This window comes from Streptomyces sp. NPDC051907 (assembly GCF_040681075.1).
In the GTDB taxonomy this organism is placed as follows: domain Bacteria; phylum Actinomycetota; class Actinomycetes; order Streptomycetales; family Streptomycetaceae; genus Streptomyces.
In genome coordinates, this window is the sequence record NZ_JBFAYB010000008.1 from 1 (window position 1) to 57671 (window position 57671).

Consider the following 57671-nt stretch of genomic DNA (forward strand, 5'->3'; position numbering starts at 1 on the left):
CGGCCCACCCCGGCGTCCCCCGCCGCGGCAGACCGACCCCCACCCGCGCCGGGGGCGCTCTCCGGCCGTGATGCCGTGCTGACGACGACGGACGCAACGGCTTCCACGAGTATGCGAGCCAAGGGCCGCTGCGGCCCCGTCAGCTCTCTCCCGGGCTGGGGGCCTGGCACAGTGCCCAGATGATGAAACCGTTGACGGCGATCAGCACCATCGCCCAGAACGGCGCGTAGGGGAGCCACAGGAAGTTCGCGACCATCGCGACTCCGGCCAGGAACACGCCGACGACCCGTGCCCACGTGGCTCCCTGGAAGAGGGCGACGCCGGCAAGAGTGATCACGAGGCCCAGGATGAGATGGATCCAGCCCCATGCGGTCAGATCGAACTTGAAGACGTAGTTGCGGGTCGCGACGAACACATCGTCGTTGGCGATGGCGGCGATGCCCGCGAAGAGGGCCATGAGGCCGCCGAAGATCATGAGGATGGAGGCAAAGACCAGCCATCCGCTGCCGGTGCCGGCCTTCGCTGAACTCTGCGCCGCGGCGCCTGACCGGGCACCGCTCACATGACTGGTCATGAAACGCTCCTTGGTGTCGTGCGGCCCCACGAAACCGGGCGCTCTCGCGTTCGGCTGGTCGGGTTACTTCCAATTTCAACCCCCGGTGCCGACTTCGCATCTTGGAATGTATGCACACCCCTGTCCGGCGCCGCCTCGAATTTCTCGCAGCCTTGGGCTCCGGGGGGCTCAGGAGTGCGATCGCTGGGACCGGCCGCCGATGCCCTGGCGGTCGGCCGTCTGCGCCATGGCATGGCGGGCCGGGTCGGTGAACGCCCGCTCCACCGACTCGCGCAGCAGGTCCAACTCGGTGCGTACCGCCGGAAGATGCTCTGGCGGCAGAGTCTCGAGAAGGCTGTCGAGCAGGGCGCGCAGGCGCCGGCAGATCTGCAGGGACGACGCACCGTAGTCGCGGATCTCGGAGACGGCGAGCTGGAGGTAGTCCTCCCAGTCGCGTCCCTGCAGCACGAGCCGTGGCCGGCCGTGGTCGTCGGCCAGCACATAGCGGCCAGGGAGCTGCTTGCCGCCTACCACGGTGAGGAACGACTCGATGTGGTTGAGCACCTGAACGGCGGTCGTGGGGTCGTTGACCGCGGGGGAGAGGGCGCGGATGGCGATGTCGACGAGAATGCGCAGGGCGAAGGCGGGGTCCTGCTCGATGGTTCGTTCGGCGCCCAGGGCGATGAGACCGGCCACCTGCTGGGGATCGGGCGCGGAGGTGCCGCCGTGGACCTCGACCAGGACGGCGCCGGGCGGCACGAAGTCCCCGACCAGGTGGGGCACGACGAAGGTGCAGTCATGGCGGGCGGCGGCGGCGACCAGTCCAGCTGTGTGGAACGCCTGGATGGCGCCGCCGTGAGGCGAGCGGACCGGGGTCACCGGGTCGTGCGTCGGCACGGCTCCACCGTCCTGTGGCGCGGATGCGTGGACCTTCGCGGTCGCGCGGACGAAGACGTTCGCTCCCATGCGCCCGACGAGATCGGCGATGGCCACCGGTCGGAGGTTGTGCGTGAAACGATTGAGGTAGATCAGCAGGAGCAGAAGGCTGATGCTCACGGCCACGCCGGCGAAGGTGACCCCGAGGTCTGGCACCGAGTTCGACTCGATGCTTCTCAGCAGGGAGAAGGCGAACGCGAATGTGCCGGTGAAGGTGGCCAGTACGGATTTCTGCAGCCGGTCTCTGTACCACAGACGCATATACCTCGGGGAGAGCGTTCCGGTTGCCTGCTGAATGACGAGAACGCCGATCGTCACGACGAATCCCAGCAGCGCCACCATCGCCCCGACAATGGCGCTGAGAACACCGCTCGCCGTGGTCGCGGAGTACCGCCAGACACTGGGCGGCCAGTCCGCCCTGTCGGCGGCGATGGCGCATTCGGCAAGAGTGACGCCCAGCACGATTCCGAAAAGCGGCACAATCCACAGACTGGCTTTCACGTACTGCCGCAGTCGGAACACGGAGGACCAGGACATCGTCGTTCGCACGCCTCGCCCCTTCCCTGGCGGCATCCGGAGCTCCGGGGTGCGGCAGCACGCGCGGGTTCCGCTTGCCGGCTCGGGACCGTCTTCATTTCACGGTAAGGCCACCGTAAGGCCAGGCGCGGACGCGTGCAGCGGCAGGCGCAGCCCCTCTGCCGCCGCATCGCTCAGCAGGACCGACAGGAGCCGTCCACGTAAGCTGGTCGGGTGACGTCGGCTCCGCCGCCGCTTGCAGCGTGACGCGCTTCAGCTGTCCGCGCGAGACCTGCGAGGGCCCGCGAGGACCTGCGAGTCGTCCGAGTCGCGCAGTCCGCTGGATCGGCCCTGAGGCAAGGGGACGCTCGATGGACGCATACCCGCTGATCGAGAATCACGGCCTGATCGGCGATCTTCAGACGGCCGCCCTGATTTCGACCGACGGGACCGTCGACTGGTTCTGTTGTCCACGCTTCGACTCGCCCAGTGTCTTCGGCTCCCTGCTGGACAGGGAGAAGGGCGGGCACTTCAGTATCAGGCCGGCTCACAAGACGTACGCGACGAAACAGCTGTACTTTCCCGACACCGCCATTCTCGTGACGCGTTTCATGACCGAGTCCGGCACCGGCGAAGTAGTCGATTTCATGCCGGTGACCGGGACGGAGGCAACCGACCGCCACCGCCTGGTCCGCATGCTGCGCTGTGTACGCGGCAGCATGACGTTCGAGGGGGACATCGCCCCCCGGTTCGACTACGGCCGCAAGCCTCACGAGCTGCACATCACCGAGCACGGAGCGGTGTTCAGCTCGGAGGGACTGCAACTGGCCGTGCACGCCGTTCGTGAGCCGGAGGACGAGCGGTTGCTGAACCTGATGTCGGGGGACAAGGATCTGCATGTCTCCCTGACTCTGCAAGCCGGCCAGCAGCGCGGTGTGATCATGGAGTCGGCGCCCGACGGACCGCCTCATGAAATCCGCGTCGAGGAATACCAGCGGCTCTTCGAGGAGACGATCCACTTCTGGCGGTCATGGCTGGACCAGTCGCTCTACTCGGGGCGCTGGCGAGAGGCGGTGGAACGTTCGGCGGTGACGCTGAAGCTGATGACGTACGCCCCCAGCGGGGCCCTCGTCGCTGCTCCCACCGCCGGCCTGCCGGAGCAGCTCGGCGGCGAGCGCAACTGGGACTACCGGTTCACCTGGATCCGCGACGCCTCCTTCTCGGTGTACGCCCTGCTGGGGCTGGGCTTCAAGGAAGAGGCGACGGCGTTCATCGGCTGGCTGCGCGACCGGGTGAAGGAAGAGGCGGCCGGCGGCGACACCGACACGGGACCGCTGAACATCATGTACCGGGTCGACGGCTCCTCCGACCTGGCGGAGGAGACGCTGGAGCACTGGGAGGGGTACGAAGGGTCCGCCCCCGTGCGCATCGGCAACGGAGCCGCGAGCCAGCTGCAACTGGACATCTACGGCGAAGCGCTGGACAGCATCTACTTCGCGCACGAGCGCGGTATCCAGCTCGACACCCGGGGCTGGTCCTCACTGCACACGCTCCTGGACTGGCTCGTCGACCACTGGGACCAGCCCGGCGAGGGACTGTGGGAGACCCGCGGCGGCCGCAAGGACTTCACATACGGGCGGGTGATGTCCTGGGTCGCCTTCGACCGGGCCCTTCGGCTCTCGGCCGCGAGCGGCCGTCCCGCGGCCCGCGAGCGCTGGGCGGCAGAGCGCGACGGCATCTACGAACAGGTGCTGACCAAGGGATGGGATCCCGGGCGCGGGGCGTTCGTGCAGCACTACGGCAGCGACGTCCTGGACTCGGCGTTGCTGCGGATGCCGACGGTGGGTTTCATCACCCCGGACGACCCGATGTGGCAGTCCACCCTGGAGGCCATGGACCGTGAGCTGGTCAGCGACAGCCTCGTCTACCGCTACAATCCCGAGGCATCGCCCGACGGGCTGCGCGGCTCCGAAGGGACCTTCTCCCTGTGCACGTTCATGTACGTCGACGCCCTGGCACGGGCCGGGCGGACCAACCAGGCCAGGCTGGTGCTGGAGAAGATGCTCACCTACGCCAACCACCTGGGCCTGTACTCCGAGGAGATCGACCTGACGGGTCGACAGCTGGGGAACTTCCCCCAAGCCTTCACCCACCTGGCGTTGATCGACGCGGCGATCACTCTGAACGCACACCTCAACCGGTCGTGCGACGGCGGGACGTAGCCCGGAAGGCGCGCGTGCGAGGCTCACCGCGCGGAGACCGACCGGGGCTCACCGCGTGGAGCGGGCCGGGGCTCACCGCGTGGAGCGGGCCGGGCCGAGCAGTACGACGCTGTCGCCTTCCTGCGGAGTGACCGCCTGCTTCTCGGTCACCGGATCCAGCCTGTTGTCGGCCCGCACCACGAACAGGGTGTCGTGCTCAGGCGGCACGGGGGACGCGGCGGGCTGCACCAGGAACCGGGCGCCCTGCTCGTAGCGGTCGGCCAGGATGTGACGGACCAGGGAGCGGCCGAAGAGGATGTCCCCGCCGGTGTAGGGAGCGACCACACCGTGGCTCTCGTGCGGGGGCCCCACCCGGTATACGGGGCCCTCGACATTGTCCTGCATCACCACTGAGGCGAGCGCGTTGAAATCGTCGTCGTCGGTGGCCAGGAACACCGCGGTCACGCCCTCCAGCCGGGCCCCGGGGTTGGTCGCGGTGGCCAGCAGATCGCCGGTGGCCAGTTCGATTCCCTCGTCCTTGATCCGCTGCCGCTCCTCGTCGAGGCCGGCCCACATCAGCACGTCCAGCCCGGCAGACCGCAGGGCCCTGCCCAGGTCGACCACCCATGGCTCGCCGCCCACCAGGAGGATCCGTGTGCCTGCCGGTTTGACGATGCCCAACCGCCGGGCGACGGGCGTCGCGGTCAGGGCGTACAGCAGGACGGTGCCCACGATCACCAGAAAGGTCACCGGGAGGATCTTGGACGCTCCGTCCACCCCCTGGTCGACGAGACTGGACGCGAAGGTCGACGCCGTGGCGGCCGCGACGATGCCGCGGGGGTCCATCCAGCCGATGAAGGCCCTCTCCCCTCTGGACAGTCCCGTGCCCGTGGTGGAGGCGAAGGCCACCAGCGGACGCACCACCAGGACCAGGATCGCGATGAGGCCCAGTCCGGGAAGGAGCACGGGCGCCAGCGACGCCGGGGTCACGGTGGCGGAGATGGAGACGAACAGCAGACCGATGATCAGCTGGACCAGGGTCTCGAAGAAGGGGCGCCGGGCAGGCATGTCGAAGCCGCGGATGTTCGTCACGGCGAGTCCGGTGACGATGGCGGCGATGAGCCCGGTGTCGTCCCGGACGATGTCGCAGCCCGCGGAGACGGTGATCACCGTGGCCAGTTGCGCCAGTGTGCCGAGCGTCTCGCCGAGCCGCAGGGTGCGCAGTGTCAGCCACAGCAGTGCGGTTCCCACCGCCCCGCCGACCAGGCCCACGGCCATGCTGATGGCGAACTGGCCCAGCTGGTAGCCCCGTCCGATGTCGACCTGGTGCGTGGTGGCGATGGCGTGGAACACGAGCGCGCCGAGGATGCCGCCGATCGGGTCGGTCAGCGTCCCCTCCCAGATGAGGATGCGGCGCACCTTGTCGGTCGGCCGGACGAAGTCCAGCAGCGGTCCCACCACGGTGGGCCCGGAGACCACGAGGATCACGCCGAGCATCGAGGCCACCCTCAGGGGCATGTCGAACATGGCGGGCGCCACGCCGGCGGTGACGAAGAACGTGAGAAGGACGCCGAGCAGCAGCAGCCTCCCCACGATCCACCGGGTCTGGCCTTTGAGCTTGCGCAGGTTGAGGCCCAGACCGGCGTCGTAGAGGATGACCGCGACGGACAGCGACACGATGACGGAGAAGTTCTGCCCCATCAGCTGGTCCGGGTGGACGACGTCCGTCATCGCCCCCGCGGCGAACCCGGCGGGAAGGAGCAGGATGAGGGCGGGCACGCGGAGCTTGCTCGCCAGGATCTGCGACCCGGTCGCGAGGATCACGGTCAGCGCGATCCCGAGAAGGATCTCGTCGTCGGTCACATCGGCTCCCTTCGTCGTCGCCCGGCCGCTGGAGTCGGAGCGAGGCGGGGCAGCGGGGCCAGAGTCCTGGCGGTCCTGGCGCGGTCGCGGGGTTCAGCCGGGGTCAGGGGGGAGTCAGCCGCTCCCCGGGGCGGCGTCCCGATCCGCGCTGCTCCTTCGCAGATCGGTGTCGCTGAGCTCTTCCAGCTCGCCGTGGGTGTCCAGCCAGTACAGCAAGCCGACGGCCGGGAAGACGATCACAGCGGCCACGAGCGTCACGACCGCCAGCCAGGTCAACGTGGCGGACGAGCCCGCGGCTTCGGCCACGGTCAGCGAGGTGGGGATGAGGTACGGCCGCTGGGCCATGCCCCAGGCGACGACGGCCGAGGCGACGACGGCGACGGCTGTGACGCGGGCCCAGTCGCCGGGCGTCCGCAGAAGCAGCCAAGCGGTGGCGAGCGCGGCAGCCGCCGACAGGATGACGAAGGCCAGCCCCACGCCGTGGGTGAGCCCGTGCCACACATGGGGGGCGTCGCCGTGGGTGACGAAGAGCGTGACGACGCCCGCCACCGCGATCGCGGCCAGGCTGGCCAGCGCCCGCCACCGGAAGTAGGGCACCAGGTCGGGGGCGTCGAAGCGGCGTGCGTCCCCGGCGAGGAACACCGCTCCGAGGAAGGCCGTGGTCGCGATGGCGAGGATCCCGAACAGGATGGACGTGGGGTTGGACCAGGCGTCCGCCGACGCCTCCGTGCCCGGCGCCACCCGGCCCGAGGCGACCCCGCCGACGGCGGCCCCGAGGAAGAACGGCGTCACGAGCGAGGCCACGGCGAAGACGGCGCCGTAGAGGCGCCGGCCGACGAGCCGCTGGGCGGCCTTGCGGAAGGCGAAGCCGGCGCCGCGCAGGACCATGCCCACCGCGGCGAGCGCCAAGGGGAGCCACATCGCGGAGAACACGGTCTGGAAGAGCGTCGGGAAGCCGGTCCACATGATGACGAAGATGAAGATCAGCCAGACGTTGTTGACCTCCCAGACGGGGGCCATGGCGTGGTCGATGAGCCACCTGGGACGCCTGCCGCGTTCCGCTCCTCCGGCCGTCAGATCCCAGAAGCCGGCTCCGTAGTCGGTGCCGCCCGCGCAGGCGTACGCGGTCACGGCGAGCAGCAGCACTACGGCGATCAGATCGGCGATCACGGTCGGCCGTCCCCGGACGGGGCGGCTCCGCTGCCGCCGGCTGAGGCGCCGTCGCCTGCGGGCACGGGCGTCCGCGGCCCGTAGGGGCTGTCCGTCTCCGGCGCGTCGCCGCGGCGCCCGGCTGCCTCCTGTTCGTCGGCCAGTCGCCAGCGGGTGCGCATCTTGAGCAGGACGGCGAGGAGCGAGCCGAAGATGAACACGTACACCACGATCACGACGCCGAGCATGATCCACAGACTGCTGGAGCGGGTCGAGGTCACTGCTTCGGCGACTCTCATGTTCTGGTAGACGATCCAGGGCTGGCGTCCCACCTCGGTGGCGATCCAGCCGCATTCGACGGCCACCACGGAGGCGACGCCCGCGCAGGCCGCGCTGCGGTAGAACCACTTGGAGGCGGGCAGCCGACGGTGTCGCAGCCAGACCAGGCCGTACCAGAGCGCGAGCAGCACCAGTACGCTCCCGATCACGACCATCAGATCGAAGGCCCAGTGGGCGATGGTCGCCTGAGTGGCCGTCGGACGCTGGTCCGCCGGGACCGACGTCAGTCCCACCACCTTGGTGTTCGGGCTGAAGCCGGCCAGGATGGAGTCGAGCAGCGGGACCTTGATGCCGCCCGACACGGATCCGTCAGGGTGCAGGCGCCCGAACAGGTACTCGGGGACTCGGGTGTCGGTCTCCCACACGATTTCCAAGGCGGCGAACTTCACCGGCTGCTTGTGGAACACCGACCGGGCGATGGAGTCGCCCAGCACGAACTGCACCGGTGTGGCCACCGCCGCGATGGTGAAGGGAACGGCGAATCCGAGCCGGTGGTAGCGGTCACGGCGCCCGCGCAGCCAGCCCACGGCGTAGACGCCGGCCACCATGTAGCCCGCGGTCAGCAGCATGGCCACGACGAAGTGCCAGTACTGCGGCCCGAACATCGGGGTGAAGATCGCCTTCCAGACGTTCACGTCCACCGGGTTGCCCTCGGAGTCGAGGGAGAACCCCTGCGGGGTGTTCATCCAGGAGTTGGCGGCCAGGATGCCGAACGCGCCGAGCAGCGCGGCGGCCGGGAGGGGCAGGCCGAGCAGGAAGTGTGTGCGGGGCTTGAGCCGCCGCCATCCGTAGAGATAGATCGCGATGAGCACCGCTTCGAGGAAGAACGCCCATGCCTCGACGCCGAATCCGATCCCGAAGACGTCGCCCCATCTGCCCATGAGCCCGGGCCAGAGCAGGCCGAACTCGAAGGAGAGCACCGTGCCGGTGACCACGCCGACCGCGAACTGCACGGCCATGACCGCCGACCAGCGACGGGCCAGCAGAAGGGCGGTGGGGTCGTTGCGGCGCAGCCCGATGTAGTGCATCACCAGGGTGATGAGGGGGAGCGCCACGCCGAGGGGCACCAGGATGATGTGGGAGGCCAGGGTGAAGGCCATGAGCTCCCGGGCCGGCAGCAGCTGGGCGGGGGCGTCCGCCAGCAGATGGAGCGAGGTGTGCATAGCCGCCTTCGCTGTTCGGCGCGTACAGGAGAAGGTCAGCCGCCGGTGGCGAAGCCGGGGAAGAGGGTCATTCCGCCGTCGACGTAGAGAGTCGTCCCCACCACGTAGTCCATGAGGTCGGAGGAGAGCGCGACGACGGCGTGGGCGATGTCCTGGGGGTCTCCGATCCGGTTGTAGGGGATCAGCCGCATCAGGTCCTCGCGGGCCTCGGGAGTCTCCCAGGCGTCGCGGTTGATCGGCGTCTGGATGGCTCCGGGGGCGACGGCGTTGACCCGGATCTTGTGCGGCGCCAGCTCCTGGGCGAGCGTCGCCATCATCATCTGGATGCCGCCTTTGGACGAGGCGTAGTTGACGTGGCCCGCCCAGGGGATGAGCTGGTGCACCGAGCTCATGCAGATGATCTTCCCGGCGGAGCAGGACACCTCCGGGACGACCCCGCGGCGCTGGAACTCCTTGGTCGCCTCCCGGGCGCACAGGAACTGGCCGGTGAGATTGACGTCGAGCACTTTCTGCCACTGTCCGAGAGTCATCTCGGTGAAGCGGGCGTCACGCTGCAGGCCCGCGTTGGCGACCAGGATGTCGATCGTCCCGAACTCCTGGATCATCCGGTCCGTCATGGCCGTGACCTGGTCCTCCTGGGACACGTCCGCCTCGACGGCCATCGCCCGCACCCCGAACGAGGTGATCTCCTCCACCACTTTCTCGGCGGAGTCGCGGTCGGCCACATAGTTCACGACCACATCGGCGCCGGCCCGGCCCAGCCCGATGGCGGTGGCCTTGCCGATGCCCGAGTTGGCGCCGGTGACCAGTGCCTTCTGGCCCTTGAGCAGACGCTGCGGAATGACACCCTGCGGTGCGCCCACGGTGGAATTCATGATGCCCTGCCTCCTCGCTGCGCGGCTCCGGTCCGCCTGGCCGCAGCCGGCCTGGCACGAGCGTCACGCAATCACCGGCCGCGGGGCGGCAGCGAGTTCGGCGAGCCGCCGTTGGGCTGTTGGGCGGAGCATCTTCACCCGGCCGGACCAGTGGCGCAGGCCGTCAGCTCAGCCGGTCCACGAGGTGGTCGCCGACCCGCAGGGCGTTGGCGATGGCCGTCAAGGACGGGTTGACCGCGCCGATGCTCGGGAAGAAGCTCGTGTCGACGACGTAGAGGTTGTCGAGGTCATGGGCCTTGCAGTTGACGTCGAGGGCGGAGGCGGCCGGGTCGGCGCCGAAGCGCACGGTGCCCGCCTGATGGGCGGTGGCGCCGATCGGCATGCCCTTGTGGAGATAGATGCTGTGGGACAGCAGCCCGTGCTTCTCATGCATGCCCAGGCGTCCGAGCATCTTCTGGAGCTTGTGCCTCAGCCGCTTCAGACCCTCGACGTTGTTGTCCTCGTCGAGTGCGAGGTGGATGCGGGCGTCGCCGTCGAGAGTGACCCGGTTGCCGGGCAGCGGGAGGTCCTCGCCGCACAGCCAGAAGTCGACGGCGTGATGCGCGAGCACTTCGAAGGGCATGTCCGGGGCGACCGCCCCGGCCCACCGAGGGGCTTCGCCGTGGATCTGCTCGGCGTCCGACTTGCCCAGCATCTGGATGCCGCCCAGGGGGTAGTCCCAGTCGTCGGCGCCGAGGTACCAGTCGTGCAGGGCGAGGGTCTTCTGGAACTGCGTGTCGTTGGGCTCCCTCGACACGGCCATCAGGGCCAGATTGTTGTGCCGCATGTAGTAGCGGCCGACCACGTCGGAGCTGTTCGCCAGCCCGGCCGGATGGCGGTCGTTGGCCGAGGCCAGCAGCAGAGCGGCGGAGTTGACCGCACCGCAGGAGACGACCACGACGTCCGCCCCGAAGCGGACCTCCGAGCCGTCGGCGAGCCGGCCGACGACCGCGGTGACGCTGCGTCCCGTCGGGTCGGTCTCCAGCCGGACCACATGGGTGTTGGTCACCATCTCGACATTGGGGCGCCGCAGGGCCGGCTCCACACAGATCACCTCGGCGTCGGACTTGCCGCGCACCATGCACGGAAAGCCGTCCACCCGGTTGCACCGGATGCAGACGCTGGAGTGGGTGGCCCGTCCTTCGCCGTCCTGGCTGAGATCGACGCCGATCGGCAGATGGAACGGGTGCAGTCCGCCCTTCTCCAGATCGTCGCTGAGCTGCTGGATGCGTGGCTCGTGCTCCACCGGCGGATGGGCGTACTGCGCGCTCGCCGCGCCCTCCGTCGGATCCTCGCCATGCCGGCCGTGCACGAGGTAGAGGTGCTCCGCCTGCGTGTAGTACGGCTCCAGATCCTCGTACCGGATCGGCCAGGCGGGCGAGACGCCGCCGTGATGACGGAGTTCGCCGAAGTCCTCGGGCCGCAGCCGGAACAGCGCCGCGCCGTAGAACTTGGTGTTCCCGCCGACGTAGTAGTTGACCTCCGGCGGGAATTCGCTGCCGTGCCGGTCCAGCCAGAACTCCGGGGCGCGGTACTTGCCCTTGACGAAGACGGCGGTCGAGTCCCAGTTGTCCCGTTCGCGTGGCAGGTAGTCTCCGCGTTCGATGAGGAGCACTCGTTTGCCGGAGGGGGCCAGCCGGTGGGCGAGCGTGCCGCCGCCGGCGCCGGTGCCGATGATGATGACGTCGTAGTGGGGGGAGTCGCCCACAGCGACCACCGTCCTTGCGCTCGGGGCCCTGCCCTGGAGCCAGGACCTGTCACTCCGCGCTGCGGAGTCCCTGCGTGTCCACCCATTCGAACGTATCCGCCATCCCTGCGAACGGCGACCGGACGAGCAGCCGCGGCCGGCCCCACGGTCACAGCACGGCGATCGGGTTCACGGGGGAGCCCGTGGCGCCGGGCAGCCGCAGGGGCGCGATCACACTCAGAAACGCCCAGCGGCCGGTCTCCGCGCAGAGCGGGGCCAGCTCCTCGAACTGCAGGTAGTCCATCAGATGCACGCCCATGGCGTGCATGGCCAGCACATGCACGGGGAACGCGACGTCCGCCACCGCGCTGGGCGCCGTGTCGTTGTTGCCGTCGCCGCCCAGGACCGAGATCTGCCGCTCGGCCACGAACTCCAGGGCGGTCGGGTGGAGACCGGCCCGTGCCCGGGCGGCGTTCCACGCGCCGAGCTCTGCGCGGCGGCGGCGATGCCCCACCCGGACGTACAGCACGTCTCCTGGGCCGACCCGGACCCCTTGCGCGGCCTCGGCGGCCGTCAGGTCGTCCGCCGTCACATGGTCCCCGGGCTCCAGCCAGGGCCTGCCCCGCAGCCGAGGGATGTCCAGCAGTACGCCGCGACCGACGATGCCGTCCCGGACCAGGTCCACGGAGAGCGCACGGGCGCCGTCGGCCGTCACACTGCTCGCGGGCGCCCCGTTGTACAGCTCGCCGTCGTACAGCACATGGCACAGGGCGTCGAGGTGGCTGTCCGCGTCCCCGTGCACGTTCATGTCGATGTGGTCCAGCGCGAAGTGCAGCCCGTCGGCGGTCAGCTCCTGCGCGGAGGGGCCGGTCATCCGATGGCTCGCCGGCTGCGGGTTGTCCGGGCCGGGCCATGTCTCCACCGGCGCGGCCAGGGAGACCGTGCGCCCGGACCGGACCTCGGCGGCGGCCGCCACCACGCGCTCGGGCGTCAGGCAGCACAGCGCCCCGCGCCGGTCGTCGGGAGGGCGCCGGGTCCCCTCGCGCAGGCGGCGGTAGAGCGCCCGGAAGGCGTCCGAAGTCATGCGCTGGGCGGCCGGCGGCCGCGTGCCCGGGGTCATCAAGACGGCGCCTCCCTTCGATGAGCGGTGCGTGCCGCTCGGGTCGTCGGCGGACGGCTGCTCCGGGGCCGCGACGGCGGCCGGGACCTCAGCCGCCGGTGGCCCATGGCCTGAGTCCCCACCGGAACACACAGCTGCCGCCCGGCTCGAGGGCGGTGAGGTCCGTACCGCTGCGGAAGGCGTCCGCCGGACAGGACATGGCTTCCACCGCGACACCGCGCCGCCGCTCGGGCTGGGGCAGTGTGTCGCCGGTGAACACCTGGACGTAGCGGGCGCCTTCGCCGAGCCAGAGATCGATGCCGTGGCGGCCCGAGGGGTGTGCCAGCCGCACCACGGCCCGGCCGGAGCCGTCCCGCTCCAGCCCGGCGAAGGCGGTGTCCAGCTGCTGGTCGCCGATGGGGCGGGCGGTGCGGAAGTCGTACGCCGTGCCCTCGACCGGCTCCCGGCCGGTCGGCACGCCCTCCTCGTCGGTGCGCAGCCGGTGGCTGGCGGGCACGGTCAGCAGCGCTGTGTCCACCAGGTCGGTGCCCACGGTCAGATAGGGGTGCTGGCCCACGCCGAAGGGCGCGACGGCATCGCCCACGTTGGTCGCCGTGACGGCGACCTCCAGGCCCTCGGGCCCCAGTCGATACTCCGCGACGACGTCCAGCTGGAAGGGATAGCCCGGCTGCGGGAAGAGCGTGGCGCCCACCCTCACGGCGTCGTCGCCGCGGGCGAGCAACTGCCACGGAGTCCAGCGCAGCAGTCCGTGGATCGCGTTGTGCCTCTCCGGCTCGGTCAGCGGGAGTTGCAGATCCTGACCGCCGAAGCGGTAGCGCCCGCCGCCCACCCGGTTGGGCCAGGGCACGAGGAGCTGCCCCCGGCCGCCGGTGATCCGCGCATCGGCGGCGAACCCGTCCAGCAGCTGCCTGCCGTCGGCCTCGTACTGGCGCAGCGCGCCGCCCAGCTGGACCACCACGGCGCTCTGCCCGCCGTGGCGCAGCTGATACTGCTCTCCTGTCGCGAGCGGGGGCATGCGCGGCTCCTCGGTCGGTGGGACACCGGCGGCCGCAGCGCCGGCGGGCGGGCGGTCCGGGGCGCTGAGGTCCGCGCCGGTGGGCGGGCGGTCCGCGCCGAGCAGGGAGACGACGGCCGCGACGACCGCCTCCGGCGGCTGGTCGATCTCCACCACCCAGGCGTGCTCGTCGGGCGCCGGCTTCTGGAGCTCCGCGAACTGGCTGTCCAGCAGTCCGGCAGGGAAGAAGTGTCCCCGCCGGGCGCCCAGCCGGGAGCGGATGAGCTCGCGCGAGCCGTGCAGGTACACCAGCCGGGCCTCGGGCCGTCCATCGAGCAGCCGGTCCCGGTAGGCACGTTTGAGCGCGGAGCACGAGACGACGGCCGGTTGCCGCGCCGCGATCTCCTGGTCCATCCAGGCGCCGATGGCGTTCAGCCACGGCCATCTGTCCGCGTCGGAGAGCGGCTCGCCGGCGGCCATCTTGGCGCGGTTGGCCGGGGGGTGGAAGTCGTCCGCGTCCCGATAGGGCCAACCGAGCCGGTCGGCGAGCAGCCGCCCCACCGTGGACTTGCCCGATCCCGACACTCCGACCACGAGCACCACCAGGGGTGCTGTGCCGCCGGACGCGCCGGAAGACGCGAGGGCAGGCGCCACGTGCCTCAGTCCTCCGAGGCACGAGGAGCCCCACACAGCGCCCGGCCGACGAAGCCCCGCGGGCGGGTACCAGCCGTATGACTCGCCATGGTGCGCTCCTTCGGCTCGCGCGGTCCACCCGCCGCACGGACGCCCTCAGCGCCGATCGGCGTCCCTTCCAATCTCGACCACCTGGACGACCTTCGCACCTCGGAGCCCTGCGGCCCCTGTGCGCTCTGCCCGTGGTGGCGTCCCGGACCCGCCTGCCCACCGTGAGGCTTCGCCCCTGGCTACGAACCCGCCTCTGGCTATGAGCCCGCCGAGCTGGCGGTGGGCGTCGCGCCGCCTCCGTTTCGTCCCTCGTCGACTTCATGCTCGGGGCGCCCGGAGTGAGCCATTCCGCGCGGGCGGCGTCCGGATTCCGGCTGTTCCCGATCCGCGCGGCACGGGGATGCTCAGGGACATGAATCGTCCTGCCCTTCCGCACCCCGACCCCGCCCAGGCCCGAAACCCCGCCGAATTCGTCGCCCTTCTAAGGAAGTTGCGAAGTAGCTCCGGCCTCACCTACCGCGACCTGGAGCGGCGCGCGGCGGATGCGGGAGAGGTCCTCCCGCGCAGCACCGTGGCGACGGCACTACGCCATGACGTGCTGCCCCGGCCGGAGCTGCTGAAGGCGTTTCTGGCGGCCTGCGGGTACGACGGCTCGGTCGACGCATGGGTGGCGGCACGGGATCGCATCGCGTCGAAGGCGCGTGAGCGGTCCAGGCCGGGGGAGTCGGATGGGGCCCCTGAACCTGGTGATGGACGCGAAGCAGACGGAGCATCTGATGCCGTCGGGCCCTATGAGGACCCTGAGGCGCAGAAGACGACGAGGACCGGAGGCGCCGCTCGGGCGCCCGAGGCCACTGGTCCAGCGATGGCGCCCGTCCGCGTGGGCTCGCCCCTGCCTCCCGAGCCGAGCCCCGCCAGCGCGCCCCACGCCTCAGGGGTCGGCAGCGGCAGGGGCGGCATACCGGCATTACGCCGTGCGGGGGCTCTCGCGGCGGCACTGCTCGCCGTCTGCGCCATCGCCCTCGTAGGCCGTGCCGCCTACTCCGACAGCGGCGACGAGGAACCGGCCGCCACCAGCTCTTCCGCCCCCAAGCCGACCACGCCCGCCGGACCGGTCGAGCCCGGCACGTACCACATCCGCGCGACCGGATCCGGTCTGTGCCTGTCCGAGTCGACCACCGAGGACAGCGGGGGCCGCGTCGCCCAGTTCGACTGCCAGAGCAGCGTGCCGACCTACCTCATGGAGCCGGTCGGCGGCGACCAGTACATGATCCGCTCCCTGCACCCCGTCATGGGCCATGGCTGCCTCGGCGTCGACGCCGGCCTGCGCTCCGACGGCGCCCGGCTCATGAACGACTACTGTGGCCGGCGCGGCACCGCCGAGCGGTTCCGGATCGGCCCCGCCCGGTCCGGCGACCGGATGTACCGGATCAGGCCGGTCCACACCGGCGCCTGCGTCACGATCCCGGGCAGCATCGCCACCACCGGCGCGCCCGTCGTCCAACTGCCGTGCAGCGAGGCGGAGACCGGGCAGGTCTTCGCCTTCGACCCGATCCCCGCCCCGACGGGCATCCCGGACATCACCACCAACTAGGGTCCCGCTATGAGCAGTGAGACGCCGGAGCGAGCGGCTTCCAAGCGGCTCGGACGACGGTGAACGCGCTTTTGAGGAGGAGCACGAGGGCGTGTGTCGCGAGACGTGTGCCAGCCGCCCATCGGCCACGGCGCCCGCCCCACACCCGAGGACGCGTTCACGATCCGGCCTCCGCCCCGGCGGCGCATCCCCGGCACTCGAACCCGGCGGGGCGCGGATACGGCGGGTGCGAGCGCTCTCGAGGGCGCCGTCCTGCGTTGTCCCGGCAGAGCCACGGTTTCTGCTAGCGGCCGATGCCGCCTCCCGCGGCTGAGGGCGCTCGGCTGGGGACGAGCCGAGCGCCCGTGCCGGTCTGCAGTGGGTGAACTGCCCGTACGTATGGGGTCAGTTCACCTGCGGCGCCGTGGACGGCGAGGCTGGGCGGGCTGGGGAGACGAACTCGTAGACGGCCTGGTAGGGCACTTCCTCGGTCGGTGTCTTCGAGGGATCGCAGGGTCCGGCCGGGGCGACTCCACCGCTGGTCTCGACGCGGCGGATCTCGGTCACCTGGGACAGCTTGCCGGTGGGCTTGCCGGTCTGCGTGGCGGAGAGCACGAGTTCGGGAATGTTGCCCTCGCCGTGCGGAGTTCTGCTGATGATCTTGCCCGTCACGGCGCTGCCGTCCCGGGCGATCCACTGCGGGGGCCCGGAGTCCGGGTTCACGAACGAGTGCTTGATACCGCCCTTGAGGACCGCGCGGACGCCACGCTGGGTGAAGGCGAAGGCGCCGTCGGCCTGCTGGGTGCAGGCGTAGATTTGAACGCCGTACTTGACCGGCGAGCGGAAGACGCGCTCACCGGCTGCCTTGGCCGCGTCGGCGCTCCGAGTGCCGCCAGACTGCTGCGACTCGGCCTGGGACGCGAAGCCCGACCCGGTGGTCACGGCGACGACGACTGAGACGAGGCCGACGCCGGCGACGAGCAGAGCCGCCTTCTTCGGCCCGGTGGCTTTTCGCTTTCGGGACATTTCACTCCTCGATTCGTTGCTGACTATGGGGCGTTGGGCGGTTGGGCCCGCGTGGGAGGGTGTGACGGACGCATGGGAAGCGCAGGATCGGCGCGCTTCTCGATGCGTTCCACTCCCTTTATGGAGTGGTTCCGGCCGCTGCGGGCCGTCTCGCGGGAACGGTGCCCGATGGCGCCGACGGCTTTTCCCGATCGGCCTACCGTTGCTGACGTGGGTTCAGCGACCGGGTAGGTTCAGCCATTTGCTCGGACGCGCGGGCGCCCTGGATTGCGGGCGATCCGCCCAGCCCATCGGCACGCCCCTCGCCGCGCTGCTACGCCGGCGCCCCGAAACGTGCGAGGTAGTGCCATACCTTCTTGACCGCCTGCGGGTCATAGCGGCCAGTACCGGCGGCATCTCCGACGATGCGCGGATCGAGCCTGCCGCCGACGGCGATCCGTGTGCCCAGGGCAACGTACTCCTGGCCCCGGTAGGCGGGGTGCCGGCGGAGCCCCTCGACCGTGAGCTGGAATCCGGGGTGCCATTCCACCGGGCACGGAAGACGTCGGGCGGCGCCCTCGACGGCAGTGCCCTGATAGCAGGGGTCCAGGACCAGCGCCTCGACATCGCGGTCCAGCCGGACCGGCCCGTGCACCTGCGCCTCGATGTAGTCGTCGAGGGCGTCTCGGTCATCGGCCAGTGCGAGTTCGATCAGGCCCATGTGATCCGCCGTACCGAAGTCCGATGGCTCCAGGAAACTGTCCGGGTAGCAGAACGTGGTCCGCGCCAGCGCCGGTGTGGTGAGCCGGAGATGCGCGGAACCGAAGCGCGGCGCTGCGCCGACGATCTTTCGGCGGAAGTTCAACGCGCCATACACGGGCCGCTCGTGAGCAGCCGCGTTGTCGTAGGCGCCACGGAAGATCCGGCTCTCCCACCGCCATCTGTCGCCGCCTGAGTGAGCGGTCAGGCCGCCGTTGCTCGTCCCGGTGACGAACTGCGAGAGATAGACGCGACCCTCTGCCAGGGCCTCCAGGATCGGCTTGCCGCGTGTCACACGGTCCGGATGGAAGTTGAGGGTCACCCGCAGCGTCGGTTCCACAGGCGGACCGGACGACAGTCCGGCCACATGCCCGAGGGCCCGTTCCTGCGCTGTCGGGCCGGCGTCGGAGCTCATTCGCGAAGTGTCCCCGAGTCGATCAACCCGTGCACGCGCATTTCCCCACGCCCCACGCGTGCAGCACGCGTCGATGATCCCTTTGTCACGGTCACGGTTGACGCGTCGGGCGTCCGTCTCCCGATCGGTGTTCCGTCAGGAGAAGTCTGGTTCCGGGATGCCGAGTTGGTCCAGGGCTGCCGTGGGTGCCGCCCCCTCCGGGGTGCAGGTGACCTCGTCGCGGGGCGTGTAGTGGGTGGTGCGGGTTTCGCGCTTGACTTCCTTGCCGTCTTGGACGAAGACGCGGTCGACAGCCACGTCGAACCCTTCGAGCGGGGTCTGGACCTCGCAGGTGGGTCCGCTGCCGGTGCGCGTGCTGGGCGGCTTGATGTGGGTGCGCGGCCCCTTGGTCGCACGTACCTCGTCGTACTTCTTCGTGCCGAGGAAGGTGATGGTCACCGACGAGTCAGTGGACTCTGCCTGCACGTAGAGGGCGTGGCCGGAGTCGTTGAGCCAGCGCAGGTCGAGGGTGCCCCACGCGACGGTGGCCTCGCGGCCCTCGGGGTAGCGCTCGATGTAGAACGAGTGGGCGCCGTGCTCCACTGGCTTGACGCCCGCGAAGAACATGGCGTTGAACATGGTGGTCGCCACGGCGGAGACGCCGCCGCCGGGAGACTTCGTGTACTGGCCGTTGTTGATCATGATGCCGTCGACGAAGCCGTTCTTCTTGGTGCGCTCGCCGACGGTCTTGTTGAAGCTCCACTCCTGCCCGGGCAGGACGAGGGAGCCGTTGATGAGTTCCACGGCGCGGCTGATGTTGGTGACGCGGTAGGGAGCGGTCGGGAAGGAGACGGTGAAGGAGGAGACCTTCTCCTTGATGCCGAGCTGCCGTGCCGAAGCACTCGTGAGCCGCGGCTGCTGTGCCGTGCTGGCGATCTCGCCGGTGCGGGCCGCTCCGGTGCGGCTCAGCAGGGGCAGGACGGCCTCGGTGAACGCCTTCTCGGTGACCCGGTGCCCCGCGCGGGCCTCCTCGGCCACCACCACGCGGTCGTCTTCGTCCAGCGCGAACGTGGCGTCCTGGGGGCCCTGAGAGGCTGTCCGCATCGGGCGGGAGACGGCGGGGTCGGCGAGCAGGCCCTTGGCGTCGAGGACGGGCGCCAGACGCTGGTGGCTGTCCGGCTTCATCGCGAGATGACTGCTGAGCGTCGAGGGCGTGATGGGGATGGGTGCGCCGCCGAGGGTGAGCGTGATGGGCCCGGACATCGCGGGCCGGGCGAACTCCTTCATGGCCCGCTCGGTCTCGTGCGGGCCGATCCGCGGCTGCGTCTGCTTCACCGGCATCACGACGGGGCCGGCACTTACCGTGCGGTAGGCATCGCTCAGAGTGTCCAGGGCCCGGTCTGGGACCAGGGCGACGCCGGTGACCGGAGCCACGGCCCGCGCCGTGCCGTTCACGAACGAGATCGCCCCCTCGCGGACCTCCCGCTCGACGGCCGCACCGATGCGGTCGAGCGCGGCCCGGCTCTTGTGCTTGCCCACGCGTATCACCGGCTCGACGTCCCGGTCGTCGGAGCCGAAGAGTCCGCCGATCACGCTGAGGGGACCGGATCCCTCCCCTGCGGCGCGGTCGGCGGTGGCGGCGGGGTCGAAGGACATCCCGAGCGCGCCCGGATCGGCCTTCTGGACCTGGTCGCCGATCTTCATCGTGATCGGCGCCGTGAAGGCATGCCCGAGCTTTCGGTCCAGGACCTGCCGCGCCTGCGCTGTCGTCATCCCGCCGATGTCGACGCCGTGCACCCGGGTGCCTTCGGCGATGCCGTCGCCGGTCGCCATCCCGGTGGCGTAGAGGCCGCACAGCCCGAACGCGGCGGCGCCGCCCGCCACGGGCAGGGCGGTCCGCCAGATGCCCGTTCTCCTGGGTGAGCGTCCCAATGGTTTCTCCCCTGGAGATCGGCTGGATGGGCGCTTGGCCGTAAGAACAGCCCGCGGTACATGGATGCGCGGGAAATGTTTCATGAGAAATGGGCTAAATGGTGAGGAATGTAATTGTTGTCACATCGGGGGAGCCTCTCGGTGTGCGTGGAGCGACCAGGGGGAGCTGTGGCGGCGACGCCGTGGGAGACGTAGGCCCCGAGGACTATGGAGGCGTGTCGGGGAGGAGTTCGTCGCGCCAGCGGATGAACAGCGCTTGCGGGTCTCCGGAGTACGACCAGGGGACCGTGGTGGGCCGGTTGCCGAGGTGCTGGAAGACGAGTGCGGCGTCGTGGCGGCGGTTGGCGTAGACGAGTGCGTGGGCGAGCACGTTGAGGTCGGCGACGTCCTGTGCGTATTCGATGGTGCGGTGTGCGATCCACCGGTCGAGCGTGGTGCTGAGGTCCGGCGCGAGCGTGTCGTGCGTCCAGTGGTAGGTGAGCCCCAGCGCTGTGCGTCCTTGGGTGCGGATGAGCTCGCGGTAGTGCTCGGCGCGGGCGGCTTGGGCGAGGACGGCGAGGGGGGAGCCCAGCGGAGAGGCCGCGGCGGTGTCGCGCGCGAAGTCGTACATGCTGCCGTGGGAGCCGTGCCAGCGGGCGGAGAGGTGACGCAGGACCTGGTGGTGTCCTTCGCGGGAGTGGCGGTCGCGGGTGCGGAGCTCGTGCCACCAGTGCCAGGTGTGGGGGTGTCCTGCGCCGTAGAGGCGGGCGAGGGTGAGCAGGGAGATCCAGGGCATCGGGTCCGCGGGGAACGCGTAGCTCGCCTGGAAGCAGAAGTCGGCGGCGTGGTGGAGGCGTTTGCGGTCGAAGACGTCCTGTTCAGGGGGCGGCGGGGGGTGCTGTTGTTCCTGTGCCAGTTGGAAGAACAGCCGCATCACCTCGGTGTCCGCACGCAGCACGAGGGCGTCGGCGTTGTGGGGTTCGGCGATCTGCCAGCTCTCCACGGTGCGACAGCCGGCGGCGGTCTCGGCGAGGAGTCTGATGCGGTGGGTCCGTCGGTCCCAGTCGCCCCCGGTGGCGTACAGCAGGTCGCGCGGGCCCTGCCAGCGTCCGATCAGCAGGTCCTGCACGGCCTGTGCGAGCGGGCTGTCGCCGTAGGCGGGGTCGTAGCGCAGCGTTCGGGAGCGGCGGGAGCGTCCTGGTCGGGGTGGGGTCATCGCCGGGTCTCAGAGGTCGCCGACGCGGCCGACGCGGCCGTCGCGCTGCCCGGGGACTGCCGCGGTGACGTCGCCGTACTGCGATTCCACCCTGGCGGCGACAGACGCGTCCAGACGGGCGTGCCGGCCGGTGTAGTAGTCGCTGTCCGCGATCACGTACCAGACGAGAGGGAAGACGCCGGCGGCCAGGGCGCCGAGGCCGATCACCAGGACCGTGACGTCGAGGCTGAGCAGCGACTGGTAGAAGACCCACATCATGAACAGGGCGCCCGACAGCGGCCACAGGCCGATGAAGACGGCGTTGGCCACCGAATTGAAGAGCAGTCTGCGGTAGGCGACGACGACGGAGATGCCGGCGAGGGAGTAGTAGACGCAGATCTGCAGGCCGATGGCGCTGAACGCGTCGGCGAGGACGGTGTTGACGGGGCCCAGCGCACTGGAGGCGAACAGCAGCGTGAGGGCGACCGCGGTGACCGCTGTCACGGCCGCCCACGGTGTCTGCCATCGGCGATGGACGAGTCCGAAGACGGCCGGGAGGGTGCGGTCGCGTCCCATCGCGAACAGGGTGCGGGTGACCTGGATCAGCGTCGTCTCCAGCGTGGCGATCGTGGACAGCATCACCGCGACCACCATGGCCTTGCCTCCCCAGCCCGGCCACAGCGCGTCGCCGAGGTCTGCCAGGACCGTGCCGCTGTTCCTCTGGACGTCGCCCTGGGACATGACCAGGTTCACCGCGATCGTGACGATCTCGAACACCGCCAGCACGCTGACCACGCCGAGCAGCCCGCCCAGCCCGGACGCCCGGCGGCTGTCGCTGGTCTCCTCGCTGAGGTTCGCCGTCACGTCCCAGCCCCAGAAGTAGAACGCCGCGATGAGCGCGACCCCGGCGAACCCCTCGGGCCCGCCCAGAGCGGTGACGTCGAACAGCCACGACCACGAGAACACCGCCGCGCCGCCCCCGCGGACCAGCACGGCCACGCCGACGACCAGCAGGACGACCACCTCGATCCCGGTCATCACCCACTGCGCGCGGGCACTGATCCGAGCCCCCCTCGCCACCAGCGCCGCCATCAGCAGCAACCAGAACGCCCCCACCGCGGCGGACAGCATCCCGTTCTGCGCCCAGCCGTCGGAGAACAACGACAGGGTGTAGGACCCGGCCGGCAGGGCCCCGGCCACCATGAACAGCGTCGCGGACACCACCAGCGCCCATCCGCTGAGGAAGCCCAGCCCCGGATGCAGGGCGCGGCCGACCCATGAATAGGCGGCCCCGGCGTTGACGTCGAGTCGGCCGAGATACCTGAACGCCAGAACGATTCCCACCATGGGTATCGCACACGACAGCAGAGCTGCCGGGCTCGCCAGCCCGGCCGCCCCCGCCAGCACCGCCGTGGCCGCCGCGAGGGTGTACGCGGGCGCACTGCCCGCGATCGCCATCACCACCGCGTCCGCCGAGCCCAGAGCATTCGCTCTCAGGCCGTGCTTCTCCGGACGCAAGCTGTCCTGCCGGCCGTGTCTGCTCATCGATGAGGCTCCAAAGTGCTGTTGCCGACGAGCGGGCCGCCCAGGAGACCGCCCGGTCGTGCGGGTGTTCCGTTGCGAAGGGGGTGCCGAGGGGCAGTGGCGCCGCGCCGGCGCTACGACGGCGCGGCATCCGAAGTCGGTCAGCAGCAGCGGCTGCTCGGGTGATCCTCCTGGTGCTGGACGCGTAGCCGCTCGTACTGTCGGCGGGTGGGGACGGGGGCGTGGGGGTTGCTGCCGCGGTGACGTTCGCAGTAGCGGTCGTATGCGGCCTCGCCGGTGAACTCCCGTACGTACCAGCGCAGTCCGCTCAACACCTGACGGAGCCTCATTCGCGGGCTCCGACGGGCGCCTTGCGGGGTCGGGGAATCGGCGCCTCGATCTGCGAGACGACGTAGGGCGCTTCCGTGGTCGGCATCGGGACGGGCGAGCGCAGGGCGCGGGCGCACACCACGGCCGCGTTGACGATCACGGTCATGACCAGCAGGAGGAACAGCGCGATGAGGACGCCGTCGACCGTGGAGTTGGTGACCACGGTGTGCATGTCGTCCATGCTCTTGGCGGGGGGAAGGACGGTGCCGGCGTCGATCCCGTCGGCATAGCGGGCCCGCTGGGCGAAGAAGCCGACGCGAGGGTCGTCGGAGAAGATCTTCTGCCAGCCCGCGGTGAAGGTGATGGCGACCACCCCCGCCAGCGGGACTGCGGTGACCCAGGCCCAGCGCAGCCGTCCGGACTTGACCAGGACGGTGGTGCAGACGGTGAGGGCGACGGCGGCGAGCAGCTGGTTGGCGATTCCGAAGAGCGGGAAGAGCTGGTTGATCCCGCCGAGCGGGTCGGTGGCGCCGGAGTGGAGGAAGTAGCCCCAGGCTGTCACGACCACCGCACTGGTGATCCAGATTCCCGGCTTCCAGTTGACGCGGCCGATCGGCTTCCAGACGTTGCCGAGCATGTCCTGGAGCATGAAGCGGCCCACCCGGGTGCCCGCGTCGACCGTGGTGAGGATGAACAGCGCCTCGAACATGATCGCGAAGTGATACCAGAAAGCCTTCATCCCCGGGCCTCCGAAGACCCCGGCGAAGATCTCCGACATTCCCACGGCGAGGGTCGGCGCGCCCCCGGAGCGGGCGATGAGCGTCTGCTCCTCCACCGCCTTCGCGGCGGCGGTCAGCTGATCGGGGGTGATGGTGAAGCCGAGGCCGGCCACAGCCTGCGAGGCGGATTCGGCGGTGGTGCCGAGCAGCCCCGCCGGGGCGTTCATCGCGTAGTACAGGCCGGGGTCGAGTACCGCGGCGGCGATCAGGGCCATGACAGCGACGAAGGACTCCATCAGCATCGCGCCGTAGCCGATCATCCGTACCTGGGATTCCTTCTGGATCAGCTTCGGGGTGGTCCCGGAGGCGACCAGGGAGTGGAAGCCGGAGAGCGCGCCGCAGGCGATGGTGATGAACAGGAACGGGAACAGGGAGCCGGCGAAGACCGGTCCGGCGCCGGAGGAGGCGAAGTCGGTCACCGCCTCGGCCCGCAGCGTGGGCGCGGCCACCAGGACGCCGACGGCGAGCAGCGCGATGGTGCCGACCTTCATGAACGTGGAGAGGTAGTCGCGCGGCGCGAGCAGCATCCAGACCGGCAGGACGGAAGCGACGAATCCATAGCCGACCAGGCAGAAGACGAGAGTCGCCGGACTCCAGGTGAAGGCGCCGGCGAGCGAGGAGCTCTCCACCCACCCGCCGCCCACGATGGCCAGGAGCAGCAGCGCGACGCCGATCAGGCTGGTCTCGGTGACCCGTCCCGGGCGCAGACAGTGCAGGTAGAAGCCCATGAACAGGGCGATGGGGATGGTCATGGCAACCGAGAAGGTCCCCCACGGGGAGTGGGCGAGGGCATTGACCACGACCAGCGCCAGCACCCCCAGGAGGATGATCATGATGGCGAAGACCGCGATCAGGGCAGCGGCGCCGCCTGCCTTTCCGATCTCCTCACGGGCCATCTGCCCCAGGCTCTTGCCCTCGCGGCGCATGGACAGGAACAGCACCACCATGTCCTGCACCGCCCCGGCGAAGATCACCCCGACGACGATCCAGATGGTCCCCGGCAGGTACCCCATCTGGGCCGCCAGCACCGGACCGACCAGCGGCCCGGCCCCCGCGATCGCGGCGAAGTGATGGCCCAGCAGGACCCGGCGGTCGGTCGGCTGGAAGTCCACTCCGTCCTCGAGCCGCTCGGCAGGGGTGGCCCGGCTGTCGTCGAGCTTCAGCACGCGGCGGGCGATGAAGCGCGAGTAGAAGCGGTACGCGATGGCGTACGAGCCCAGCGCCGCGGCCACCAGCCACACGGCGGAGATCTCCTCGCCGCGGGCCAGGGCCACCATCCCCCAGGCGACGGCGCCGAGCAGGGCGACACAGGTCCACAGCAGGATCGATCTCCGGTTTGCGCTGATCGTCCTGTTCGTACGGACGGATTCGGGCATGGCGGCTCCTCACCTTGGCAGGCGAATAGAAGTGATCAACGAGGGGAGTCGTGCGGAGGGCCCGATCAGGGCTCGGACTGCCGCCGGGTCAGCAGATACGCCGCGAGCACGGCAAGACTGCACAGCGGCACCCAGGCGAGCTGGTACCAGTAGAAGAACGGCACCCCAGCCAGCTCCGGCCGCTCCTGCGCGTACCAGGGCACCCACAGCAGGGCGACGACGGGAGCGACGAGGCAGACACCGGCCGCTGCCCTGCGCACGGCGCTGCGACGGCGGGGGAGCCGGGTCCGATCCACTGTGACCTCCTCATTCCTGTCGGTCTGTGCAAGAGTTGCCGACGCCCGAGATTCAGTTGACAGCGGATGCCCCAGAGATTTCCCGGGATCCCCTGTCATCGCAGCCGGCCCCCAACGCAACTCGTAGGCGACAGGGCTCGTGCAATGCGCAGGACACAGGGACGGTGACCGATGACCGAAGGCCCCATGGCCGCGGCGTTCCTCGCCGTCATCGGCGGTGCGTCCCTGCTCGCCGTCACCGCCCGCCGCCTGCACTCCAACGACGACCTGCCCTCCCTGGGAGGCTGGGCGCTCGCCGACCGGAGCCTCGGCACCATATGGACGTGGCTCCTGCTGGGCGGCACGATCTTCACCGCGTACACCTTCGCCGCCGTGCCCGGCCTGGTGTACGGCAACGGCGCGCCCGCCTTCTTCGCCCTCCCCTACACCGTGATCGTCTGTCCGCTGGCCTTCGTGCTGCTGCCCAGGATGTGGACCGTGGCGCGGGACCACGGGTATGTCACGGCAGCCGACTTCGTGCGGGGACGCTACGGTTCGGCGCCGCTGGCCCTGGTGGTCGCGCTCACCGGCATCCTCGCCACCATGCCGTACCTCGCCCTGCAGCTCCTGGGCATCCGGGCGGTGCTCACCGCCGGCGGGCTCTACCCCAGCGCCGCTGCCGGAGACCTGGCGATGGCCGCGATCTTCGCCGGTCTGGCGGTGGCGACCTACCGCCACGGTCTGCGCGCGCCCACCGTCATCTCGGCGCTCAAGAGCGTGGCCGTCTTCGGCTCGGTACTCGCCGTCTGCTGGCTCGTCCTGGACCGGCTGGGCGGGCTCGGCGCCGTCTTCGACGCGGCCGCCGCCCGGCTCTCCGGCCCGGACGCCGGCCACGCCTCCCTCGTTCTGTCACCAGAGCAGCAACCGGCCTTCGCCACCCTCGCCCTGGGCTCGGCGCTGGCCCTGCTGATGTATCCGCACGTTCTCACCGCCGCCTTCGCCGCCTCCAGCCCGCGCGTCCTGCGCCGGGTCGCCGTCGCGCTGCCGGCCTGGACCGCGGTGCTCGCACTGTTCGGGATGCTCGGCATCGCGGCGCTCGCCTCGGGCGTCCAGGCCCCCGAGGGCGGGGCCGAGGCCGCGGTCCCCATCCTGGTGGACCGCCTGATGCCGGCGCCGCTGGCGGGTCTGGTCTTCGGCGCGATCACCGTGGGAGCGCTGGTCCCGGCAGCCGTCATGTCGATCGCGGCCGCCACCTCGTTCGTACGCAACGTGTACGTCGAGTACTTCCACCCCACCGCCACCCCCAAGCGTCAGGTGCGGATCGCCAAGGCGGTCTCCCTCACCGCGAAGGCGGGAGCCGTCGCCTTCGTCTTCGGACTACGGGACCAGGACGCCATCAACCTCCAGCTGCTCGGCGGCGTCTGGATCCTCCAGGTATTCCCCGCGGTGGCCGTCGGGCTCTTCACCCGCCGGCTCCACCACCGGGCGCTGCTCGCGGGATGGGCCGCGGGGATGGTGTTCGGCACGGTCATGGTCGTCAGGGAGGGCTTCTCGCCCGTCGTACCGCTCGGCCTGCCCGGCATGGCCGGTCATCCGCCGGAGATATACGCGGGGCTGGCCGCCCTGATCGTCAACCTGGCCGTGGCGATGGCCGGCACCGCGGTGCTGGACCGGATCGGCACACCCCGGGGCGCGGACTCCACCGCACTGCCCCCTTGTCTGACAGTCAGGCGCCGTTCCGCAGCCTGCGGGACAGCCGCTGGGCAACGCCGGCGCGGCCGCGGACAAGGCTCTGCCGCGCCAGGTGTCGGCCGACCCGGCCGAACAGGAGCGGGAGGCGGCGGTCGCCCGGCTCTTCGACGAGCACTACGCCTCGATGCTCCGCCTCGCCGCGCTGCTGGGCGCCGACGACCCCGAGAACATCGTGGCCGAGGCGTACTACCAGATCTACCGGAGGTGGCGCAGACTTCGCGACGCCGACTCCGCGGAGGCGTATCTGCGATCCACCGTCTGCAATCTGACCCGGATGCGGATACGCCACCTCCAAGTCGCCCGCCGGCACGCCCAGGCCCCCGCCGCCGACCCGGTCGCCTCCGCCGAGAACTCCGCCCTGCTCCGCGACGACCAACGCGTGCTGGTCGACGCACTCCAGCAACTGCCCGCCCGGCAGCGCGAGGCCCTCGTGCTCCGCCACTGGCTCGGCCTCAAAGAAAAGGAGATCGCCGCGGCGATGGGGATTTCGGCAGGATCGGTCAAGACCCATACCGCGCGCGGCCTCGCCGCTCTCACCCAGGCGATGGAGGCACGGCGATGAGCACCACCCCGGGCGCCCCCGGTACCGAGAAGCAGCTCCGCGAGGCCCTGGAAGCCCTCGCACATCAGGTGCAGCCCGCCCCCGACGCCTATCGCACCGCCCGCGGCGACTGGCTGCGCAGGGAACGCAGACGTCGGCTGCTCCTGGCGGTCCTCACCACGGTCGTCTTCGCCCTCGCCGTGCTGATCGGCCTCTGGGTCCTCAACCAGGCGCCCTCCGGCTCGAGCGCGGTCTTCAGCGGCGCCCACGGCCCAGCCGCCACCGCACCCGACAGGCCGATCCCGCCGCTCCTCGGCCCGTGAAGGCCGGTCCTGGTCGAGCGGCTCGGTCAGCCCGCCGGTCGGGCCGGGGCCTGCGGCAGGCGGGGGAGTGCTATCTCGAACCAGACGGCCTTCCCCGTCGCCGTGGCCGTGCTGCCCCAGTCGGCCGCCAGGGAGGCGACCAGCATCAGGCCCCGGCCGCTCTCCGCGTACAGCGCTTCGCCGCGCGGGGCGGGCAGTGCGGGCGCCGTGTCGGTCACCTCGATGCGCAGCCGTGAACCGGTCGACACGACCGTGACGGCGCACGGTCCGGTGGTGTGCCGTACCGCGTTGGCGATGACCTCGCTGGACAGCAGGGCGAGCTCTTCGAGTGTCTCGTCGGGCAGTCGCAGATCCCAGGCGCGCACCACGGACAGGACCAGCCGGCGGGCTTTCGGTACCGCCCCTTCCTCCGCGGCGACGGGGAAGCTGCGGCTGAGCGGCGGTCTCACGTGGCGCATGGTTCAGAGTCCTCGACGGGAGGGTGGCAGCGGCCCGGCTCGGATCGCGGGGGAACGCCGACGCCCCAGGGCAGTGGATCGGGGGAGAGGACCGGCGCGCCCAGTGCTGGGACAAGGGGCGGCCGGTTCGAGGGGGCGGCGCCGGTCCGGTTGCTTGACGCACCGGACCGGTCGCCTGTCTGTGCGGAGGTGCTCAGCTGTGCCTCTGTGCCTCAGGATTTGGCCAGTGCCTTCAGCGCGCCCTCGGCGCCGGGGTTCAGCGGCACGGGGGCCACTTCGCCCGCCTGGCCGGCCTGGATCTCCGTCGCGGCGGCGTTCACCTTCTCCAGGTCGCTCTTCTTCTCGTAGATCAGGTTCACGATCTTCGCGGCGAGGTCGGGGTCGAAGCCCTTCTTGACCAGCAGGACGTTCGGCACCACGATCGTGGGCACGGCCGCTGGCTGCTTGTACGCGGACGCGGGGATGGAGCCCTTCTGGTAGATGCCGCCGTACTGCTGGTTCAGAGCGGGCAGTTGCGCGGTGACGTCGAGGAAGCGGACGTCGCCCTTCAGGCTGGTGACGAGGTCGGTGATGCCGCCGGTGGGCAGCCCCCCGGACCAGACGATCGCGTCGATCCGGCTGTCCTTCATGGCGTCCACCGACTCCGGCAGGGCGAGACGCTCCGCCGAGACGTCCTTGGCGGGGTCCAGTCCGGCGGCTGTGAGCAGCCGTCTGGCGATCACTTCCGTGCCGGAGTTGGGGGCGCCGGTGGAGACCTTCTTGCCCTTCAGGTCCTGAAGGGACTCGATGCCGGAGTCGGCGCGGACCACTACCTGGGTGTAGTTGGGGTACAGGCGGGTGAGGGCTTCGACGGCCTGCGGCTTATCGAAGCCTCCCTTGCCCTCGGCGGCGTCCCCCGCGGTGTCCAGCAGGGAGAACGCGAGATCGTAGCTGCCGGCCTCGAGGCCCTGGATGTTCTGCACGGATGCGCCGGTGGTGGCGGCGGTGGCCCGGTATCCGTCGATGTTGTCCGAGATCAGTTTCGCCAGTCCGCCGCCGATCTGGTAGTAGACGCCTGTGGTGGGCCCGGTGGCGATGGTGAGCCGACCTCCCTTTCCGCTTCCCGCGTCTCGGGCGTTGTTCTGCTTCCCGCCGCCGCAGGCGGTCGCGGCGAGTGCCACGACGAGAGCGGAGGCGGCCAGGCGTGCGGCGCGCATTGGGTGCTTCATGAGGGGAGGTGTCCTTCCGTGACGGCTTCCGCTTGACGGCCCTGATCTGCGGCGCCGACCGCAGGGGCGTGCTGCCTGCGGCGCACCAGGCGCACGCCGACGGCGAGTACGAGTGCGACGAGCCCCGCGGCGATCGCGGCGGGTTCGAGGTAGAGGAGGCAGAGCGCCGCGACGACGCACAGCGCGCGTTCCAACGGCCCTGCCGGGCCGAGCAGCCGGCCGCCGGTGGCCGCCGCCAGCGCGGCGACCGCGACGGCGGAGACCGCGGTCGTCCACAGGACGCCGACCAGGCTTCCCGTGCCCAGCAGTTGGGAGCCGTTGTCGGTGAGCACGAAGGCGAACGGCACCAGGAACGCGGGCAGCGAGTACTTCCAGGTCGCGACCATGGTGCGCATCGGGTTGCCGCCGGTGATGGCGGCCGCGGCGGCCGCCGCGAGCGCTGTCGGCGGGCTCACCTCGGACAGCACCGCGTAGTAGAAGATGAACATGTACGCCTCGGGGGTGCTCACTCCGAGGGAGAGCAGCGCGGGCGCGATGATGACCGCGGCGATGATGAACGAGGCGGTGACCGGTACCGCGAGCCCCAGCACGGACACCGCGACCGCCGCGAAGAGCACGGTCAGCACCAGTTCCACGGTCGGGTTGTCGCCGAACACGCCGGCCGCGTCGACGATGACCGAGGCCAGGTTGAGGCCCAGGCCGGTCTGGGTGACGACGGCGACGATGACGCCCGCCGCGGCGCAGGTGGCGACGACCGGAAGAACCGACCTGCTGCCCTCGGCGAGCGCCCGGTACAGGCGCCGCGGCGTCATCCTGTGCCGTGCGTCGAGGAACGACAGCAGGAACTGCAGCGCGGTGGCGTAGACCACCGCCCGGAACGGGGGCAGTCCCATCGCCATGAAGCCGACGATCATGAAGAGCGACAGGAAGTGGTAGCCGAAGCGGCCCAGCAGCCTCAGCGCCGAGGTGTGCTCCTCGTCCACCACCGGGCGGGCCTGGTGCTTGCGGGCGTCGATCTCCACTGCGAGGAGGATGCCCAGGTAGTACAGCAGCGTGGGCACCAGGGCGTACAGCAGGACGGTCAGATAGCTCGCCTTGAGGTACTCGGCGATGATGAACGCCGCCGCGCCCAGCGTGGGCGGGGAGAGGATCGCCCCGATGCCGGCGGCTGCCAGCACCCCGCCGCCCTGCTCCTTGCTGTAGCCGGCCCGGCGCAGCACGGGCCAGGCGACCGACCCCAGGCTGACCGCCGTGGCGGTGCCGGAGCCGGACACGGTGCCGAGCAGGAAACCCGCGGCCGTCACGGTGCGCCCGGGGGCGCTGCGGGAGCCGCGGAAGGCCGCGAACGACAGGTCGATGAAGAACTTGCCGGCCCCGGAGATGTCGAGCACGGCGCCGAAGATGGTGAACAGCACGATGTAGGTGGCGGCCACGTTCAACGGCACGCCGTAGACGCCGTCCGTGCTCATGAAGAAGTGCGCGGCGATCGCGTCGACGTCGAAGCCGCCGTGCGCCAGCGACCACTGGTAGGGGAGCAGCCCGCCGTAGTACGCGTAGAGCAGGAACGCCGCGCAGAACGCCGGGAGCACCCAGCCGGTGGTCCGCCGGCACGCCTCCAGGACCACCAGGATCATGGCGACCCCCATGACCACGTCGAGGGACGTGGGCAGCTGGCGCCGCTCGATGAAGGCGTCGAACTCCAGCAGCGGGTAGAGGCACACGGCGACGGCGCACACGGCCAGCAGCCAGTCGAACCAGCCGGGGTTGTCGTGACGCGCGGCCTTCGCGGCCGGCGTCCTGCCCCGGCGCCACGGCAGCAGCAGCGCCGGCGCCCGCACCGTTCCGCGGTGGGTCAGGAAGATCAGCGGCAGCGTCGAGGCGAGGAACAGCGTGAGGTAGTACTGGCTGCCCTTGGCGATCGGGAAGAAGATCGCATACAGCACGAAGACCGACAGCGCGGCGCACACCACGGACACGGCTGCGGACACCGCCGGGGAGAGCTTGCGGGCCGGCCGCTCCTGGTCGAACTCGGCCACCAGCTCGTCGGCTGTTCGCTGCCCTGGTTCGGACGGTGACGTCACCATGCTCATGAGGGGCCTCCTCGGACTGGGCACTGCGGTGTGCTGTGCCTCAGACCGTCGCAGCCGTCACAAGAAGGCAACAGAGAACGTCCTCGCTCTTAACGTAGGTTTAGGATTCAGTGATCCGGATCACTTCTACGCTCGTCTCGAAGGCTCAGGACCGTAGCGGCCCGCATACATGCGCCCCCTGGGACGCGGGAGCGGGCGAGCGAAGCACCGGGAGGCCGCGTTGCGCATATTGGTCGTCGAAGACGACAACCGTGTCGCCGAAGCCCTGTCCGGCGCCCTGCGCCGCAACGGGTACGAAGTACAGCGCGCCGCCAACGCCGCCCAGGCCCTCTCCGCGCCGCCGGTCGACCTCGTCCTGCTCGACCTGGGCCTGCCGGACCGGGACGGCATCGAGGTCTGCCGGGAGCTGCGGGCCCGCGGCGGCGTCCCCGTGATCGCGGTGACGGCCCGGGGAGGCGAGCCCGACCGGGTCCGGGGCCTGCGCAGCGGCGCGGACGACTACGTGGTGAAGCCCTTCGGCACCGCGGAGCTGCTCGCCCGGATCGAAGCCGTGCTCCGGCGCAGCATGGGCCGGCGCACGAACGAGGACCTGCTCCTCACCCTCGACGGCCTCGAGATCGACCTCGCACGGCGCACGGTCGCCGTGGACGGGAAGCCCGTGCCCCTGACCCGCAAGGAGTACGACATCCTGGCCGTGCTGGTGCGCGCCGGCGGCGCGGCGGTCGCCCGTGACCGCATCCTGGTCGAGGTGTGGCAGTCGACGTACGACGGGATGTCGCGCACGCTCGACGTTCATGTGGCTACCCTGCGTGGCAAGCTGGGGCGCACGGGATGCCTCGTGCGGACCGTCCGCGGCTTCGGATACCGCCTCGCCGTCTCGGACGCCGCGGCTTCGGGCGCCGCCCCGCCGCCCGCGGCGGCCGGCTGCTGAGCACGCGATGCGCCGCCGACTCCTCGTCATCGTCTGCGCCCTCGTCGCGGGCCTGATCGTCGCCCTCAGCGTGCCCCTGGTGCGAGCCACCGCGGAACGCGCGATCCAGACCTCGTTCATCGGACGCGTCCAGGACAGCGCCTGGTTCGCCGACATGGCCGCCACCGCCCTGGAGACAGGGCGGACGGGCCGGCTCAAGGCCGCCGCCGACCGCTACACCGGCCTGTACGACTCTCGCGTGGTGGTGGTCGACGCCGACCGCGAGGTCGTCGTCGCCTCGCGCCCCGTGGACCTCGAGACGCCGGAGGTGCGCTCGGCGCTGCTGCAGGGCTTGGCCGACCGGCCCGCCGAACAGCCGAGCGTCGTATGGCCGTGGGAGGACCGCCCGTTCGTCCAGGCCGAGGCCGTCAAGCGGGACGGGCGCGTGCTCGGCGCCGTGCTGATCGTCTCGCCCACCGACCGGGCGCGCTCCGAGGTAGCGGACCATCTGGCCCTCGTCGTGCTCGGCAGCCTCGCGGCGCTCGTCGTCGTCCTGATCGCGGTCGCGACCCCGGTGGTCCGCTGGGTGCTGCGCCCGGTCCACGAGCTGGACCGCGCTACGCACGAAGTCGCCCTGGGACGGCTCAAGACCCATGTCTCGGACCGGGTCGGGGCTCCCGAGCTGCGCCGCCTGGCCCACAGCTTCAACGCGATGGCGGAGAGCATGCACGCCTCCCAGGAGCAGCAGCGGGCCTTCGTGGCGCAGGCCTCCCACCAGCTGCGCAACCCGCTGACGGCGCTCCGTCTGCGGGTGGAGAATCTGGAGGAGTTCGTGGACGACCCGCGCGGTCTGTACGAACTGCAGTGCGCGGTGGAGGAGGCCGACCGGTTCGGCGAGATGCTCGACCGGCTGCTGGAGATGGCGAGGGCGGAGGCGTCCGAGGCGGAGCGCAGGCCCGTCGACGTCTCGGCCGTGGTCGCCCACCGCGCCGAGGCATGGCGGGCGGCCTACGACGCGGAGGGCGTCGCTCTCACGACGCGGATACCCGAAGGGGTGGGCGCCCTGTCCCTGCCCGACTGTCTCGACCACACCCTGGACACCCTGCTCGACAACGCCCTCAAGTTCGGAGACGGCGCTCCGGTGGACGTCTCGGTGACGCGTGTCCCGGGCGGCCGCGGCGACGGCGGCCCGGCCTCGCCGGGCAGCGGCCGGGCGGGCGCGACACAGGGCGCGGTGGAGGTGACGGTCCGCGACAGGGGCTCCGGGCTGTCCGCGGAGGAACTGTCCCAGGCGGGAGGGAGGTTCTGGCGCAGCACACGGCACCAGAACGTCCGGGGGACGGGCCTTGGACTCGCACTCACCCGGATGCTGGTGGAGGCGGGCGGCGGCGAGCTGCGCCTTGCGGCGGCTCGGCCGCACGGACTGACCGCGACCGTACGTCTGCCTGCCGCCCCCGAGCCCCCCGCCATCCCCTGACCAGTGCCTCAGGGGTGCGACTCGCGGTACCAGCGGGCGGCGCCCGGGTGGAGTTCCAGCGGATGCGTGGCGATGGCCGTGCGCCGGTCGAGGCGGCGGGCCTCCGGGTGGGCGCGTATCAGCTTCGACTGCCCCTCGAACAGCAATCGGGTCAGCCAGTACGCCTCTGAGTCCGGCATGTCGCGGCGCACGACCAGGAAGTTCGGCACGCTCACCGTGGTCACCGCGCTCCGCGCGCCGTAGACCACGGCAGGCACCGTGGTCTCGGTGTACAGCTCGCCGTAGGACCGGGTGAGCTCCCCGACCACGTCGCCGAGGTCGACCAGCCGGATCTCGGTGCTGCGGCGAAGGTCGGTGATCGCTCCCGTCGGCAGGCCGCCGCTCCAGAAGAACGCGTCGATCCGGTCGGCCGCCAGCGCGGTCGCGGACTCGCGCACGTCCAGTCGCAGCGAGGTCAGGTCCTTCTCGGGGGAGAGCCCGGAGACCTTCAGGATGCGTTCGGCGATCAGCGCCGTGCCCGAGCCCTCGGCGCCCACGGAGACGCGCAGCCCCCGCAGCGCCTTGGTGCTGCGCACCGGGCTGTCCGCGCGGACCACCAGCTGCACATAGTTGTCGTACAGGGCCGCGAGCGCCGTCACGTGCAGCGGCCGGGAGAAGGGCGCGCGCCCGGCGACGGCGTCGGCAGCGGCGTCGGCCAGGGTGAACCCCGCCTGTGCCCGGCCGGTGTCCACCTGGCGCAGGTTGTCCACGCTCCCGCCGGTGTGCAGCACCCGCGCCGAGGCGTCGGGCAGCCGACGGCTGATGACGTCGGCGTAGCCGGCCCCGTACTCCGCGTAGACGCCGCCCGGATTGCCGGTGGCCACCCTGATCTCACCGGACGGTCGATTCGGCGTGTCGCTCCCCGTGCACGCCGTCGGCAGCAGCACCAGGGCGAGCGCGACGGCGAGCAGGCGTGCCACACGCATGGGACCTCCCTCGACAGCGCACCGGCCGTCCGCCCCGGCCACGGAGACGGGCCGCCGTTCATCAGACTAGCGGCCCCGGGGAGGGGGCGACGGCCTCGTGCTCCCGGCTGGAGCCGCCGCCGCTGGATCGACGATGCCGCCGTTGCGGAGCCCATGGACGGCGAACGGCAGCAGGGCGCCGCGCTCTCGGCGCCGCCCGATGCCCCCATCGGGTCCAAGGCTCCGCACCGAACCGTGGGGCGTTCCCTCATCGCCCGGAAGAGACCGCGCTCCGCCCCCGTCGCTCGGGCCCCTGGCGCGAGGAGCCGAAGCGGGTACAGAGGCAGGTAATTTGACGGTTCCGCAACCTGGCGTGCTGATCCGATGGTTCCCGTAGCGGGCTGACTGTCACGGCGCAGGCGAGCGGGAGTCATGTTCGCGTCGGCGCACCGCGAGCCAGCCGTCCCGTCTCTCCCCGGGCGGGCGGCCGCCCTTGGAGACACCAGGCCGCGCTCGTTCGGAACGGCAAAGTATCCGAAGGGATCCGCCATGACCACGGCACACATCAGCCAACCACCGCGCATAAGACCCGGCGGCCGGCATGCCCGGCGCCGACACGTGATTCTCCTCGTCCTGGCCCTGTGCGCAGCGACGTTCGGCGTCGTCCTCTCGCCGATGCTCGACGGGCGCGCCCACGCGGAGCCGCTCAACCTGACGCAGTACGTCGACCCGTTCATCGGCACCGACGACAGCACATCGCCCGACCCGGTGCCCGACGGCGCCGGCGGCAGTACGTATCCGGGGGCGGTCTACCCGTACGGAATGGTTCAGTTCAGCCCGGACACCCCCGACGCCAAGCCGTCGGGGTACCGCAAGAGCGACCCGAACATCGACCAGTTCAGCATGACCCACTTCGACGGCGCCGGCTGCGCCAACAACGAGAACCTCGGGATCATGCCCACCACCGCGTCCGTCGACTCCACGAACTCACCAGGGGAGAACTGGTCCCGCTTCGCGTCGGAGAAGTCCAACGAGATCGCACACCCCGGCTACTACCGGACCATCCTGGGCGACGCCACCAAGGTGGAGCTCAGCGCCACCCAGCGCACCGGCGCGGCGAGGCTGACTTTCCCCTCCTCAGCCGGCGCCGCGCGGGTTCTGCTCAACACCAGTGGCAACGCCACCGGCGGCACCGGCTTCGCGCGCACGACCGTCAGCGGCGACGAGGTGTCGGGCTGGACGACGGGCGGCGACTTCTGCACGCCCGCGGGTGAGAAGGCCAACGCGTTCCGCATCTTCTTCGTGATGAAGTTCGACCGTCCGCCCACCGGGTTCGGCGCCTGGGAGGGCGGCAAGGTCAGCCAGGCGACCAGCGGCCGGCTGACGAGCGAGGGCGCCGACAGCGGCGGCTTCCTCACCTTCGACGCGGGCAGCGGGAGGCCGGTCACCCTGAAGACGGGCCTGTCGTTCGTGAGCATCGACGGCGCCCGGCAGAACCTGGCCCAGGAACAGCCCGACCAGTCCACCTTCGACACGGTGGAGCAGGCGGCTCTGCTCGCCTGGAACACCAAGCTCAACAGCGTTCAGGCCACCGGCGGCTCCGCCACCGATCTGAGGAAGTTCTACACGGCGCTGTACCACGTGATGCAGAGCCCCAACACGGCCAGCGATCTCGGGTACAAGGACGCCGACGGCAAGGACGTGGGCGCCCGGTACATGGGCTTCGACGGCAAGGTCCACACGGTCCCCAGCGGTATGTCGGCCGTGTACCAGAACTACTCCGGATGGGACGTCTACCGGTCCTGGGCCGCGCTCACCTCGCTCATCGCACCCGACGTCATGACAGACATCGTCAAGTCCATGATTCTCGGCGGGCAGCAGGGCGGTCTGCTGCCCCGCTGGTCGCAGCAGAACACCGAGACGTACACCATGCCGGGCGACCCAGGGCCGATTGTGATCTCCAGCGCCTACGCGTTCGGCGTCCGCGACTTCGACACGGCAGAGGCGCTCAAGCTGATGAAGGAGAACGCAGGGGGCGCCTCCTACGCGGAACCGCGGCCGGACACGGAGAATTGGCCGGACTCCTACTCCTGGTTCCCCGGCAGAAAGATCCGGGACGACTCGGTTGCCTACGAGACCCACGGCTTCATTCCCCGTCAGCCGTCGACATCGCTGGAGTACGCGGCGTCGGACTTCGCCATCGGCCAGTTCGCCAAGGCGCTGAAGGACGGCGACTCCAGCGCCCTCCTCCAGCGCGCGCAGAAATGGACCAACGTCTTCAACCCAGCGTCCGGCTACGTCCAGCCACGCTACAAGGAGGGGGACTGGGTCTGGCCGCTCGACCCGGCCGGCCACCATGGCTTCACCGAAGGCAACGCCTCGCAGTACACCTGGATGGTCCCCTTCGACTACCGGTCCCTGTTCGACCTCATGGGCGGCCGCGCGACCGCGATCCAGCGTCTCGACCAGCACTTCACCAAGCTCAACGCCGGCATCTCGAATCCGTACTTCTACATCGGCAACGAGCCCGAGCACCATGTGCCGTGGGCGTACAACTTCGCCGCCAAGCCCGCGGGCACGAGTGCCGTGGTGCGACGGATCATGAACGAGTTCACCACCGGTGCGGGCGGCCTGCCCGGCAACGACGACCTGGGCGCCACCTCCGCCTGGTACGTATGGGCTGCCCTGGGGATGTACCCGGCCACCCCGGGCGCGGACACCCTCGCCCTGCACGGCCCGCTGTTCTCCTCGGTGCTCGTCCAGCGCCCGGGGGACCGCGACATCCAGATCAACGGCGCCGGAGACGGGCAGTATGTGCAGCGCCTGTCCGTCAAGGGCGACCAGACGAGCCGCAACTTCATCCGGTACCAGGACATCGCCGACGGAGGCACGCTCGACTTCACCATGGGCGCGTCGCCAAGCGCCTGGGGAACTGGTCCTGACGACGTGCCGCCCTCGTTCAACGACGGCTTCACCGCCGAGAATCCCCAGCCGCCCGCTGCGGCGGACCTCGGTCCGAACCTGGCCCGAGAGGGGACGGCCAGTGGCTCGGCGCCGTGCGGCAAGGACCAGAGCCCGGACAAGGCCACCGACGGGGACCTCACCACCAAGTGGTGCTCGACCGAGTCGGCCAGCTACCTCCAGGTCGACCTGGGCACACCGCAGACGGTGTCGTCGTTCGTGGTCAAGCACGCGGGTCTCGGCGCCGAGAACACCGAGTTGAACACCAAGGCCTTCACGATCCAGACGAGCACCGACGGCGCCGACTTCACTCCCGCCGCGACAGTGTCCGGCTCGAGGGACAGCCGCACCCACCACACGCTCAGCTCGCCCGTGACGGCGCGCTACGTCAAGCTGGCCATCACCCAGCCCACCGACAAGACGAACAACAACACCTCGAGCATCTACGAACTGGAGGTGTACGGTCCCATCACGCCACATCAACCGGCGCCTGGGACTCCCGAACCGCCCGACGACTCGCCCTCTGCCCCCGAAACGGCTCCGGCACCGAGTCGGCCTTCCGAACCGGCTGAGTTCATGCTGGTGAACCAGGCTTCGGGACGGTGCCTCGACAGTGCCGCAGGACAGTGGACCTCGAACCCGGGGAGTGCGGTCGCCCAACTCTGCTACACCGCCCAGCGCCCCTACAACCAGGTGTGGAGCGTCACCTCGCGCAAGGAGCTCACCAGCGCGGGCAAGTGCCTGGGCGCCTCCGGCAATGTCGGACGCGGCACTCCCGTCACCATGATGGAGTGCGGCGCCTCGAACCAGCAGTGGACCTTCGACCCCGACGGGACCATCCGAGGCGTGCAGTCCCGACTGTGCCTGGGCCTGGACACCAGAGCCGCCGACAAGAACCCCATCGCCGGCCTTGTCCTCCAGGCCTGCGCCAGTCCGACGGAGCCCGGCCAGAAGTGGAACCGCAGCTGATCCACCGGCACTCCACGGACCGTCTGTCAGACCCGCCTGGGATGCTCCGAGCATGGAGATGACAGTGCAGCTGACGATCGACTGCTCCGATCCGCAGGCGATGGTGACTTTCTGGGCCGAGGCCCTGGGCTACGTTCCTGAGCCGCCGCCGGGCGGGCACGCCACGTGGCGTGCCTACTGGGCGGCGGCGGGGGTGCCCGAGGCAGAGCTGCCGGCTGGCGCCGGGGACATCCCGGAGTCCATCGTCGATCCCGCGGGACGTGGACCGAGGGTGTGGTTCCAGCAGGTTCCGGAGCCGAAGGTCGCCAAGAACCGGTGGCACTTCGACCTGAAGGTCGGCGGGGGCCGTGACGTCCCGCTGGACGTCCGCGCACAGCGGGTCACGGCCACGGTGGAACGGCTGGTCAAAGCCGGCGCCACCGTGCTGGGGATCAAGGACGAGCCGGACATGGGGCTCTACGCCGCGGCCCTGCAGGACCCCGAGGGCAACGAATTCGACGTCGTCTGAGGGGCGTTGCGACGGTGCTGGTCACAGCCGCTCGTTCACGGCTGCGACCAGCACCGTCGCCTCGTGGCGGACGGAGAGCCTGCCGTACCTGGTGGCCACTGCCCGGTGCCTTCAGGCCGGTCGATCCCGAACTCCGGTTCTTGCGGAAGGAGTACGCGCGGCGGGTTCGCCCAGGCGCCGGGCGGCGGTGCGCCAGGCAGCGGTGACGGCCTGGTGTGCGGTCGCGGTCGCCGTCGCGATCTCGGCGGGCAGGTGCAGCGGAGCGCCGACATGGACGTGCAGGAAGGGACGGCGTGCGGGGGCCGTGAGGAGTCCCGCGACCTGCTTGGCGAGGCTGCCGGAGGCGACCCGGCGAGCTCCGGCCTGGCCGATCGGGATGATGGGGGCGCCGGTGGCGGTGGCGAGCCGAGCAGGGCCGCTGCGGAAGGAGGCGGGGGCGGCTTCGGCGGCGTCCTTGCGGGGCGGTATGCGCCCCTCGCCGTAGACGAGCACGTGACGACCCGCCTCGAGCGCTGCCGCGGCTGTGTCCAGGGCGTCGGCTGCGTGGGCGGTGCGGCGGAAGACGGGGACGTGGCCGTCGCGGTCCAGGAGGTGTCGCAGGACGGGGATGCGCCACAGTCCGGCGGTGGCGAGGACGACGGGTTCGATGTCCATACGGCGAAGGGCGGCCAGCACGATGCCGGGGTCCGCCAGTGATGTGTGGTTGGCGACGAGGATGCCGGGAGCCGGGACGGCGACCAGATCGGTCGACGTCGTCAGGCGGCCGAGCGAGGGGACGATGGCGGCGGCTATACGGCTGAGCACGTAACTCCTGTGTTCTGCACGGCGAGGTGATCTTCATCATCTCGCTGCGGCTCGCAGGAGGCCTGAGTCCGCGTACTCATCTGTCCTGGTGGCGCCGTGATCAGGTGAACGGGACACGCCTTAGCCTGGAGGGACCGGTCCCTGGCCGTCATGTCATAGGGCAGCGAGCGCACCGGTTCGTCGCCGTCCCCGCAACAAGGAATCCGGGTAAGCGCCATGGCCTCGCTCGTCTACTTCCGCAAGGTCGCCGAGTCGGACGGCTGGGTCGAGTACGCCTTCGGCTCCGATCTCGACGACATGCCGCGGCGCCTCGTGATGGACCGGGAGAGCCGCAGGGGACGCCCGCTCGACGGCGGCGCCGACTACGCGTTCCTCAAGGCGTCGCGAAAGATCAATGCGATGCGCGATGAGACGTCGCAGTGGCCCGACCGGGGGATGAGCGCCAGCTGACGAGCCCTGAGGACCCGCACGCGCGGCACCAGGCTTCCTCGAGGTCGGGCCACGGCGCGGGCCTCCACAGGCTCGCAACCCCTGCCCCTGACCACACCGGCACCCAGCCGGCGCAGCGCCGGAGCGCACGCCTCAGCACCACGGGAGCTGCCCGCGGCGGGCGGTGGCCCGGGAGGGAGAAATCACTCCATCGGGTGGGAGATGCCGCAGGATGGCGTAGTGCCGAAATGCCGTGGGCACTTTCCGCAGCGGCGTGGGGTTCCACGCCGTCAGCGGAAGCATGGGAGGACCGTCATGCAGTACGACGACGTGTACGAACCACCGGCCATGGTGGAGGTCGGCGACTTCGCCGAGCTGACCCGCGGCGAGGCCCTGGGCGCGTACTACGAGGGCGGGTTCCCGCCCTACGAGTGGTACCTCGGCCCCAGCTGAGCCCGAGGCCGACAGCACATGACGGGTGACGTGCCATGAGCGGTGATGTGTGGTTCACGATCCTTCCGGACGGTGAATCCGGCGTGGCCGCGGCGCGGCTCCTGCGCCCCTGGGCCACCGAGACCATCGCTCACCACTCCGGTCGGCCGTGGCTGCTGGGCAGTTGGCCGGACGGGCTGGTGACGGTGGGCGCGGCGGGGGCGCGGCGAGTCGCGGTGATCGGGCGCTGCCCGGTCACCGTCGAGGATCTGTCCGCGCGGGCGGGGCGACTGCGCGACATCGGGGACGTGGAGCGGGTCGCCCACGGTCTGACCGGGAGCTTCCACCTCCTCGCCTCCGTCGAGGGCTCGGTCCGGGCCAGGGGGAGCGCGTCCGGGGTGCGGCGGCTCTTCTACGCGCAGCTGGGCGGAGTGTCGGTGGCCGCAGACCGGTCGGACCGGCTCGCCGCTGTGATCGGAGCGGCGCCTGACGAACGGCTCCTGGCCGCTCACCTGCTCGCCTCGCCGCTTCCGTATCCGCTGGACGACCTCTGTGTCTGGCAGGGCGTGCGAGCCCTGCCGTCCTTCGACTGTCTGCTCCTCGACGGGGACGGGCGGGCGAGGACCCAGCGGTGGTGGACCCCGCCGGAGCCGCAGCGCGCATGGCGGGAAGGAGTGCCCGCGGTGCGCGCGGCGCTGACCGCCGCGGTGGGCGCCTGCACCGCCGGCGGGGGCACGGTGAGCGCGGATCTGACGGGCGGTCTGGACTCCACGAGCCTGTGCTTCCTCGCCGCCCGGGAGCAGGAGCGGACCCGGCCGGACCAAGCGAGGCTGGTGACGCTGCGCTGGCAGAGCCTCGACCCGGAGAACGACGACGCGGCGTGGGCCGCGCGCGCCCTCGCCCGCCTGCCCGGCAGCGAGCACGTCACACCCGCTCGCGACCAATGGCCCCTCTGGTACAGCGACTTGACGTCTCTCGCCGGCGACGCCGTCCCCACCGACGAGCCGGGACCCTGGGTGCGCGACGGAGCAAGGATGGCGGCGCTGTGCCGCCTGATGACAAGCCGGGGATCACGCCTGCACCTGATGGGAGGCGGCGGAGACGAGCTGTTCAGCACGTTCCCCCCGCACCTGCACGACTACGTCCGGCGCCGTCCGCTGGCGGCGTATGCCCGTATCCGTACGCAACGCGCCTCCCAGCACTGGCCGCTCGGGCAACTGCTGCGCCAGCTCGCCGACCGCAGGACGTTCGGCCAATGGCTGGCCGCATGGGCACAGAGCCTGACCGCCGCCGCGCCTTCCTCGGCCGCCCTGGTCCGCAGAGCCCCCTCGACGGCGTGGGGGGTGGACCTGCGCATGCCGCCGTGGGCGACCCGGGACGCGGCCTTGGCCGTGCAGAGCCTGCTCCGGGAAGCCGCCGAGAGCGCCGAGCCGCTCGCGCCCGAGCGCGGACAGCACACGGCGCTCGCGTGCGTACGGATCGGTGGGCGCGGCCTGCGGCAACTGGATCAGGTGACCTCCCGCAGCGGCCTGGGGCAGGCCGCCCCCTACCTCGACGACCAGGTCGTCGAGGCGGCCCTGGCCATCCGCGTGGCCGAGCGCAGCACGCCCGGCCGGTACAAGCCGGTGCTCGCCGAGGCGATGCGCGGCATCGTGCCCGACGAGGTCCGGCGGCGGCAGACCAAGGGCGAGTACAGCACGGACTTCCACGTCAGTCTGCGCCACAACCGCGCCGCCCTGGTCGAGCTCTTCGACGGCTCGTGGCTCGCCCGGGCCGGACTGATCGACGACGCCGCGGTCCATGCGTCGCTGCTCGGGGTGCACCCCACGCCGGAGGGGCTGCGCTCCCTCAGCTCCACCCTCGGCAGCGAGATCTGGCTCCGTGCCCGCCCCGCCCACACCCGCCCGCCGACGACCGCGATCACTGAAGGAGCGCCGTGAGCCTGACCCTGCGAGGCGACGTCTGCGCGACGGACACAGAGGACGGCATGGTGTTGCTCGACGAGATCAGCGGCCGCTACTGGCAGCTCAACCGCACCGCGGCGCTCGTCCTGCGCAGCCTCATCGACGGCGCGGAACCACCGGACACGGCACGCGCGCTGTGCGACGCCTACCCCCGGCTCACCGCCGAGCGCGCCGGCGCCGACACGGCCTCCATCACGCGTGCGCTGATCGAGGCCCGGCTGGTGGTGCCCGCGTGAGCCAGTCGATGGTGCCCGCCGCCCGCGGCCGCCTGTCCCTGCGCCGCCGTCCCGCCGCCCTCCTCGCCACGGCCGCCGCCCGGCTGATCGTCGCCCTCAAGCCGCACCGCATCCGCCGCGTCCTGTCCGTGGTCCGGCGCGGGGCCGCCCCCGCCACCACCCGGCAGGCGTTCGCCGCCCGCGAGGCCGTCGTCGCGGTCAGCGCGCGCTGCGCCGGGGAGGGCTGTCTTCAGCGTTCCGTGGCCACAGCGCTGCTGTGCCGGATGCGCGGGGTCTGGCCGGACTGGTGCACAGGAGTGCGCACCGCGCCGTTCCGCGCACACGCCTGGGTGGAGGTCGACGGCCTCCCGGTGGGCGAGCCGTACCGGCCGGGGGAGTACCAGCGGATGATGGTGGTGCCGGCCAGCGTGCCGGGAAGGCAGCCGTGAGACCCGGCGGTCCCCGGCCGCGATGAGGTCCTCGGCAGCGAAAGGGCCGGATAGCAGGTAGCGGCGCCCACGACGAAATCCCGTGGCGAACTGGACTCCGGCGATGGCAAGCTCATCTCACGAAGGGGCGTAGCTCAGCCCGGCCAGAGCAGCGGATTCCAAACCCGCACGCCGCAGGTTCGAATCCTGCCGCCCCTGCCACTACAGCTCCACGAGGACGATCCCGTCGACCTTCTCGGCATCGCGGATGGCGGGTTCCGGCAAGCGCCGGGGCGCCTCCTGCTCAGGGGGGACGTACCTGCTCGGCCTGATTACTCACCCTTGAGCCGCCGCTGAGCGACCGTGTCACCGGCCGAGTCCGGTGAGCCCGTCGCCGAGGACGCTGGCGCCCAGGAGGACAAGCACGATCACCATGATCACGGTGCTGTTGGCGACCATGAACTGCCGCACGCTGTCGAGGAACGACGCCGCACGCTGTCCGCCGACGAGTTGGACGACGACGGCGCCGATGACCGTGCAGGAACCGAGGAGCACGAAGACGGCGATGGCCACCGCAAGGTCGCCGTTGTGGGCGTCGGCTTCAACGGCCGACGTGGCGGCCGACGCGGTCAGCACGAAGTTCTTCGGATTGGCGCCCGACAGCAGCACACCGAGACCCAACGCCCGCCCGGCCGACGCGCCGTCCAGCTGAGCCATCCAGCGCGGCGCCTCGACCTCGTCGCCGGCCCGTGGCCGCAGCCGCCATTTGCGCACCCCGAGGACGATGAGCGCGGCTCCGGCGAACACCCGCCCCCAGTCGGCGATCGCCGACGACGCGCTGTCGGGGTCGTCGGCGCCGCCGAACACCCCCACGATGAGCGTGGCCACGATCGCAAGTCCGAGGACCCAGCCGAGGGCGAACAGCGCGCCGTTGCGGCGGCCGTGCCGCCCGGCCAGCAGCAGCACGACGCCGATCAGCGGGAATGGGCTGAGCGCCACGGCGAGCGCCGCCGGCAGCACGGCCCCGATCGCCTGGATCAGCACTGGACGCCCTTCCCACTGCACGCCGGTAGCTCCGAAGTGCCCTGCCAGGACGGTATCGAGCGACACCCCGTCCAGCGGCTCTTGCTCCGCCGTCCAAACGGGTCGTGGTCCGGCAGTTCGCCGGCCGAGACGCGGAAGCCGCACCAGCGCGGCAGCGGGAACCGCGACCTGAACTCGACTGAGTCATGTCCATCGAGCTGCGGGCCGACCGCTTCCCGGGCGGGGCCGGGGAGTGGTCGCATGCAGGTGGCCTGCCGCCGTGACGACCGCGCCGGCGGCGGACTGCGCGCCGGTCGGCAGGCGCTCCGGATGCCATGTCGGCGCGGATCGTCACGGACAGCCGTCAGGCGGCCGTCGAGGACACGCTCCACAGGACCCGGTCAAGCGACGGGCGACGCCGTGGTCATGCGCATTGTGGAGCGGGTCGATGCCCTCCAAGGCGGCCCACCTGACCCCGCCGGCGAGGCCGCCTGCCTGTTCCCTATCGACGGGCGCAGGTCCAAGCACCCATACCCTGCAGCCTGGCCAGCCTCCTGGCGGTGGCGATCTGCTCCGATTTCGTGGCCAGGTCGGCTCGGGGAGCGTACCGACGGCCACCCGCGGCCTCCCAGCTCGACTGGGTGAACTGCAGACCGCCGTAGTGCCCATTGCCTGTGTTGGCACGCCAGTTGCCACCCGACTCGCACTGGGCGATCGCGTCCCAGTTGGCGCGAGGTCTGGAAGAGTGGGCGGCCGCTTCGGCGGTATGGGTCGGTGCTGCCTGACACAAGACCACTGCGCAGAGCAGGGCCAGGATGATGCTTCCGGTTCGCTGGCTGTCTTGGAGACGAGACATCAGTCCTCCTTCGCTGTCCGGCAGACCGGCACCACGTGTCAGGCCAGTCCGCCTACGGCCGTCGAGCCGTGTAGGCAGCACAGCACGCCTCTTTGCCGCCGCCCGGCTTTTTTCGGCAGGCGTCCGGTCGACGCCACCCGTACGGCGGCCGCAGGCGTCGCTTGTACGGCTCACCGTGCCTCTGGGACATGCGCTCTGCGCGTACGCGGGCCAGCGCGATGATCGCGGAGGGCCGGTCGCCATACGACATCGGGCCCCGCGCCTTCGCGCGGGGCCCAATGTCGTCATGAGTAGCGGGGGCAGGATTTGAACCTACGACCTCTGGGTTATGAGCCCAGCGAGCTACCGAGCTGCTCCACCCCGCGTCGGTGAACACAACTCTACGGCACTGACGGCGTGCGTCGAACCAGATTTCGCGCGACGGCCTTTCTGGGACGCATCCGTCCAGGTAGACGGCCTGGCTGTGGCGCGATCCGGTGCCAGGGTCCGAACCTGCCGGCGGCGGTGCCGGCCCTCTGGTGGGCGTGTCGTTCATACGTCACGCTGGCCATCAGCGGGAGAGGGGGAGGGCGTGACGAGGTCGCTTCCTCGCGGCGCTGAGGCCGCAGTCGTCTTGGACTCCGTGATCGCCGACTGGGTCGTCTCGTCGGAGGATCGATCTTGACTGCGGCTGAGAGAAATTCGAGGCTGACTCCGCGCGGCGTCATGCGCTGGCCGCTGGGCCTGCATGTCGCCACAGTGCTGGTGCTGGCCGTGGCCGCAGCGTTCGCCGTCTTGGGACTGCTGTGGCTGGCACTGGGGGCGCCACACGTGCAGGTAGCCGGACCGCTCAAACCCGGCGACGCATACGACGCGATCAAGATCGCATTAGCTGTCGTGGCCGGAACCGGCGGCGTAGTAGCCCTTGTGGTCGCCTACCGGCGCCAGCATCTCAATGAGACCGCCGACGCCCGGGAGTACGAGAAGGCGCTGATCGACCGATTCGGCGCGGCTGCCGAGCAACTCGGAGCCGACCAGCCGGCTGTACGCATGGCTGGCGCGTACGCGATGGCACGGCTCGCCGATGAGTGGCCGCAGGAACGGCAGATGTGCGTCGACGTGCTGTGCGGCTATCTGCGCATGCCACACGCGCCCGACCCACCCACCGACGAGCAGACGCTGACGGCCTGGCAACGCGAGCGGAAGGTCCGTGAGACCGTCCTGCACCTCATCGGCGCCCACTTGCGCGACGACGCCCCTGAATCCTGGCAGGGCTACGACCTCGACTTCGCCGGTGCTGTGATCGACGTGGCCAGCTTCCGCGGCGCCCGTTTCACCGGCGGCGAGATCGTGTTCGCCCAGACGCTCTTCGTCGCCCACGGCAGAGACCAGGTCATCTTCGACGACGTCGACTTCGCCGAGGGCAGCCACGTCTACTTCCGCCTCGCCGAATTCCGCAGCGGCTCCGTCCGCTTCAACCGTGCCGTCTTCAGCGGCGGCTGGGTCACGTTCGACAGTGCCCTCTTCACCGGCGCACAAGTAGACTTCCGCGACGCTGCCTTCGCGGCGGGCGAGATCCTCTTCGAGGACGCTGAGTTCTCCGACGGCCGCGTCGACTTCAGCGGGGCGACCTTCACCGGCAGCACGGTGAACTTCGGTGATCACCACATCCCTTCGATCTACCGAACGGTGTCGGCCGCTCGCTTCAGCGGCGGCGCCGTCGACTTCTCTCAAGCAGCCGACTTCACCCGTCCTCCCCGGTTCGGCCTGCAGACGCTGCCTCCCGGGCTCCAGCTTCCTTCGGGCACTGCCATCGCCGACCTGCCGTGATGAGGCGATGAGGAAGGTCCGGCGCGTTGCCGCTTGCCTGGCCGCTCTTCGGCCGTGAGCATCGCGCGGACGCAGGTACGCAGACATGCAGGCACGCAGGTATCCGAGCAGGTAATTCTGCGCTGCCGTCCAGAGTGCTCAAGCCCCACGCTTGGAGCCCAAGACCGCCTTCCTCGCCTGCACGCCGGCCACCGCTGGCCCTTGGAGACCACGGGACGACAGGGCGCGGAAGCTCACGGTCTCGGAAGCCGCCCCCAAGCGCCGAAGAGCCGTTCGGGGGCGCGTTCCGACGAACCCTCGAAACTCCCCGCCGGCCGGGGCGGTCTGTTCGGGGCGGCCGGGAGAATCAGAGGCGGGGAATGTGCTCCTGCGCCCAGGTGGCGATCTGGGTGCGGGTCGTGAACCCCAGCTTGGCCAGGATGCGCTGGACGTGTCCCTGCGCGGTGCGCGGCGAGATGACGAGCTGGGCCGCGATCTGCTTGTCGGTCAGGCCTCGAGCGACCAGAAGGACGACTTGGCGCTCGCGAGGAGTGAGCACGGTCGCCGGATCGTGCTCCGGAGGGGCGGGTGGCGCGGGAGGCTTGTTGAGTGCGCGCGCGATGGCCTGCTCCATGGTCAAGGCGGCGCCCGACCGCATATGGGCGGTGAAGCCCTCCTCGCCCAGGGTCTCCCGGAGCAGAGCCTCGCACTCCGCGCGATGGTGGAGCAGGCGTCCGACACCGGGCAGTATGGCACCGACCTTCTCCCAGGCGTTCTGCGCCGCGCCCAGCAGCTCCGCAGCCTGCGCGCCGTCCCCGTCGCTCGCGCGCGTCCAGGCCAGCACTTCCAGGCACTGGGCCACGGCCAGCCCGTTGAACGCGGGCTGGCCGGTGCTCAGGCTCTCCTGGAGGTGTCTGACGGTGTGCAGAGTGTCTCCGTTCAGCCAGCTCTGGAGTCCGAGGAGCCACAGGGTGAACGCGCGGGACCACTGAGCGCCGTGGGCGTCGCACAGCTCCAGGCACTCCTTGCCGAGGGCTGCGGCGCGGGGGTCGGCGGCAAGGCAGCAGGCCAGGCTGAGCAGGTACAGGGTGGCCCAGGTGTCGCCGATGTCCCCGTGGTCGCGGTACAGGGCGAGGGCTCGCTCGAAGACAGGGATGGCGCGCGCGAAGTCGTCCTGGAAAAGGGCGGTCAGAGCGTCGAACTGTTCGGCGTACGCCTGCGCCAGCGGGTCGTCGAGAGCCTGCGCCAACGTCCGGCAGTCCGCGAGCCGGACGTGTGCCGAGGCAGTGTCGCCGCGCAGGAGAGCCAGCCATCCGTCGGCCCACAGGGCCTTGAGTCTGGCGAGGCTGGGCGTGGCGTCCGATGCGAGCGCCCGGCCCAGCCAGTGCCGCTCTTCCTCCAGGCTGCCCGCGCCGAGGCGGTGGCACCACAGCGATCCGGCTGTCTCCAGACCGGCTTGGGCCTCGCCAGGTTCGGTCAGGCAGTAGTCGAGTGCGGTGCGGAGATTGGGCCGCTCCTGGTGCAGGCGGGCGAACCAAGCCGTCTGCGCTCCGGTGAACCACTGGGTCTCGGCTCGCAGTACGAGCGCCTGGTAGTAGTCGCGGTGGCGGCGGCGCAGCTCCCGGGCAGCCTCGTCGGTCAGCTTCAGGCAGCCGTACTGGCGGAGGGTTTCCAGCATGCGGTACCGGGCGTGCTGCTCCTCTCGGACCAGCACGGACTTGTCCACCAGGCCCGCCACGAGGTCGAAGACCTCCTGCGCGGCGAGGCCGGATCCGGTGCACACCGACTCGATCGCCTCCAAGTCGAAGGCGCCGGGGAAGACGGAGAGTCTGGCCCAGAGCAGTTGCTCCTTGGGGGCGCAGAGATCGAAGCTCCAGTCGAGGGCCGCGCGCATGGTCTGCTGGCGGGGCAGGGCGGCTCTGCTCCCCCCGGCCAGCAGCTCGAACCGGGCGCCCAGCCGTTCCAGGATCTGCTCGCAGGTCAGTACCCGCAGCCGGGCGGCGGCCAGCTCGATGGCCAGCGGAATGCCGTCGAGGCGACGGCAGATCAGGGCGGCCGTCCTGCCGTACTGAGGGGGAGCGCACTCTCCCAGCGACGCGGCAGCCCGGTCGGCGAACAGGTCCAGCGCGTCGCTGAGCCCGGCTTGCCCGGCCTGATCGACCGGCCTGGGGTCGTCCGGGTCGGGGGCGGCGAGCGGGGGCACTGTCAGCAGGCACTCTCCCGCGACGCCCAGAGCCTGGCGACTGGTGGCGAGGATATGCAGGCCCGGTGCGGCCGCGAGCAGCGTGTCGGCCAGGACTGCACAGGAGTGCAGCAGATGTTCGCAGTTGTCGAGCACCAGCAGGACGCGTCTGTCGCGAAGGTGAGCGCTCAGTGCGGCCAGCGGCGGGCTGCCCATGTCGTGGTTCGGTTCGAAGGCCGCCAGCACCGTGTGCGCGAGCAGCTCTTCCTTCTCGACCGCGGCGAGGTCTGCCAGCCAGACGCCGTCGGGGAAGGACCGTCGTACCTGCGCCGCCAGCCTCAAGGCGAGCCGGCTCTTGCCCATGCCGCCCGGGCCCGTGAGGGTCAACAGCCTTGTGCGCGACAGCAGTTGCCGGGCACGCGACAACTCGGCGCGTCGGCCGACGAAGCTCGTCGTCTCCGCAGGAAGATTTCCGGACTCTCTGCGCGTCCCAGCCACCCGTGGGCCTCTTCTCTTGTGCATGTGCGTCACCGGCTGGAAAGGCTTGCCGGCCAGGCGCGGAGTCGCGACCGGTGGGCGGTGCTCCGTGGGAGGTCAGGCCGACCTCGGCCGCAGGACCGACGGCGATCTGGTCGTTCCATGCGGTCCGCGAGTCGAGCGGCGGTCCTCGTGGGCCCGGCCGCCCGACGCTCAGAGCCTCAGCGCCCCCGGGGTAACGGAGCGATGAGACGGCCGGCTCGCGCCGCGTCATGGAAGCCAGTAAAGCATCCTCACCACTCCAGGATCGCCGAACCCCCTTCGTTCCACGGGCTGTTACCTATCTGATGGAAAGGATTCCCAGTCCGCAGGCGCGAACTGAGAAAGGTTCAATGGAGCCGATGCGTACACGGACAGTCAGTCGTGCGAGACACCGGTCCGCTGCGGTCCAGGCGTTCAGTCGCCGTTCTCCTGCGGGCGGATGAGGAGGAGGGCGATGTCGTCGTGGCGGGGCGCGGACCGCTCGGCGTGGCGGACGAGGGCGTCGGCGATGTGGTCCAGGTCCTGGCTCTGAGCCTGTGCGAGCTGCTGGGCAAGGGCGTCGGTGGTGTCGTCGATGTCGACGCCGGGGATCTCCACGAGTCCGTCGGTGTACAGGGCGAGCACGGCGCCGGGTGGGAGGGCGATCTCGGTGGTGGGGTAGTCGTCGGCGCCGGGGTCGATGCCGAGCAGCAGTCCGGGCGGCAGGCGGAGGACTTCGGTGCGTCCGTCGGGGTGGCGGAGCAGGGGCGGGGGGTGTCCGGCGGTGGCGAGGCTGGCGCGGTGGTGTGCGAGGTCGAGCCGGGCGATCAGACAGCTGGTGAACAGCCCGGCGTCGAGGTCGGTGAGGAGGCGATTGGTACGGGCGAGGAGTTCGCCGGGGAGCGTGCCGGCGGTGGCGTGGGCGTGGACGGCGGTGCGGACCTGTCCCATGAGAGCGGCGGCGCTGGTGTTGTGGCCCTGGACGTCGCCGATGGCCGCCGTGATGGCGGTGCCCCGGATGAGGTCGTAGAAGTCGCCGCCGATGTCCATGCCGTGGCCGGCGGGCAGGTAGCGGGCGGCGACGTCCAAGCCGGGGATGTGGGGCAGAGCGTGGGGCAGCAGGCTGGTCTGAAGCGTGTGGGCGAGGGCGTGCTTGGCGTCGTAGAGGCGGGCGCGGTCCAGGGCTTGCGCGCTCAGCCCGGCCAGGGAGGTGAGGATCGCGCGCTCGCCCGGAGGGAAGGACCGGGGCCGGTCGTAGGAGAGGACGAGAGAGCCGATGAGCCGGCCGGAGGTGGTCAGGGGCAGGAAGGCCCAGGCGTTCCTGCCCTCGTAGCGGGGCGCGTCGGGGTAGGCGCGCTGGAAGTCGGCGAAGGTGGGGAAGAAGGCGGGTTCGCCGGTGGCCAGGACACGCGCGGTCGGGGTGCGCGAGGCCAGGGGCGTAGCGTCGAAGCGGGCGATGAACTCGGCGCTGTAGCCGCGGTGGCCGAGGACGTGCAGTCGGCCTTCCTCGACGGTCATGAGGGCCAGGCCCTGGGGGCCGAAGGCGGGCACGATCTGGTCGGCGACGAGTTCGACCACGTCATGGACGCCTACCGCCTCGGCGAGAACGGCCGCCAGGTGGGTCAGGTGGTACAGCGCGACCGCTCCGACCGGTTCGCTGGACGGTGAAGCCTGCTGGGGCGTGGCGACCTCTTGCGGGGTGTGCGTGGCGAGTGTGATGTGGACGCTGATGCCGTTCTCACCGGGATAGAGCTGGAAGAGGAGCGGTGTGTCCGGGGGACGTACGGCGGTGAAGAAGGTGGGCTGGCGGGTGATCACGGCCGCCCTGTAGCGGTCTTCGCAGAGCGGATCGTTCAGCCACGGCAGCACTTCCCAGGGGCGGTTGCCCAGGAGGGAGGCGGCGCCGGCGCTCACGAGGTCGGAGCCTGCGGAGTTGATGAAGGTGAGCCGGCCGTCGAGGTCGAGTGCGCAGCAGCCGACGGGAAGACGTTCGGTGAAGCCGAGTGCGGCCATGGCCTGGGCGGGGTCGGCCTCTTCGAGCCGCGAGGGGAGAATGCGAGGCTCCTCGGGTGGCAGAAGCGGACGGCCGTGGTCGGCGGCCTGCTCGAGGAGAGCTGCCGCTTGCCCGCAGAATGCCGTGATCGCCTCGCGTTCGTCCGGGCTGAGCTGCGGCGGGTGCCAGACGGGCCACAGCAGCGCGATGCCGCCCCACACCAGGGCGCCGCCGGCGATGGGGGCCGCGGCGAGCATGAAGTCGTACGGCAGCACGATGCCCAGCTGCGGGTAGCGGCGGGCCACTTCCTCCTGGCTGGCCAGCCACACCAGGCGCCGCTGGCGCATGGCGTCCGTGACCGGGGTCGTTGCCTCCGCGTAGACACGCGCCCAGGGTGCGGCGATCTGCCGGGAGACGCCGGACAGCAGCGCGAGCCGCAGCAGCCGTCCTCCGGGCGGCAGGAGGTAGAGCAGGCCGGCCGATGCGCCGGTCTCGCGCACCAGGTCGGCCATGAGGGCTTCCAGGCGCTCCCCACCGAGGCCGGCTTCGACGGCAGGGCCCACGGGCGGTTGCATCGCTCTTACCCGGCCCTGGCGGCGGGCGCGGTAGCGGCTTTACGCGTACGAACGAAGCGGCTGGCCGCCTCGGCGCTGATTCCAGGCCCTGCGCCGATGTGTGCCCAGCCGGTCTCTGGCTGCTGGTCCGCGCGTACCGTCGACCGGTCCAGCTGTCCGGCCAGGTCCGGCTCGAAGGCCGCGGTGCTGTGCCATCCCGCGGGCAGCGTCGGCGAGTGCGGCTCTCGAATCCGCTGGGCGACGGCGTGTACCTCGAAGACCGGGAGCCCACCTGCTGCGGCCACCCCATCCCGGGCCGTGGCCGTCTCCTGCCGGCGTGGGCATGCACGCCGGGCCGCCCGCCGGTGCGGCGGCTGGCAGAACCGGCGGCCCCATGCGGCTGGCAGGAGGAGCGGAGCTCCGCACCGGCCACACCGAACATCACCCATATGCGGACAATATGCCCGGGTGGCTGTGACGGCATTCTCCCAGCGGCTGACCGCGCTCGACGAGTGCCTGCACGGTTAGGCAGGGGGAAGACGCACGGCGTCCGAGGTTTTCAGCGAAGAGTGGTCGGCACCCGTCCGGCGCCCTCGCACGGTCCGGATCCGCGTGAGGGAACCGGACGGGTTGCCGCCTGGGCCCAGCAATGATCTTCCTGGAGCCTGATACTCAAGTCAATCCTTGGGTTTACTTCCTTCACCCAAGGTATAGCTTGGGTTCATGACTCTGGACGACCTGCGCGTGTTCGTGGCTGTGTGCGCGGCCGGGAGCCTGAGCGCCGTGGCCCGGGATCTGGCTTGTACTCAGTCGGCAGTCAGCCAGCATGTGAAACGGCTGGAACGCGAGACCGGCATGAGCTTGCTGGAGCGCCAGCCACGGGGTGTCGTGCCCACGGCCGCAGGGCGCATCCTGTGCGACGCCGCAGCCGACGGCATCGCGGGCCTCGACCTCGCGCTGCGTCGACTGGGTGACCTGGCGAACGGGGAATGCGGCTCTGTGCGGATCACGACCGGCGGAACGACCGTGCGGCACTTCATGGCCGAAGCGATCGTCTCCTTCCGCAGGCGCTACCCCAAGGTGAACTTGGAGTTCCAGACCGAGGCCTCCGGCCGCCGCTGCTTCGACGCGCTTCTGGGCAGCAACCTGGACCTGGCATGGATCACCATCGGCCGCCCGGTGCGCGGCATCGAGCAGCGGCCGGTCGTCGAACTGCCCTGGGTGCTCGCCGCGCGAGACGACGACCCCCTCAGCGCCAGATCTCGCATCGACGCCTCCGATCTTGCGGGCATTCGCCTGGTACGGCTGCCGCCGAACTCGACCTCCGGCGCCCACCTGGACGCCGCTTTCGCCGAGCTGGGTATCCGCGCAGGCTCCGACACGAGCGTCGCCGACTGGGACACGGCCCTGCTGTTGGCCGAACTCGGCCTGGGACACGCAGTCGTACCCGCGGTACCCGCAGCGCCGGGCCACGTCGACGACGGCCGACTGCGTCTCATTCCCATCCCCTCGCTGCCGCCGGTGCCGGTCGGCTGGGCGGTACGCCGCTGGGACGCTCTGCCGCCTCTCGCCCGCGCCTTCGCCGACACCGTCGTCCGCGACTGTGCGAAGAAGGCCATCGGGACGAGCCTGACCGCGGATCCCGCTCCGTAGAAGTCGCGTCGTACGGAGGGTCAGCGAGGATCAGCTCTGTCGGACACGGGCGTGCAGATGCATGTCGTGCCAGCCGTCCGCATGCCGCGCGGCTCCTCGCCGGATGCCCTCCTCCTCGAAGCCGGCCTTGAGGGCAACACGGCATGAAGCCTGATGGGCGATCGAGTGCTCCAGCTCCAGGCGGTGGAATCCGGCCTGCTCCAAGGCCCAGTTCGTGAGGGTCACGACCGCAGCTTCGGCATCGGCGAGCTGTCAGGGACGCAGCAACACCGGCTCCGATCAGCAGAGTCGGCTGATCGAAGCCGGCGAGAGCACCGGCGGACAGCGCGGGGGAGACCAGGGAAGGCGTGATCGGCATTGTCCGACTGCGGCTGTCGGAGGGGAGACAACGCCGTCCGGGACGTGTCCGGGACGCGTCCGGGACAGGCCGGACAGAGCGTGGGCCGCGGTCTGCGTGGTCATAGTGGGCCTACCCCATCTGAGAGCAGGTGATCACAGATCATGTCTGTCCGTGCACGTCTGGTTCCCCTCGCCGCTGCGGCCTCCCTGGTCGGAACAACCCTCGCCATGGCCCCCGCCGCCAACGCGGCAGCCTCCGGTGCGCAGTCCTGCTACGGCTCCGCCAGCAGCTACTCCAAGCCGCAGGGCCCCACGGACTACCCGGCCGGAGCCCTGCTGTGGAGCTCCGGCGCCTGCAACGACATCAACATCAAGCCGAAGACCAACCGGTACGTCCAGGTCTGCATCGAGAACGTCCCCGGCGGCACGCTGGAGTGTCCGCATCCGGATGACTTCGTGTACGCCGCCGAGGACGAGTGGACCGTGGTCGAGCCCAACGTCGCCCCCGGTACCGCCTTCGTCTTCCGGTTCCGTTCCACGGCGCGGTCCAACGGCAGTTGGGCAGCCTAGGCGTCCTGTCCGTCCGGTTCCGCGAGCCGACACCGCGACCGGCCGGTCGCGCCGCCACGGAGTGAGCCGTTCAACTCGCAGTCGACAAAGGAGTCTTCCACTATGAAGTCCTGGACACTCAAAGCCGCCACCCTGGCTGGGAGCGCCATGCTGGCGGCCACCGCGGCCACCGCGGCCACCGCTTCGGCGCAGGCCGCGCCAGCACCGTCCAGCAGCACGGTCCAGATCGAGAAGACCCCCGGGGATGTCACCCGGACGGGCGATGGCTGGTGCCACTTCACCCATTGGGGCGGCAGCTTCTACTGCCTGGGGAGGGCCAACGACGTCGTGATCTGGCAGAAGCCCGACGGATACCCGCAAGTCTTCGTGCTCGGCACCAACCGCGCCGTCTACAGCCGCTGGTCGACGGCGTCCGGAGTAAGCAGCTGGTACGACGGGCTGCGAGGCTCCTGCAAGCCGGACCGCGGATTCGACTCAACGGCCAGTGGCTGGTCCATCACCATCGCCTGCGTGGGCGACGACGGTGGCTGGTGGCACAACACACGCAGTACCAGCGGGTCCTGGTCCGACTGGAAGAGGGGGAAGGGGTTCTAGTCGTGTCGGGGACCGTCGCCGTGTCCTCGGTACCGCGTTGTCGGTGGGCGGGCTCGCACGGTATGGCCTCTGATACGCCAGTAGGTCCTCGTGATGCTGGGCTTCAGCAGCCCCGCGCCGGCGAGCGCCGCGCACCAGCCGGAGGCCTCGGTGAGCCAGGCAGGCCCGGAGCCCGACGGGGACGACGATGGAGGTCCGACCGGTCCTGTGGGGCCGACCGGCCCGGCAGGAGCCACTGGGCCCACGGGTGCGACCGGGCCGGCCGGACCGACAGGCCCGCAGGGAGATCCGGGTACACCGGGCGCGACAGGTCCTGCCGGAGCCACCGGCGCCACAGGCGCTACCGGTTCGGCGGGTCCGCGCGAGGCGGTCACCCTGACCGAAGCCATCGCCGTGGGTGGTGGCCTCACTCGTACTCCGGTATGCCCGGACGGGCTGGAGCCCGTATCGGGCGGCGCACAGTCGGGCACTACAGCGACGGACATCGGCCAGTCGTACCCCAATGCCGCAGCCAACGGCTGGACCACCAGCGTGACGAACAACTTCCCCGTCCCCATCGACGTCGTCTGGTACTCCGTCTGCGAGACGCCTGCATGAGGCGCACGGGGCACGCCCCCAAGATTCAGGGCCGGCCAGGACGGCACCGTAGGCGCAGCTCTGGCCGGATCGCCAGGTGATCCACCGGCCCCGGCAGCCTTCCGGGCTGCCGGAGCCCGGGGTCTGACGCCGGGTCATCGGCGTGATGACCGACCAGGTCAGGGGTACCGGCTGGGAGACGACTGCGCAGCCGCGCCGCGAGCCGGCTGCCTGCCCGCGCTCAGTCCTGCGCCGCTGCCTCAGGGGTACGGAGCATGCGCGCACCGATCCGTACGGTGTCCCAGTCCGTACCCGGCTCGCGGTCTCGTGCACGCTGCAGCCAGGCTGCCCGGTCCCGTTGCTCGCGGCGCAACTGCTCCACGTCCACGTGCACACCGGGCAACGGCCCAGACTGCTCCAGCTCGCTGATGCGTTCGTCCATCGCGGCCAGCAGCGCCCGGTCCAGTTCGGTCACCGCCGCGAGGAACTCGCCCGTCGGCATGGTCACCCGACCTGTCTGCGGGCCGGCGAACTCGATCACGCCTTCCGGGTCCGCCTCGTGCTCCCAGGCGACGGTCACGGTGTCGTCCTCGCCGACGACGGTGCGCCAGCAGCGGACGTCCGGGGCGACTCGCAGATAGTCGGTGTACAGATAGCCCGCGCCGTGCCACGTCAATGCGGCCTCGGCCTCCGGCGCGTCGAGCCATGTCCAGTCCGGCGAGTGGTCGGCGGCGACGCCCAAAAGGTCCTGTGGCACCGGCTCCATGGCGTCCGACACGAGCGCGAGCACGTCCTCCCACAGGCGGACGACGAAGTAGTCCACATACGGGTGCGGACGGCTGCCGTCACTGCTGTCGCGGAGTTCGCGGACGCTGCGCTCGGAGTAGCGCAGCACCTCGTGGCCGTCGAGGTCGATGCAGTACCAGCCGGCGGTCAGCCCGAACCAGTGCAGTACGGGTTGCTCGCCGCCCCACGGCCTGACCTTGTCCAACGGGGTCAGTCCGAAGCGGAAGCGAAGGGGAGGGTCGGTGTGTATCACCCGTCCAGTGTCCCAGTAGCTGCTGCACCGCAGGGAACCCCGTCTCGGCGCTCAAGGCCGCCAGCGAGGGGCCTGGTCGTCCGGGTCGTCCGGGCTCGCGAAATGGAAGGGGAGGGAGAGATGGGAAGCAAGGGCTCTGCCGACTCTGTCGGCCGCTGCCGCTGACGGGTGGAGCGGGCGGAAGTCCTCATCGCCCAGGTGTCGTACGGCCGTTTTCCAGTAGATGGTGGCCAGCGGATGCTCGCCCGTGGGGTCAGCGGTGACCGCCAGCAGGTTCACGAACCAATCGTGGACGGTGTCGCCGTCCCAGACGGCCTCGATCGCCACGACGCGGCCCGGGGCGCCGGCGGCAC

At 70.7% G+C, this 57671-nt stretch carries 44 protein-coding genes, 2 tRNA genes and 3 pseudogenes (1 of these 49 running past the window's edge); 18 read left to right on the plus strand and 31 right to left on the minus strand.

What is annotated here, in order from left to right; all coding sequences use genetic code 11:
- Positions 1–139: 139 nt before the first annotated feature.
- Both AB0M39_RS07515 and AB0M39_RS07520 read right to left on the minus strand, forming a co-directional pair.
- A complete protein-coding gene (locus AB0M39_RS07515; protein WP_365361494.1) occupies positions 140–475 on the minus strand; it encodes a hypothetical protein in 336 nt (111 codons plus the stop codon).
- Between the two features lie 267 nt (positions 476–742).
- Positions 743–2062, minus strand: a complete 1320-nt coding sequence (locus AB0M39_RS07520) for a DUF2254 domain-containing protein (protein WP_365361211.1) — start codon at positions 2060–2062, stop codon at positions 743–745.
- Between the two features lie 314 nt (positions 2063–2376).
- On the opposite strand from AB0M39_RS07520, the gene AB0M39_RS07525 reads away from it, so the two are divergent.
- Positions 2377–4227, plus strand: a complete 1851-nt coding sequence (locus AB0M39_RS07525) for a glycoside hydrolase family 15 protein (RefSeq protein ID WP_365361213.1) — start codon at positions 2377–2379, stop codon at positions 4225–4227.
- 72 nt (positions 4228–4299) lie between these two features.
- On the opposite strand, the gene AB0M39_RS07530 is transcribed toward AB0M39_RS07525, so the two are convergent.
- The 8 genes and pseudogenes from AB0M39_RS07530 to AB0M39_RS07565 form a co-directional block, all read right to left on the minus strand.
- Entirely contained in the window at positions 4300–6069 is a 1770-nt protein-coding gene (locus tag AB0M39_RS07530) for a cation:proton antiporter (RefSeq protein WP_365361215.1), read from the minus strand.
- Between the two features lie 114 nt (positions 6070–6183).
- Positions 6184–7239, minus strand: coding sequence for a cytochrome d ubiquinol oxidase subunit II (locus AB0M39_RS07535; protein WP_365361217.1), 1056 nt, complete (start codon positions 7237–7239; stop codon positions 6184–6186).
- The gene (locus AB0M39_RS07540) at positions 7236–8720 is read right to left on the minus strand and encodes a cytochrome ubiquinol oxidase subunit I (protein WP_365361219.1); all 1485 of its coding nucleotides are present in this window, start codon (positions 8718–8720) and stop codon (positions 7236–7238) included. Before AB0M39_RS07540 ends, AB0M39_RS07535 begins: the two co-directional genes overlap by 4 nt.
- Before the next feature lie 35 nt (positions 8721–8755).
- Entirely contained in the window at positions 8756–9595 is an 840-nt protein-coding gene (locus AB0M39_RS07545) for an SDR family oxidoreductase (protein WP_365361221.1), read from the minus strand.
- Between the two features lie 163 nt (positions 9596–9758).
- A complete protein-coding gene (locus tag AB0M39_RS07550) occupies positions 9759–11342 on the minus strand; it encodes a GMC family oxidoreductase (protein ID WP_365361223.1) in 1584 nt (527 codons plus the stop codon).
- Between the two features lie 148 nt (positions 11343–11490).
- A complete protein-coding gene (locus AB0M39_RS07555; RefSeq protein WP_365361496.1) occupies positions 11491–12405 on the minus strand; it encodes a cyclase family protein in 915 nt (304 codons plus the stop codon).
- Positions 12406–12529: 124 nt separating this feature from the next.
- Positions 12530–13456, minus strand: coding sequence for an aldose 1-epimerase family protein (locus AB0M39_RS07560; RefSeq protein WP_365361498.1), 927 nt, complete (start codon positions 13454–13456; stop codon positions 12530–12532).
- Positions 13457–13489: 33 nt separating this feature from the next.
- Positions 13490–14089: pseudogene (locus tag AB0M39_RS07565) on the minus strand (gluconokinase); the annotation flags it as partial.
- A gap of 442 nt (positions 14090–14531) precedes the next feature.
- On the opposite strand from AB0M39_RS07565, the gene AB0M39_RS07570 reads away from it, so the two are divergent.
- Positions 14532–15713 carry an RICIN domain-containing protein gene (locus AB0M39_RS07570; protein ID WP_365361225.1) on the plus strand — a complete coding sequence of 394 codons (1182 nt, stop codon included), beginning with the start codon at positions 14532–14534 and terminating at the stop codon, positions 15711–15713.
- A 384-nt stretch (positions 15714–16097) separates the two neighbouring features.
- On the opposite strand, the gene AB0M39_RS07575 is transcribed toward AB0M39_RS07570, so the two are convergent.
- From AB0M39_RS07575 to AB0M39_RS07610, 8 genes are all read right to left on the minus strand, one after another.
- Complete coding sequence (locus AB0M39_RS07575) at positions 16098–16718, minus strand: DUF3455 domain-containing protein (RefSeq protein ID WP_365361227.1); 621 nt, start codon at positions 16716–16718, stop codon at positions 16098–16100.
- 313 nt (positions 16719–17031) lie between these two features.
- Positions 17032–17871, minus strand: coding sequence for a DUF3626 domain-containing protein (locus AB0M39_RS07580; protein WP_365361229.1), 840 nt, complete (start codon positions 17869–17871; stop codon positions 17032–17034).
- A 135-nt stretch (positions 17872–18006) separates the two neighbouring features.
- The gene (locus tag AB0M39_RS07585; protein ID WP_365361231.1) at positions 18007–19782 is read right to left on the minus strand and encodes a VanW family protein; all 1776 of its coding nucleotides are present in this window, start codon (positions 19780–19782) and stop codon (positions 18007–18009) included.
- A gap of 205 nt (positions 19783–19987) precedes the next feature.
- Positions 19988–20977: a hypothetical protein gene (locus tag AB0M39_RS07590; protein ID WP_365361233.1), complete on the minus strand. Its 990-nt coding sequence runs from the start codon at positions 20975–20977 to the stop codon at positions 19988–19990.
- A 9-nt stretch (positions 20978–20986) separates the two neighbouring features.
- Complete coding sequence (locus AB0M39_RS07595; protein ID WP_365361235.1) at positions 20987–22501, minus strand: APC family permease; 1515 nt, start codon at positions 22499–22501, stop codon at positions 20987–20989.
- A 140-nt stretch (positions 22502–22641) separates the two neighbouring features.
- Positions 22642–22830 (minus strand): YbdD/YjiX family protein, encoded by a 189-nt coding sequence (locus AB0M39_RS07600; RefSeq protein ID WP_365361237.1) that lies wholly within the window; start codon positions 22828–22830, stop codon positions 22642–22644.
- The gene (locus AB0M39_RS07605) at positions 22827–24965 is read right to left on the minus strand and encodes a carbon starvation CstA family protein (protein ID WP_365361239.1); all 2139 of its coding nucleotides are present in this window, start codon (positions 24963–24965) and stop codon (positions 22827–22829) included. The genes AB0M39_RS07600 and AB0M39_RS07605 overlap by 4 nt, the downstream gene beginning before the upstream one ends.
- Positions 24966–25030: 65 nt before the next feature.
- Complete coding sequence (locus AB0M39_RS07610) at positions 25031–25261, minus strand: DUF3311 domain-containing protein (RefSeq protein ID WP_365361241.1); 231 nt, start codon at positions 25259–25261, stop codon at positions 25031–25033.
- 171 nt (positions 25262–25432) lie between these two features.
- Here AB0M39_RS07610 and AB0M39_RS07615 point away from each other — a divergent pair.
- Positions 25433–26977, plus strand: a pseudogene (locus AB0M39_RS07615) (sodium:solute symporter); the annotation flags it as partial.
- 22 nt (positions 26978–26999) lie between these two features.
- Complete coding sequence (locus AB0M39_RS07620; RefSeq protein ID WP_365361500.1) at positions 27000–27554, plus strand: sigma-70 family RNA polymerase sigma factor; 555 nt, start codon at positions 27000–27002, stop codon at positions 27552–27554.
- Positions 27555–27882: 328 nt separating this feature from the next.
- Here the strand turns inward: AB0M39_RS07620 and AB0M39_RS07625 are convergent, their stop codons facing one another.
- From AB0M39_RS07625 to AB0M39_RS07635, 3 genes are all read right to left on the minus strand, one after another.
- On the minus strand, positions 27883–28314 hold the full coding sequence (locus AB0M39_RS07625; protein ID WP_365361243.1) for an ATP-binding protein: 432 nt from the start codon (positions 28312–28314) through the stop codon (positions 27883–27885).
- A gap of 212 nt (positions 28315–28526) precedes the next feature.
- Positions 28527–29522 (minus strand): TAXI family TRAP transporter solute-binding subunit, encoded by a 996-nt coding sequence (locus tag AB0M39_RS07630; protein ID WP_365361245.1) that lies wholly within the window; start codon positions 29520–29522, stop codon positions 28527–28529.
- Complete coding sequence (locus AB0M39_RS07635) at positions 29519–31612, minus strand: TRAP transporter fused permease subunit (protein ID WP_365361247.1); 2094 nt, start codon at positions 31610–31612, stop codon at positions 29519–29521. The genes AB0M39_RS07630 and AB0M39_RS07635 overlap by 4 nt, the downstream gene beginning before the upstream one ends.
- Before the next feature lie 220 nt (positions 31613–31832).
- Between AB0M39_RS07635 and AB0M39_RS07640 the strand changes: the two genes are divergently transcribed.
- Positions 31833–32543, plus strand: a complete 711-nt coding sequence (locus tag AB0M39_RS07640; RefSeq protein ID WP_365361249.1) for a response regulator transcription factor — start codon at positions 31833–31835, stop codon at positions 32541–32543.
- A 7-nt stretch (positions 32544–32550) separates the two neighbouring features.
- Positions 32551–33999 carry a HAMP domain-containing sensor histidine kinase gene (locus tag AB0M39_RS07645; protein WP_365361251.1) on the plus strand — a complete coding sequence of 483 codons (1449 nt, stop codon included), beginning with the start codon at positions 32551–32553 and terminating at the stop codon, positions 33997–33999.
- Between the two features lie 8 nt (positions 34000–34007).
- Here AB0M39_RS07645 and AB0M39_RS07650 read toward each other — a convergent pair whose 3' ends face one another.
- Positions 34008–34964, minus strand: a complete 957-nt coding sequence (locus tag AB0M39_RS07650) for a TAXI family TRAP transporter solute-binding subunit (protein ID WP_365361253.1) — start codon at positions 34962–34964, stop codon at positions 34008–34010.
- A 597-nt stretch (positions 34965–35561) separates the two neighbouring features.
- Between AB0M39_RS07650 and AB0M39_RS07655 the strand changes: the two genes are divergently transcribed.
- Both AB0M39_RS07655 and AB0M39_RS07660 read left to right on the plus strand, forming a co-directional pair.
- Positions 35562–38873, plus strand: coding sequence for a GH92 family glycosyl hydrolase (locus tag AB0M39_RS07655; RefSeq protein WP_365361255.1), 3312 nt, complete (start codon positions 35562–35564; stop codon positions 38871–38873).
- A 52-nt stretch (positions 38874–38925) separates the two neighbouring features.
- A complete protein-coding gene (locus tag AB0M39_RS07660; RefSeq protein ID WP_365361257.1) occupies positions 38926–39381 on the plus strand; it encodes a VOC family protein in 456 nt (151 codons plus the stop codon).
- 111 nt (positions 39382–39492) lie between these two features.
- On the opposite strand, the gene AB0M39_RS07665 is transcribed toward AB0M39_RS07660, so the two are convergent.
- Positions 39493–40185 (minus strand): lysophospholipid acyltransferase family protein, encoded by a 693-nt coding sequence (locus AB0M39_RS07665; RefSeq protein ID WP_365361259.1) that lies wholly within the window; start codon positions 40183–40185, stop codon positions 39493–39495.
- Positions 40186–40401: 216 nt separating this feature from the next.
- Here AB0M39_RS07665 and AB0M39_RS07670 point away from each other — a divergent pair, with 216 nt between their 5' ends.
- The 6 genes from AB0M39_RS07670 (at position 40402) to AB0M39_RS07695 (ending at position 43875) form a co-directional block, all read left to right on the plus strand.
- Positions 40402–40635: a hypothetical protein gene (locus AB0M39_RS07670; RefSeq protein ID WP_365361261.1), complete on the plus strand. Its 234-nt coding sequence runs from the start codon at positions 40402–40404 to the stop codon at positions 40633–40635.
- A 294-nt stretch (positions 40636–40929) separates the two neighbouring features.
- Complete coding sequence (locus AB0M39_RS07675) at positions 40930–41067, plus strand: lasso RiPP family leader peptide-containing protein (protein WP_365361263.1); 138 nt, start codon at positions 40930–40932, stop codon at positions 41065–41067.
- Between the two features lie 35 nt (positions 41068–41102).
- Complete coding sequence (locus tag AB0M39_RS07680) at positions 41103–42986, plus strand: asparagine synthase-related protein (protein WP_365361265.1); 1884 nt, start codon at positions 41103–41105, stop codon at positions 42984–42986.
- Positions 42983–43246: a lasso peptide biosynthesis PqqD family chaperone gene (locus AB0M39_RS07685; RefSeq protein WP_365361267.1), complete on the plus strand. Its 264-nt coding sequence runs from the start codon at positions 42983–42985 to the stop codon at positions 43244–43246. The genes AB0M39_RS07680 and AB0M39_RS07685 overlap by 4 nt, the downstream gene beginning before the upstream one ends.
- Before the next feature lie 8 nt (positions 43247–43254).
- A complete protein-coding gene (locus AB0M39_RS07690; RefSeq protein WP_365361502.1) occupies positions 43255–43674 on the plus strand; it encodes a lasso peptide biosynthesis B2 protein in 420 nt (139 codons plus the stop codon).
- 123 nt (positions 43675–43797) lie between these two features.
- Positions 43798–43875: transfer RNA gene (locus tag AB0M39_RS07695), tRNA-Trp, on the plus strand.
- Between the two features lie 144 nt (positions 43876–44019).
- Here the strand turns inward: AB0M39_RS07695 and AB0M39_RS07700 are convergent.
- The 3 genes from AB0M39_RS07700 to AB0M39_RS07710 all read right to left on the minus strand — a co-directional run bounded on the left by AB0M39_RS07700 (position 44020) and on the right by AB0M39_RS07710 (position 45897).
- A complete protein-coding gene (locus AB0M39_RS07700) occupies positions 44020–44697 on the minus strand; it encodes a GAP family protein (protein ID WP_365361269.1) in 678 nt (225 codons plus the stop codon).
- 481 nt (positions 44698–45178) lie between these two features.
- A complete protein-coding gene (locus AB0M39_RS07705; protein WP_365361271.1) occupies positions 45179–45532 on the minus strand; it encodes a transglycosylase family protein in 354 nt (117 codons plus the stop codon).
- 291 nt (positions 45533–45823) lie between these two features.
- Positions 45824–45897, minus strand: a tRNA-Met gene (locus AB0M39_RS07710).
- A gap of 295 nt (positions 45898–46192) precedes the next feature.
- On the opposite strand from AB0M39_RS07710, the gene AB0M39_RS07715 reads away from it, so the two are divergent.
- Entirely contained in the window at positions 46193–47341 is a 1149-nt protein-coding gene (locus tag AB0M39_RS07715; RefSeq protein ID WP_365361273.1) for a pentapeptide repeat-containing protein, read from the plus strand.
- Positions 47342–47687: 346 nt separating this feature from the next.
- Here the strand turns inward: AB0M39_RS07715 and AB0M39_RS07720 are convergent, their stop codons facing one another.
- Positions 47688–49889 (minus strand): LuxR C-terminal-related transcriptional regulator, encoded by a 2202-nt coding sequence (locus tag AB0M39_RS07720; RefSeq protein WP_365361275.1) that lies wholly within the window; start codon positions 49887–49889, stop codon positions 47688–47690.
- 546 nt (positions 49890–50435) lie between these two features.
- The gene (locus AB0M39_RS07725; protein WP_365361277.1) at positions 50436–52568 is read right to left on the minus strand and encodes a SpoIIE family protein phosphatase; all 2133 of its coding nucleotides are present in this window, start codon (positions 52566–52568) and stop codon (positions 50436–50438) included.
- A 702-nt stretch (positions 52569–53270) separates the two neighbouring features.
- Between AB0M39_RS07725 and AB0M39_RS07730 the strand changes: the two genes are divergently transcribed.
- A complete protein-coding gene (locus AB0M39_RS07730) occupies positions 53271–54200 on the plus strand; it encodes a LysR family transcriptional regulator (protein ID WP_365361279.1) in 930 nt (309 codons plus the stop codon).
- Positions 54201–54230: 30 nt separating this feature from the next.
- Here the strand turns inward: AB0M39_RS07730 and AB0M39_RS07735 are convergent.
- Positions 54231–54419, minus strand: a pseudogene (locus AB0M39_RS07735) (GNAT family protein); the annotation flags it as partial.
- A gap of 282 nt (positions 54420–54701) precedes the next feature.
- On the opposite strand from AB0M39_RS07735, the gene AB0M39_RS07740 reads away from it, so the two are divergent.
- Positions 54702–55109 carry a hypothetical protein gene (locus AB0M39_RS07740; RefSeq protein ID WP_365361281.1) on the plus strand — a complete coding sequence of 136 codons (408 nt, stop codon included), beginning with the start codon at positions 54702–54704 and terminating at the stop codon, positions 55107–55109.
- Between the two features lie 102 nt (positions 55110–55211).
- Complete coding sequence (locus AB0M39_RS07745; RefSeq protein WP_365361283.1) at positions 55212–55703, plus strand: hypothetical protein; 492 nt, start codon at positions 55212–55214, stop codon at positions 55701–55703.
- Between the two features lie 817 nt (positions 55704–56520).
- Here the strand turns inward: AB0M39_RS07745 and AB0M39_RS07750 are convergent.
- Both AB0M39_RS07750 and AB0M39_RS07755 read right to left on the minus strand, forming a co-directional pair.
- The gene (locus AB0M39_RS07750; protein ID WP_365361285.1) at positions 56521–57318 is read right to left on the minus strand and encodes a DUF5984 family protein; all 798 of its coding nucleotides are present in this window, start codon (positions 57316–57318) and stop codon (positions 56521–56523) included.
- Positions 57319–57369: 51 nt separating this feature from the next.
- Positions 57370–57671: the 3' portion of a hypothetical protein gene (locus AB0M39_RS07755; RefSeq protein ID WP_365361287.1), read on the minus strand. Its footprint extends 244 nt past the window's final position; the window shows 302 of its 546 coding nt (coding positions 245–546); its start codon lies off the right edge, out of view; it ends in the stop codon at positions 57370–57372.

Excerpts from the sequence above, each read along its gene's own strand:
- AB0M39_RS07575 (WP_365361227.1), bottom strand. The coding sequence starts at position 16,718 with ATGTCCCGAAAGCGAAAAGCCACCGGGCCGAAGAAGGCGGCTCTGCTC.
- AB0M39_RS07590 (WP_365361233.1), bottom strand. The coding sequence starts at position 20,977 with ATGACCCCACCCCGACCAGGACGCTCCCGCCGCTCCCGAACGCTGCGC.
- AB0M39_RS07570 (WP_365361225.1), top strand. The coding sequence starts at position 14,532 with ATGAATCGTCCTGCCCTTCCGCACCCCGACCCCGCCCAGGCCCGAAAC.
- AB0M39_RS07595 (WP_365361235.1), bottom strand. The coding sequence starts at position 22,501 with ATGAGCAGACACGGCCGGCAGGACAGCTTGCGTCCGGAGAAGCACGGC.
- AB0M39_RS07625 (WP_365361243.1), bottom strand. The coding sequence starts at position 28,314 with ATGCGCCACGTGAGACCGCCGCTCAGCCGCAGCTTCCCCGTCGCCGCG.
- AB0M39_RS07730 (WP_365361279.1), top strand. The coding sequence starts at position 53,271 with ATGACTCTGGACGACCTGCGCGTGTTCGTGGCTGTGTGCGCGGCCGGG.
- AB0M39_RS07745 (WP_365361283.1), top strand. The coding sequence starts at position 55,212 with ATGAAGTCCTGGACACTCAAAGCCGCCACCCTGGCTGGGAGCGCCATG.
- AB0M39_RS07605 (WP_365361239.1), bottom strand. The coding sequence starts at position 24,965 with ATGCCCGAATCCGTCCGTACGAACAGGACGATCAGCGCAAACCGGAGA.
- AB0M39_RS07705 (WP_365361271.1), bottom strand. The coding sequence starts at position 45,532 with ATGTCTCGTCTCCAAGACAGCCAGCGAACCGGAAGCATCATCCTGGCC.
- AB0M39_RS07545 (WP_365361221.1), bottom strand. The coding sequence starts at position 9,595 with ATGAATTCCACCGTGGGCGCACCGCAGGGTGTCATTCCGCAGCGTCTG.
- AB0M39_RS07540 (WP_365361219.1), bottom strand. The coding sequence starts at position 8,720 with ATGCACACCTCGCTCCATCTGCTGGCGGACGCCCCCGCCCAGCTGCTG.
- AB0M39_RS07670 (WP_365361261.1), top strand. The coding sequence starts at position 40,402 with ATGGCCTCGCTCGTCTACTTCCGCAAGGTCGCCGAGTCGGACGGCTGG.
- AB0M39_RS07560 (WP_365361498.1), bottom strand. The coding sequence starts at position 13,456 with ATGCCCCCGCTCGCGACAGGAGAGCAGTATCAGCTGCGCCACGGCGGG.
- AB0M39_RS07740 (WP_365361281.1), top strand. The coding sequence starts at position 54,702 with ATGTCTGTCCGTGCACGTCTGGTTCCCCTCGCCGCTGCGGCCTCCCTG.
- AB0M39_RS07690 (WP_365361502.1), top strand. The coding sequence starts at position 43,255 with ATGGTGCCCGCCGCCCGCGGCCGCCTGTCCCTGCGCCGCCGTCCCGCC.
- AB0M39_RS07675 (WP_365361263.1), top strand. The coding sequence starts at position 40,930 with ATGCAGTACGACGACGTGTACGAACCACCGGCCATGGTGGAGGTCGGC.
- AB0M39_RS07660 (WP_365361257.1), top strand. The coding sequence starts at position 38,926 with ATGGAGATGACAGTGCAGCTGACGATCGACTGCTCCGATCCGCAGGCG.
- AB0M39_RS07630 (WP_365361245.1), bottom strand. The coding sequence starts at position 29,522 with ATGAAGCACCCAATGCGCGCCGCACGCCTGGCCGCCTCCGCTCTCGTC.
- AB0M39_RS07650 (WP_365361253.1), bottom strand. The coding sequence starts at position 34,964 with ATGCGTGTGGCACGCCTGCTCGCCGTCGCGCTCGCCCTGGTGCTGCTG.
- AB0M39_RS07525 (WP_365361213.1), top strand. The coding sequence starts at position 2,377 with ATGGACGCATACCCGCTGATCGAGAATCACGGCCTGATCGGCGATCTT.
- AB0M39_RS07520 (WP_365361211.1), bottom strand. The coding sequence starts at position 2,062 with ATGCCGCCAGGGAAGGGGCGAGGCGTGCGAACGACGATGTCCTGGTCC.
- AB0M39_RS07725 (WP_365361277.1), bottom strand. The coding sequence starts at position 52,568 with ATGCAACCGCCCGTGGGCCCTGCCGTCGAAGCCGGCCTCGGTGGGGAG.
- AB0M39_RS07515 (WP_365361494.1), bottom strand. The coding sequence starts at position 475 with ATGATCTTCGGCGGCCTCATGGCCCTCTTCGCGGGCATCGCCGCCATC.
- AB0M39_RS07635 (WP_365361247.1), bottom strand. The coding sequence starts at position 31,612 with ATGAGCATGGTGACGTCACCGTCCGAACCAGGGCAGCGAACAGCCGAC.
- AB0M39_RS07645 (WP_365361251.1), top strand. The coding sequence starts at position 32,551 with ATGCGCCGCCGACTCCTCGTCATCGTCTGCGCCCTCGTCGCGGGCCTG.
- AB0M39_RS07555 (WP_365361496.1), bottom strand. The coding sequence starts at position 12,405 with ATGACTTCGGACGCCTTCCGGGCGCTCTACCGCCGCCTGCGCGAGGGG.
- AB0M39_RS07580 (WP_365361229.1), bottom strand. The coding sequence starts at position 17,871 with ATGAGCTCCGACGCCGGCCCGACAGCGCAGGAACGGGCCCTCGGGCAT.
- AB0M39_RS07680 (WP_365361265.1), top strand. The coding sequence starts at position 41,103 with ATGAGCGGTGATGTGTGGTTCACGATCCTTCCGGACGGTGAATCCGGC.
- AB0M39_RS07600 (WP_365361237.1), bottom strand. The coding sequence starts at position 22,830 with ATGAGGCTCCGTCAGGTGTTGAGCGGACTGCGCTGGTACGTACGGGAG.